Below are 57,671 nucleotides of genomic sequence, written 5' to 3'. Positions count from 1 at the left end.
TATCAGGGCCGGCCAGGTGCTGGCCCGACCTCTGGATAGCCATCCCACCCGTGGCAGGATGGCTATTTGACCCCTACAAGCTGCGCAGCAGTAACAAGAAGTACAAGGGATAGAAATGCATAACGGCGTGATGAAGGCCTGGTTGGAGTCATCTCACCTGGCTGGTGCGAATGCAAGCTATATCGAGGATTTGTACGAATCCTTCCTGGAAAATCCTGACTCCGTGTCCGACGAGTGGCGCAGCCTGTTTAGCGAGCTGCCCCAGGTCAATGGCCATGCGGTTGAACAACCCCACTCCCAGGTCCGCGATTATTTCCGTCGTCTGGCCAAGGATCCCTCTCGCTACAGTGCCCCCGTCTCCGATCCGCAAGTGGATGCCAAGCAGGTGCGGGTATTGCAGCTGATCAACGCCTTCCGTTTCCGTGGTCACCAGAATGCCAATCTGGATCCGCTGGGCCTGTGGCAGCGTGAAACCGTTGCCGAACTGGATCCCGCGTTCCACAACCTGCAGGGCGCAGACATGGAGGCCACCTTTAATGTGGGCTCCTACGCCATCGGTCGCGAGACCATGGTGCTCTCCGACCTCTACGCCTCGCTGAAGAAGACCTACTGCGGCAGTATTGGCGCCGACTACATGCACCTCACTTCCACGGAAGAGAAGCGCTGGCTGCAACAGCGCCTCGAATCCATTGAAGGGAAGGGGAGCTACACCCTCGAAGAGAAGACCCGTTTCCTCGAGAGCCTGACTGCCGCCGAAGGGCTGGAGAAATATCTGGGTGCCAAGTTCCCGGGGGCCAAGCGCTTCTCGCTGGAAGGTGGCGACGCCATGATCCCCATGCTCAAGGAGCTGATCCGTCGCGCCGGTGAGCAGGGCTGCAAAGAGGCCGTTATCGGTATGGCCCACCGCGGTCGCCTCAACGTGCTGATCAACGTGCTGGGCAAGCGCGCTCAGGATCTGTTCGACGAGTTTGCCGGCAAGCATGGCGAATCCTGGGGTACCGGTGATGTGAAGTACCACATGGGCTTCTCCTCCGACTTCGCCACCCCGGGTGGCAACGTCCACCTGGCGCTGGCGTTCAACCCCTCTCACCTCGAGATTGTCAACCCTGTGGTCATCGGCTCGGTCCGTGCCCGTATGGATCGTCGCGGTGACAAGGATGGCTCCAGCGTGCTGCCCATCACCATTCACGGTGACTCGGCCATGGCCGGTCAGGGCGTGGTGGCCGAGACCTTCAACATGTCCCAGACCCGTGCCTATGGTGTCGGCGGGACGGTGCGCATCGTCATCAACAACCAGGTTGGTTTCACCACCTCCTATATCCGTGACCTGCGTTCCACCGAATATTGCACCGACATCGCCAAGGCGGTGCAGGCGCCGGTGCTGCACGTCAACGGGGATGATCCGGAAGCCGTGGTGCTGGTGACCCAGATTGCACTGGATTACCGCAACACCTTCAAACGCGACGTGGTGATCGAACTGGTCTGCTACCGTCGTCACGGCCACAACGAAGCGGACGAGCCGAGCGCGACTCAGCCGCTGATGTACCAGAAGATCAAGCAGCACCCGACCCCGCGCAAGATCTACGCCGATCAGCTGGTGGCCGAGGGGAGCCTCGCCCAGGAGCGGGCGACCGAACTGGTTAACGAGTATCGTGAAGCGCTGGATCGCGGCGAGCGGGTGAGCAAGGAGTGGCGTCCGATGGAGCTACACTCCGTCGACTGGACCCCTTATCTGGGCCACGACTGGAACATGGCCTATGAGAGTGCCGTGCCGATGGATCACCTCAAGAGCCTCGGCGAGCGGGTAAGCCAGTATCCGGCGACCCACGTGCTGCAGCGTCAGGTCGAGAAGATTTACGAAGACCGCCGTCTGATGGCCGCTGGCGAGAAGCTGGTGGATTGGGGCTTTGCCGAGACCCTGGCCTATGCCACTCTGGTGGACAAGGGCTCCCGCATCCGCTTTACCGGTGAAGACTCCGGCCGTGGCACCTTCTTCCACCGCCATGCCGTGCTGCACAGCCAGACCGATGCCAGCACTTATACCCCGCTGTGCAACCTGCACGACGAGCAAGGCCCGTTCGAGGTGTACGACTCTGTGCTGACCGAGAACGCGGTTCTGGCCTTTGAATATGGCTACGCCAGCGCCGAGCCGGCTGGCCTCACCATCTGGGAAGCCCAGTTCGGTGACTTCGCCAACTGTGCCCAAGTGGTAGTGGATCAGTTCCTCTCCTCCGGCGAGCAGAAGTGGGGCCGGATGTGCGGCCTGACCATGTTGCTGCCGCACGGTTACGAGGGGCAGGGCCCGGAGCACTCCTCCGCCCGTCTGGAGCGTTATCTGCAGATGTGCGCCCAGCACAACATGCAGGTGTGCGTGCCCTCTACCCCGGCGCAGGTGTTCCATATGCTGCGTCGTCAGGTGGTACGTCCGATGCGCCGTCCGCTCATCGTAATGACGCCCAAATCCCTGCTGCGCCACCCGCTGGCGGTGAGCAAGCTCGAAGAGCTGGCTGAAGGCACCTTCCAGAACGCCATCGGCGAGATCGATGCGCTGGATCCGAAAGCGGTCAAGCGCGTGGTCTTCTGTTCTGGCAAGGTCTACTACGACCTGCTCGATGCCCGTCGCAAGGCCGAGCAGCAAGATGTGGCACTGGTGCGAATTGAGCAGCTCTACCCCTTCCCGGAAGAGGAAGTGCGCGCCATTCTGGCCGATTACAGCCACGTCACCGACTTTGTCTGGTGTCAGGAAGAGCCGCAGAACCAGGGCGCCTGGTACTGCACCCGTCACCACTACGATGGCGTGCTGCCAGCCGGAGCCACCCTGCGTTATGCCGGTCGCCCTGCGTCAGCCTCACCGGCCGTCGGTTACATGTCTGTCCACGCCAAGCAGCAAAAAGCCTTGGTGGAAGATGCCCTTACCCTGTAAAGCCTCTGGCATAGAAGTAAAAAGGAACTGATTGGATGACTATCGAGATCAAGGTACCGGATCTGCCGGAATCAGTGGCCGATGCCACTATCGCTACCTGGCACAAAAAACCGGGCGACCTGGTCGCCCGTGACGAAGTGCTGGTCGACATCGAGACCGACAAGGTGGTGCTGGAAGTGCCGGCACCGCAAGCCGGTGTGCTGGGGGATATTCTGCAAGGGGAAGGGGCGACTGTGTTGTCCCGTCAACTGATTGCCATCCTCACCGCCGCTCCGGTGGCCGGTGAAGAGACCAAAGAGAAACCCGCTGAAGCGGTGGCCGATGATGGTGCCGATGGCTTGAGCCCCTCGGTGCGCCGCCTGATTGGTGAGCACGATATCGACGTGACCAAGCTGACCGGTACCGGCAAGGGTGGTCGCATCACCAAGGATGATGTGGAAGCCTTCATCAAGGCCAAGAGCCAGCCTGCGGCAGCCGCACCGGTCGCAACTGCAGCCCCGGCAGCCAAGGTTGCCCCGCTGGGTGGTCGCACCGACAAGCGGGTACCGATGACCCGTCTGCGCAAGCGCATTGCCGAGCGTCTGCTGGAAGCGAAAAACACCACCGCCATGCTGACCACCTTCAACGAGGTCAACATGAAGCCCATCATGGATCTGCGCAAGCAGTACGGCGAGATCTTCGAGAAGAAGCACGGCATCAAGCTCGGCTTTATGTCCTTCTACGTGAAGGCGGTGGTGGAGTCCCTCAAGCGCTATCCGGAAGTGAACGCGGCGCTCGATGGTGATGACGTCGTTTACCACAATTACTTCGACGTCAGCATCGCCGTCTCCACCCCCCGTGGTCTGGTGACGCCGGTGCTGCGCGACTGCGACAACATGAGCCTGGCGGACATCGAGAAGGCCATCAAGGATCTGGCGGGCAAGGGCCGTGACGGCAAGCTGACCGTGGATGAACTGACTGGCGGCAACTTCACCATCACCAACGGTGGCGTGTTCGGCTCCCTGATGTCCACCCCGATCATCAACCCGCCCCAGAGCGCCATTCTGGGCATGCACAAGATCCAGGATCGCCCGATGGCCGTTGACGGCAAAGTCGAGATCCTGCCGATGATGTACCTGGCGCTCTCCTACGATCACCGTCTCATCGACGGACGCGAATCGGTAGGCTTCCTGGTCTCCGTCAAGGAGCTCTTGGAAGACCCGACCCGTCTGTTGCTGGACGTCTAAGCCTGTGGCACCCGGGCAAGGGGTTTGCGCCCCGAGCCGGATGTGCTGCTGGACGTTTGAGTAATACCCGAGCGATTGAAAGATAACGAGGGGCCGCCCAGGCCCCCATTCACAGGGGATTGAGAAACACCAGCCCCGGACGGAAATACCTACAACACGGATAGAGCATCTATGAATCTGCATGAATATCAGGCAAAACAGCTGTTTGCCGAGTATGGCCTGCCGGTCTCCGAAGGTTATGCCTGTGCTACCCCACAAGAAGCGGCCGAAGCGGCCGACAAGATTGGCGGCAATACCTGGGTCGTCAAATGCCAGGTACACGCCGGTGGCCGCGGTAAAGCGGGCGGCGTGAAAGTGGCCAAGAGCAAGGATGAGATCCGTGCTTTTGCCCAAAACTGGCTTGGCAAAAATCTGGTGACCTACCAGACTGACGCGAACGGCCAGCCGGTCACCAAGATCCTGGTGGAATCTTGCACCGACATCGCCAAAGAGCTCTACCTGGGCGCCGTAGTTGACCGTGGCTCTCGCCGCGTGGTCTTCATGGCCTCGACTGAAGGTGGCGTGGATATCGAGAAGATCGCCCACGAAACCCCCCATCTGATCCACAAGGCGGCTATCGATCCGCTGGTGGGTCCGCAGGCTTATCAGGCCCGCGAACTGGCCTTCAAACTGGGTCTGGTCGGCGATCAGATCAAACAGTTCACCAAGATCTTCATGGGTCTGGGCCAGATGTTCCTGGATTGCGATTTCGCGCTGCTGGAGATCAACCCGCTGGTGATCACCGCGCAGGGCAACCTGCACTGCCTGGATGGCAAGATCAATATCGACGCCAACGCACTGTATCGTCAGCCCAAGCTGCGCGAGATGCACGACCCGTCACAAGATGACCCCCGCGAAGCGCACGCCGCCCAGTGGGAGCTCAACTATGTGGCCCTCGATGGCAACATCGGCTGCATGGTCAACGGCGCGGGTCTGGCCATGGGCACCATGGACATCGTCAACCTGCACGGCGGCAAGCCGGCCAACTTCCTTGACGTCGGCGGCGGCGCCACCAAGGAGCGGGTGACCGAGGCGTTCAAGATCATCCTCTCCGACAGCAACGTCAAAGCGGTGTTGGTCAACATCTTTGGCGGCATCGTGCGCTGCGACATGATCGCGGAAGGCATCATAGGTGCGGTCAAGGAAGTGGGGGTCAAGGTGCCCGTCGTGGTCCGTCTGGAAGGCAACAACGCCGAGCTGGGTGGTATCAAGCTGGCCGAGAGCGGCCTCAACATCATTGCGGCCAAGAGTCTGACCGATGCCGCGCAGCAAGTCGTCAAAGCAGCGGAGGCCAACTGATGAGCGTACTGATCAACAAGGACACCCGAGTCATCTGCCAGGGCTTTACCGGCGGTCAGGGTACTTTCCACTCCGAGCAGGCGCTCTCTTACGGCACCCAGCTGGTGGGCGGCGTCTCCCCGGGCAAGGGGGGCACCACCCATCTGGGCCTGCCGGTGTTCAACACCGTCCGTGACGCGGTCGAAGCGACCGGCGCCACCGCCTCCGTCATCTATGTGCCGGCGCCGTTCTGCAAGGATGCCATCCTGGAAGCGATCGATGCTGGCATCAAGCTGATTGTCACCATCACCGAAGGCATCCCGACGCTGGATATGCTGGACGTCAAAGTGAAGCTGCAAGAGACCGGCGTGCGGATGATCGGCCCCAACTGCCCGGGTGTGATCACTCCGGGTGAGTGCAAGATCGGCATCATGCCGGGCCACATTCACAAGCCGGGCAAGGTAGGTATCGTCTCCCGCTCCGGCACCCTGACCTACGAAGCGGTCAAGCAGACCACTGATGAGGGCTTTGGCCAGTCCACCTGCGTCGGTATCGGTGGCGACCCCATCCCGGGTTCCAACTTTATCGACATTCTGGAGATGTTCCAGAACGACCCGCAGACCGAAGCGATCGTGATGATCGGCGAGATCGGCGGCAACGCCGAGGAAGACGCGGCCGCCTATATCAAGGCCCACGTCACCAAGCCGGTGGTCTCCTATATCGCCGGTGTTACTGCCCCTCCCGGCAAGCGGATGGGCCACGCTGGCGCCATCATCTCCGGTGGCAAGGGTACTGCCGCCGAGAAGTTTGCCGCGCTGGAAGATGCTGGCGTGAAAACCGTCCGCTCCCTGGCCGATATCGGCAAGGCCCTGCGCGAAGTGACCGGCTGGTAATTCCTGTTAGCCCGTTATCTCTAATAAAAGTGCCGCCCGATGGGCGGCTTTTTTATGGTAAAATAGTTTGGTTAGTTATATTTATGTGTGAAAAACTGAAATCAGTTTAACTATTAATACTTATGGGTCTGTTAAACCAACTTGAGATGAAAATATGATTCAAGGGACAGTAATATTAAATACGATGCCAAGTAAACATCGTAAAAATATTGAAGATATTTGTAATGGCTGGATTGAAGCTTTACAGAGATATGAGAATAGTTATCCTGGACGAGATTCAATACATTGGTATAACGAACGAGCCTGTATTGGTGCGCTCTCAGCAGGGATTTGGATTAAAGGTGGTATTACTCTGGAGGAATATCAGTCGACAAAGCTCATAGGCAGTAAAAAGGATAGCCTTCCAAAATATGGACGAGTAGATTTATATTTTCAAATTGATAGTAAGAGAAACAAATGTTCTTCAACACTAGTAGCTATATGTGAGGCTAAACTACGTTGGCTATGTACATCCCAAAGAGCGAAAAAGCAAGTTATTGTAGACCGGATTAAAAGCACTCTTAATAATGCAGCAAAAGATAGTGAAAACTCATTTAATGGTGGTAATGAACACATAACACTTGCTGTAAGTTTCTTTCCTACGTATAGGAAAGGTGATGCCGATGAGGATGTTTTGGTCTTTATTGAGGAAACCCTTGAAAGTCTGGAGTCAAAATGGAGTGAAGGTCGAGCTATCGCCAAGTTCACAACTAGTGTGGATCTAAAGTCTTCGAATGATAATATATGCAATGAAATATATATGGTCGTTGAATATAAAAATATGAAGAAGTAAAAATTATCTCCATACAGGCAGGAGTCATTTTTGTGAGCATTTCGTATGTTGGGCTAATAAGGTAGGTTGGTGCTAAACGAAGTGAAGCCCAACGTCTACCGTTAAATATGCTTGTTAATCTGTTTTACGGCTTAGTTAAATTCTTAGTCATTTTATTCATTATGGCTAGGAATGGTATTTATCATTGCAGTGATAAAGCATATTAAAAATAAAATGCCATTAAGCAATAGTGGAGTTAGCAAGTCGAATATATTTTTATTTGAAGTTAAATTCTTAAAATACCTAGACAGGATATGTACACGGAGGCTATTTCGTAGTTTTCGATCAGTAATAAATGAGCTTTCCATGCTTTCAGAACCATCGTCATCATCAATAAATGTAGTAAGCCCCCATTTTTCTTTCTGTAATTTATTACTTATCTTAAATGAATCGATATTATAATCTGGATGTTCAAAGTAAATGATCTTGTCTAAAGAGTAAGATGTTGTAAATTGGAATGAAAAATTCCCCATTAGTTCCCAATCATGGTCACCATGTTTATAGTTTTTTATAGTGATTTTTGGGGGTGAGTTTTCATCATGAATCAGCTCAACCTGATGACCAATCCCTTCGGAAAAAATATTTTCATTGATAGAAGTCTTGCCAGACTTATCTGTTCTCAAAAAATTGTATAAAGATAAAAAAATAATATTTCTTAATTTCTGTTGCGTTATGTAACGTATAGCGATACATGGTAAATCCAACAAGACTCCAGTAAATATATATTAGTCGATCAGTGTTTGTGAAACTAATCGATGGCAGCCACGGTATAGTTATTTCCTTTCCAATTAAGTTAATGCCGATAATGAAATGAAAAGCTCCTATGCAAAATAGGGTCAATAGACCTTTTGCTGAGTTTGTAAATGATGGGTCTGTGATTTTATCCAAAGGGTTCATATTTATTTCACTTTCATTAAAATTATTTTGCTTTCCCGGAGGTAGATGGAGGTGATTTATTAATTTAACATCAGCTCATACGTTCCAACCACGAAGAGTATTCGGATAAGCAGAGAGATTAGTATGCCACATCGATTACTTGCAGCGGTATCGAATTGGGCAAGATTGTTGCCCTACCACAACCGAGTTGACTGATGCTGTTTCGCAAGTGAATCAATCCTGCCACGGCTGGGGTCAATCAGCTGATCACGTTTGGCGATAATGCCCTTTCAGATTTCACCTGTAAAAATGCCGACCCTCGGGTCGGCATTTTCAAGAAATAGGGTGTGGGGCGAAACAGTATGAGAAATTGTTGCCCTCTATCGCCGGGCTATTTATCCGCCTTGCCCGCCGCATCGGCAAGTTTGGCCAGCTGTTTGTCATACCAGGCCACCGGCCGGTTCTCATCTTCCGCCCGCTCCTTGCGCCTGATGGCGTTGCGCACCGCCATGGCGCCCAGCCAGCGAAAAGGTTCGGGCGGGAAGTAGCCACGAGGGCCGCTGACCAGCGAGCAGTCGCGCCACGGCTTGTCCTCCTCCCGCACTTCATCGCGCACCAAAGCCGCCAGGATCTGGCCGCCGATCCAGCTCTGGGCCACTCCGTTGCCGGAGTAGCCGAGGCCATAGACGATATTGGGCTGCCCTCGCCAGTGGCCGAAGAAGGGGAGGCCATCTACCGAGCGGTCGGAGGCGCCGCACCAGCTGGCGGCGATGGGCACCTCTTTGAGCGCCGGAAAGAAGCGGCGCAGGGTGCGGGTGAGGGAGGCAAGATAACGGCTCGGCGCATCGAACTCGGCTAGATGGCGGTTGGCAAAGGCGAAGGTGTTGCCCCCCTTGCCTAGCATCAGCCGTCCTTGCGGGGTGGAGCGGTAGTAATGCACAAAGGTGCGGCCATCCACCACGCTGCGACCGTGCTCAAGCTGCTGGGCAGCCAGTGCATCCGGCGCGGGGTCGGTTATCACCATATCGGAGGAGACCAGCACGATACTGCGGCGAAACTCGCGAAAGTGCTGCACCATGGCACTGTTGAGGGCCAGTACCACCTTGCGGGCACACACCTCACCTTGCGGTGTTTGCACCCGCGCAGGCTGGCCCGCCTCAAGGCGCTGCATGGGGGTGTGTTCATAGACCTCGACTCCCAATTCCCGAGCCACCCGCAGCAGGCCGCGCACCAGCAGTGCCGGTTGCACCGAGCCCGCGTGGGGGCTGTAGAGCCCCTCCAGATGAACGTGGGAACCGCACTGGCTCGCCAGTTCACCCTCTTCAATAGCCTGCCACTGGTTAAGACCGGCTCGCTTGAGTTCCTGCAATACCGGCTCCATCAGGCCGCGCTGGGCCTCGCTGGTGGCGGTGTAGCAGGTGCCCTCGACCCTCAGCTGTGCCTCAATATTGTGCTGTTCGCAGAAACGGGCGATCTCGTGCACCGCCTGCTCGGATCTTTGCACCAGCCAGGCGGCCTGCTGCTCGCCAAAGAGGCGCCTTAACGTCAAATACTTCGCCGACCAGGTGAGCAGGCAGCCGCCGTTGCGCCCCGAGGCGCCACTGCCGCAGCGATCTTTCTCCAGCACCATGATGCGTAAGGCAGGCTCGGCCTGTTTAAGGGCGATGGCGCTCCACAGCCCGGTAAAGCCGCCGCCGACGATGCAGACATCGGCCTCGTGGTGGCCGACCAGGGGCGTGGGCGGCGCGGGCTGTTCGGCGGCGAGCGCTTCGGCCAGCCAGAAGGGGAGAGTGGACATGATGACTCCTCGATAAGGTTATTGGTGGCGCCAGCGCTGGGTGCGATCCAGCAGGGCGCGACTTAAAAAGAGCTGGAGCAGCTTGACGGTGGCGGCGGCCAGCAGGATCAGGGTGGCCATGGCGGCGGCCGCGGCGGTATCGCCGGAATCCTCCATGTTCAGCACGGCGATGGAGGCGAGCACGCTGTCGCTCGAGTAGAGGAAGATCACCGCCGAGGTGGTGGTCATGGCGTTGACGAACAGATAGATAAAGATCTCCAGCAGTGCGGGCAGGGAGGCGGGCAGGGTGACTCGCCAGAACGCCTTCCAGAGCGGAATGCGTAATGAGATGGCCACCAGCTCCAGCTCCTTGGGCAACTGCTTGAGGCTGGTCAGCGCCGTCATATGACCCACCGTGTAGTAGTGGATGACGCAGGAGAGCACCATCAGCGGCAGAGTGCCATAGAGGCTGCCAAAGAGCGGATTGCCGTTGAAAAAGAAGATATAGCCCAGTCCCAGCACCATGCCGGGCACCGCCAGCGACAGCATGGCGAGCAGATGCAGCAATTGGCGCAGCGGCGCGAAGTGGCGCCCCTTCTCCTGCGCCCAGGCCAGCACCATCACCAGCACTGTGCCGATAAGCGCGGTATAGAGGCCCAGCTGCAAGGTGTTGGTAAAGGGCTGCCAGCCATAGACGCTGTTGCTGTCAAAGGCGTAGTGATCCAGCGTCAGCTTGAGGTTGTAGGGCCAGAACTGCACCAGGGAGCCGTAAACGGCCATCCCCACCAGCGCCAGAAACAGCAGGGCCCAGAGCGTGCACCAGCCGAGCGCCAGCAGATCCCGCAGCCGATGTGGTTTGGGCTGATAGGGCACCGCCTTGGTGCTGCTCTGCTCCTGCATCTTGCTGCGCACTCTGTGCTCCAGCGCAAAGCTCAACAGTGCTGGCAGCAGCAGGGTGACGCTGGAAACGGCGCCCAGCGAGAAGTTCTGCATCCCGATCACCTGCCGGTAGATATCGGTAGCCAGCACGCTGTACTGGCCGCCAATCACCTTGGCAACCCCGAAGTCGCAGATGGTGAGGGTGAAGACCGCGATGGCGGCGCTGAGCAGGCCATAACGGGCGGTAGGCAGGGTGACGGTGACAAAGGTGCGCCAGCCGCTGCTGCCGAGCACCCCGGAGGCTTCATAGAGGCGGGCATCGCTCTGACCGAGCGCCGTGATAAGGATCATCAGGGCGTGGGGGAAGCACCAGAAGCCAAGGCCAATGACGATACCGATGGGGCCATAGATGCTCTCGCCGCCGAGCAGCCCCTTGGCGATCCCCTGATTGCCAAACCAGTAGACCAGACTGATGGCGGGCAGCAGGGAGGGCATCAACAGCGGAATAAGACCGATGAGGCGAAGCAGGGGCTTGCCCGGCATGCAGGTGCGGGTGAGGGCATAGGCGTAACCAAAGGCGATGGTCACCACCAGCGCGGTGATCAGCATCCCGAGCCAGAGGGTGTTGCCGATGGTGCGCCCCAGATGAGGGGAGTCGAAGTAGGCGCTGAAGTTGGCAAGGCCCACCCAAAGGCCGTTCTCATCCTGCAGGCTCTTTTGCAACATGGTGAGCAGCGGCAGCAAGAGGCCCCCCACCAGCAGGGCGATGCCGAGCACCAGCAGGATCAGTTGCAGCAGCTGATCCCGGCTCCAGCCGCGACAAATGCGCTGCCAGCGGGCGTCTTGGCGGGCTGTCGCTGGCGGCAACAGGGAGGAGGTCGCAAGGGGGGCTGTCATGGGCGCTCTCCTTCAAACAGCTGCATCGCCCCGGCGGGCCAGTGCAGCGAGCAGCGCATGCCGCTGCGCCAGCCACCCTGTTCGTGGCGGGGCAGCTCGTGGGTCGGGCGCTCCACCAGAATTTGCTGCGGGCCCAGATAGGTGTCGGCGGTACAGATAAGGCGCTGGGCGGCGCCGAGAAACTCCACCTGATCGATGGTTGCTTCAACGCCATGTTGGCCAAGATAGGGCTCGCTCGGCGCACTCAGGGTGATTGCCTCGGGGCGGATCGCCACCTGCAATTTGCTGCCGGCCGCGGCCTGATTGGCGAGTTGCAGCGGTTGTTCGTTGAGGCGCACCTGATTGGGGCTCAGCACCAGGGTCTCGAGGAAGTTCATGGTACCGACAAAGCTTGCCACGAAACTGCTGGCAGGCTGGTGGTAGATCTCCTGCGGAGTGCCCACCTGTACGATGCGGCCGCCCTCCATCACCACGATGCGATCGGCCATGGTTAGCGCCTCTTCCTGATCGTGGGTCACCATGATGGTGGTGATGCCAAGGCGCTGCTGCAGGGCGCGGATCTCGCTGCGAAGGTGGGTGCGTACCAGCGCATCCAGCGCGCTGAGAGGTTCGTCCAGCAGCAGCAGGCCGGGGGAGAGGGCGAGCGCCCGGGCCAGCGCCACCCGCTGCTGCTGGCCGCCAGAGATCTGGCTCGGGTATTTGTGGGACTGGGCCGTGAGATCCACCAGCCCCAGCCAGTGATCGACTCGCTCCTTGATGAGATCCCGCGCCAGCCCCTGATTCTCAAGGCCGAAGGCGATGTTCTGGGCCACCGTCAGGTTGGGGAAGAGAGCATAGGACTGAAACACGATGCCAAAATCGCGATCCTGGGGCGGCAGGCGGGAGATATTGCGCCCCCCTTGCCAGATCTCGCCGCTGTCCGGCAGATCCAGCCCGGCGATGGCTCTGAGCAGGGTAGTCTTGCCGCAGCCGGAGGGGCCGAGAAAGCAGATAAACTCCCCCGGCTCAATAGTCAGAGAGATCCCCTTGAGGGCCTGAAAAGCACCGAACTGCTTGTTGAGATGTTGAATGTCCAGATAGGGCTGGGTCATGGTTCGACTCGCTACTGATTTGGTATATACCAGTTTGCGGGTGAAGTGTGACGGTCAGGTGATCGGGGGATGACAGCTTGATGACAGTCAAATGAGATCGGGTCGCCAGCAAGTGGTTGGGCCCTGTGTGGATGGACTAAGCATCGCTAATTGAAGGCAATACAAACTCGGGAAGTTAAAACCAAAAAGCGAAGGCCAACAGCGGTTGGCCTTCGACTGGCAGTTTATTGGCAGCGGTGTGTCTGGCGTGAACAAATCGCCGCCCTTCACGCTTACTGTTTGGCTTCGGTCTTGCCGTCGAAGCTGGCGCTCCACTGGGCCAGGATGGCGTTACGCTCGCGGGCTGCCCAGCTAAAGTCGTTGTCGATCATCTGGCCTTTGATATCCGCCGGATAGCCCGCTCTCGGTTGTGCTACATCGGGGATGGCGACCACGGCGAACGACTTGTTGTAGAGGGCGTTGGCCTGTTCGGTGGCGGCAAAATCGAGCAGCTGTTTGGCGGCTTCCAGCTTGGGGGTGCCCTTGATGATGGCGGCGGCTTCCATATCCCAGCCCGACCCCTCTGTCGGGAACACCACCTCGATGGGGGCACCCTTGGCTTTGAGGCTGGTGGCCGGGAAGTCGAAGGAGATACCGATCACCGTTTCACCGCTGGCGGCCAGCTTGCAGGGGGCGGGGCCCGAGTGGGTGTAACGGTCGATATTCTGGTGCAGGCCGTTCATGAATTGCCAGCCCTGCTGCTCGCCCATGGTCTGCAGCCAGCCCGCAACGCTCAGGTAACCGGTGCCGGAGGAGCTGGGGTTGGGCATGATCACCTTGCCCTTGTAGATGGGCTTGGTGAGATCGGCCCAGCTGGTGGGGGCCGGGATCCCCTGTTTTTCCGCCTCTACCTTGTTGAAGCAGATGGCGCTGAAGAAGGCGTCCAGACCGATCCAGTGCGGCTCGGCCTTGCTGTCGCGAAAGCGGCTGTCGAGCTTCTCCAGCCCTTTCGGTGCATAGGCATTGAGCATCTGCTGCTGATCGAGCTGCATCAGGCTGGTGGCGGCCAGTCCCCACACCACATCCGCCTTGGGCTGCGCTTTTTCTGCCAGCAAGCGGGCGGTGACCACGCCAGTGGAGTCACGCACCCACTTGATGTTGATATCCGGATGCTGGCGTTCGAACGCGGTTTTCAGCTCGTTGAGCTGCTCCGGTTCGAAGGCGGTGTAGACGGTGAGATCGGTCGCGGCCAGTGCCGGGGCGGTCATGGCAGCCAGCACGGCGGCGGCCAGCAGATGGGTTCCCTGTTTCATCCTCTTCTCCAGTTAAATTGGTTTGGTATAAACCAGATTGGTCGAGAGAGAGGCTAGGGGATCTTTATGACGTGACCGTGACAGCCCCGTGACGTTTTGCCGTTCCTGATTTGTTCGTGACTAATCCTGGGTATCCACCTCGATCTCCAGACTGTCGTGGCGCCAGTACTCCAGATCGAAGTCGAGCACCCGGCCGTGCTGATCGAAGTTGAGCCGCTCGAGGCGCAGGGCGGGTAGGCCGGCGGTGGCCCCCAGCGCCTTGGCCACCTCGTCCGGCAGGGCGGTGGGGAAAAAGCGCACCTGCATGCGGGCATAATGAAGATCGTAATGGGCCTGGTAGATCTCGGTCAGACTGCCGTTGAGATCCAGTGCCAGCAGGCCGGGCACCCGTTCTGGCAGGCAGTGGTTCTCGCAGTAGCAGATGGCGCGCCCGTTGGCGTAGCGCAGTCGCTTGAGCAAAAAGAGGCTGTCAAACGGCTTGAGCTGCAGCTGCGCCATCAACGCGGGCGGCACCGCCTGGCGGCTTTTCTCCAGCAGCTCGGTACGCGGCTCACCCCCTTGCTCCCGCACTATCTGGTGAAAGTTGGAGGTGCGTCTGGGGTTCAAGCGAAAGCGTGGCGGGGTGACGAACCAGCCGCGGCGATCCTCCCGATAGATAAGGCCGTTCGCCTCCAGCTGCACCAGCGCCTCGCGGATGGTGACCCTTGTGGTGCCATAGAGTTCCCCCAGCAGCCGCTCGGAGGGGAGCTTGTCGTTGGGGGGCAGCCCCCCCGCCAGGATCTGGTTGGCGAGGGCATCCTTGATCTGCAGATATTGGGGTTTGCTCATGAAAATCCCTGGTTTTGCAATAAGTTGTGCAATGAGTTGGGCAATAGGCTGGGCACAGGGCAGGTCATCTGCCCGGTCGTTACACGGCAACATCAACATGCGTTGGTAGATACCAGAATTGCCCCTGCTGTTCAGGCTTCCTAGATTATCGCGATCCCGGCGCTGAAAATGAATTTTTTGTTGCACGTAGCCCCACCCCTTTGACCTTGGCGGGGCAGTTACCCACAATGCGCTCATTCTGGTATATACCAAAAGGAGCGAAGTCATGACCCATATTCCTGCGGCCCCTGTTGCCGTCGATTACCTGCTGCTGACCCCGGGCCCCCTCTCGACCACCGCCACGGTGCGCGCCGCCATGCTGCAAGACAGCTGTACCTGGGATGCGGACTACAACCAGGGGGTGGTGGAGCCCATCCGCCGCGAGCTGGTGCGCCTCGCCACTGGCCCGGAATATCAAAGTGACTACAGTGCCGTCTTGCTGCAAGGGAGTGGCAGCTATGTGGTGGAGAGTGTGCTGGGCTCGGCGATCGGCGTCGATGAGTGTCTGCTGATCATCAACAACGGCGCCTACGGTGCCCGCATGGGGGAGATGGCCCGCTGCCTTGGCCTGCGCCACCACGAGCTGGATTGCGGCGAGACGACCCGCCCGGAGCCCGCCGCCATCGAGGCGATGCTGGCGCGCCACCCCGAGATCACCCATCTGGCCATGGTGCACTGCGAGACCACCACTGGCATGCTCAACCCCCTTGAGGAGGTGGCTGAGCTCTGCCAGCGCCGCGGCATCCGCCTGATCGTCGATGCCATGAGCAGCTTTGGCGGTATCCCCATCGACATGGGGCGACTTGGCATCGAGTTTCTTATCAGCTCGGCCAACAAGTGCATTCAGGGGGTACCGGGCTTTGGCTTCGTCATCGCCCGCCGCGCTGCGCTGGCGGCCTGCGCCGGTCGCGCCCGCTCGGTCTCCCTCGACCTGCATGCCCAGTGGCAGACCATGGAGCAGCAAGGGGGCAAGTGGCGCTTTACCTCGCCCACCCATACCGTGCTTGCCTTTGCCCAGGCCCTGCGCGAGCTGGATGAAGAGGGGGGCATTGAAGCCCGCCATCAGCGCTACAGCGAGAATCAGCGCACCTTGGTGGATGGCATGGCTGCCCTCGGCTTTGCGCCACTGCTGCCAGAACAGTGGCAATCTCCCATCATCACCGCCTTCTACTCTCCGGCCCACCCTGACTACCGCTTCGCCGACTTCTACCAGCGGCTCAAGGCGCAGGGTTTTGTTATCTATCCAGGCAAGGTCTCCCAAGCCGACTGCTTCCGTATCGGCAATATCGGCGACGTGACCCCTGAGCGGGTGCGCGATCTGCTCGCCGCCATGGCCAGCGCCTGCTACTGGCAAGGGGACGCGCGATGACCAGCATGCTGGCTCAGGGTCGTGATCTGCGTGGCCGCGATTTGCATGACCATAAGCTACACGGCAGCGGCCGTGCCGACAGCGAAGGGGATATCAACCTCGGCGAGGGGCGGGCGCGCTGGTGGGCGGGCCAGAGCGAAGATGTACGGGCCGGATTGGCGGAGGATAGCCGCTACTTTCTCCATCAGGCGCTCTCCACCCCCTGTCTCGATCTGCTTGAGGGGGCGCAGGGGAGCAGGTTGACCAGCGTATCGGGCAAACGCTATCTCGATTTTCACGGCAACAGCGTCCATCAGCTGGGCCACGGTCACCCCAAGGTGGTGGCCGCGGTGCAGCAGCAACTCGCCGATCTGCCGTTCGCGCCCCGCCGCTACACCCATCAGGTTGCCATCGACTGCGCCCGCACCCTGGCCGAGCTGGCCCCCGGCGATCTCAACCGGGTGCTGTTCGCCCCCGGCGGCAGCGAGGTGGTGGGGATTGCCCTGAAGCTCGCCCGTTTCATCACCGGCAACAGCAAGGTGGTGTCCCTCTGGGATGCCTTTCACGGCGCCTCTCTCGATGCCATCTCGGTCGGTGGCGAGGCCTGTTTTCGCGCCGGTATGGGCCCATTGATGGCCGGAGTGGAGCGCATCCCCCCCCCCACCCGTTATCGCGGCGTCTGGTATCGCGGGGAGGGGGATGACCTGCACTACGCCGATTATCTGGAGTACGTCATCGAGAAGGAGGGAGGAATAGGCGCCTTTATCGCCGAGCCCATCCGCAACACCGATGTACAGGTGCCCTCGAAAGCCTACTGGCAGCGGGTGCGGGAGATCTGCGATCGCCACAAGGTGCTGCTGATCGTCGACGAGATCCCCAATGCCCTGGGGCGCACCGGCCACTGGTTCAGCTTTGAAGAGTTCGGCATCGAGCCCGACATCATCTGCTTGGGCAAGGGGTTGGGGGGCGGTGTGGTGCCGTTTGCCGCGCTCATCACCCGCGACCGTTTCAATCAGGCTGCGGCCATCTCGCTCGGTCACTACACCCACGAGAAGAGCCCTATCGGCTGCGCGGCGGCCCTCGCGACCATCGCGACCATCCGCGAAGCTGGGTTGCTGGCAAAAGCGCAGGAGGATGGCCGTTTTATGGCGGCCGAGCTCGGCAAGTTGGCCGAACGTCACCCGCTGATCGGGCAGGTGCGCGGTATCGGTATGCTTTGGGCGCTCGATCTGGTGGTCGATCACCAGAGTCGCACCCGCAATAGCCAGGCCGCCGAGCGGCTGCTCTATCGCTGTCTGGAGCTGGGGCTCAGCTTCAAGGTCTCCCAAGGCAACGTCATCCAGCTCTCGCCACCGCTCAATATCACCCGCGCCGATCTGGTGCGCGCCATCACCATTCTCGATCGCGCCCTCGGCGAGATCGCACTTTCACCGAAACAGGAACACCACCATGACTGACCTGCAGATTGCTGTAGACCCGATCACCGACGTAGAGGCGCTGATCCTCGACTGGGCTGGCACCGTCGTCGACTTCGGCTCCTTCGCCCCCACCTCCATCTTCGTCGAGGCCTTCGCCCGCGCCTATGACTTTCCCGTGACCCTGGACGAAGCACGCCAGCCCATGGGCCTTGGCAAGTGGGATCATATCGCCGCGCTGGGCCGTCTGCCCTCGGTGGATGCGCGTTGGCAGGCCCGCTTTGGCCACCCCATGAGCCACGCCGAGGTGGACCACATTTATCACACCTTTATGCCGCTGCAGATTGCCGCCGTGACCCGCTTTGCCGCCCCCATCCCCGGTGTGCTGCCTGTGTTGGACGCTCTGCGGGTGCAGGGGATGAAAATCGGCTCCTGCTCCGGTTATCCCCGTCCGGTGATGGAGGCGCTGGTGCCAGCGGCGGCCGATCACGGCTATCGCCCGGATCACTGGGTCGCCACCGACGATCTCAAGGCTGGCGGTCGCCCCGGCCCCTGGATGGCGCTGGCCAACGTGATTGAGCTGGGAATAAGCGCCGTGCATCGCTGCATCAAGGTGGATGACGCCGTGCCGGGTATCTGCGAAGGGCTTAACGCGGGCATGTGGACGGTGGGGCTGTCGGTTTCCGGCAACGAATTTGGTGCCACTTGGGAAGAGTTTGCCGCCATGAGTGAGGCGGAGATCGCCGCCCGGCGCGCACCGGCCGAGGCCAAACTGCGGGCGGCGGGGGCACACTATGTGATTGATACCCTGGCCGACATCGCCCCGGTTATCGCCGATATCAACCGCCGTCTGGCCGCTGGCGAGCGGCCGTAGGCCATCTGCTTGGTCTAACAAAAGCGCTTGGCTGGCTTTAGATACAACACGCCCCCATCCGGGGGCGTGTTGCATTTACAGGGGGAAGTTGTGCGCGGTCAGCGGATATCGACCCGCATCAGGGGAGAGGGGGCGTTGTCGACAAAGTGGTGCCAGATATGGTCGTAGAGTGCCTTCTGGCCGGGGAAACTCACCAGCGCCTTGGCCTCGGCCAGGGAACACCAGCGATAGTCTGTGTGCTCGTCGTTGAGGATCACCGCCTGATTAGCCGGGCAATAGACCACAAAGACCGGCACTACCTCTATCGTATTCAGGCTTGCCTCGTAAAACTGCTCCAGATACTGGCCGTTGTAGAGTTCGGTGACCCTGATCCCCGTCTCTTCGCCAAACTCCCGAATAATGGTCTGCCAGCCGGTTTCACCCGCCTCCACCGTGCCCGCCACATGGCACCAGAAGCCCCCCTTGACCCGTTTCATCACCAGCAATTTTGTTTCGCCATCGACAGTGGTGAGGGCAACGCCAGAGACGGCCTTGCAGCGAATGGGGATCATGATCTTCTCTCCGGATTTGGGCTCTGTGATAGCCACGAACAGTGTGAAGGCGTGTTAATTGAAATATGCCTCGGCGGGTAGGCCCATGACCTCTATTTCATTCAGGCCGCTTTTGGCCAGATAGTTGGCCACCAGATTGAACCCCACCCAGTAACCGGCATATTTGGGAAATGGCCGGTTATCACGGCAGTAGAAAAAGTCTAAAAAGTTGAACTGCTTGCTGGATAGATGGGGTGTCATCTCTGCCAGGAGCGATTGCCAGTCATGGTGATGAGACTCCTTGAACAGCGAGGGGAGAGTGCCACCATTGAACCTCTGCTCAAAGTAGCAGGCCAGCCCTTCAAAAATCAGGTTTTCGGCCAGTGTTTCTGCTTCCACCTTGTTCTTCTTTTGCACGATATGGTGGACTTCGTGGGCCAGCACGGCAGGCAATTCGGTGATGATCACCTCTTTGATATCAGGCCGTTCCAGATCAAGCTGGAGTTCTATTCGATACATGTTGATGGCCCAGCCACCGATACCCGAGTCGGGAGCATCCCCCTCGGCAAAAGGGCTGAAGGTGACATCCAGTTGGGAGAGATCGAACAAGGCATTCAATTTGTTGGCCGTCTTGGCAAAGACGTGCCTAATGGTGTCATCGAGCCCATTGAATTTACCCGAGTCGTTTAACAGGGTGAGTTGCATCCAGACATCCTTGTCTATTGAAAGAGAGTGCTGAGCCACTTGCGTGGTCGCGGCGCCATATCACCACGATTACCCTACTTCAATCAAGGGGTTACCCGCCCATTATGCTTGCCGTCTGGATCGCCTCGATCAGCGCGGCCCGATTGATGCGAGGGCGCTCGCCATCGAGCAGTTGCTGCCACAGCGCAATGGCCTGACTGTAGCGACCATGCAGGAAGTGATCGGAGGCGACCAGCATCAGGGCGCTCACTTCCCCCGCGTCCTGCTTGAGAGCGCTCTCCAGCAGGCGGGTTGCCTCGGGAGTCAGCTGCTGGCCCGCCTGATAGTAGAGCACAGTGGCTTGGGCGGCCTGGGTCGCTGCACTGGCGCCCCCCTCCAGCAGCGCGAGGCGCTGGTAGGCGAGCAGGGAGTTGTCATATTCGCCCCGATAGAGATAGAGCTGGCCGAGCGCCGCCCAGCTGTCGAGATCGGTAGGGTTGCGCTGAAGCTTCTGATGCAGACTCCCCAGCTCCTTGTCTTGCAGATCCCGCGGGCTCAACCCCGCCAGCGGATCGGGGCGCGACTGATAAGCCTGCCATGCCTGATAGCGGCCGGTGCTCAGATAGACAGCTGCAACGGCTACGCATGCCATGATGCCAAGCAGCAACAGGGCCCGCCCGTGCCGGTTATTGCGGCCGCGATTGTCATGCTGGTTGGCCAGTTGCGCGCGCAGGGCCAGCTCAGCCACCGGGATGGCGTTGGCCTGGCGGGCGGCGCTCAGCTCCCTGTAGAGTGGCTGGTCTGGGGAGAGGCCTGCCTGCTCCCCGTGCATGATCAGCAAATTCAATTCGCTGCGCGGATCGGCGGCGGGTTGAGGGGGGGCCTCAACGATGGCCTTAACGGCAGGGATGGGGTGCGCCTTTGTGCGTGTCAGGCGGCGAAACAGGATCAACAGCGCCAGCCCCAACAGCAGCAGGGGACCGCCCCACAGCAGCGCCGTGCTGGCCTTGAAGGGGGGATCGTAGCGGACGAAATCGCCGAAGCGCTCCGTCATGCGGGCGATCACCTGCTCATCAGACTGCCCCTCGTCCACCCAGCGGTAGACCTCGAGCCGCAGATCTCGGGCGATGGGGGAGTTGGACTCCACCAGATTCTGGTTCTGGCACTGAGGGCAGCGCAGGGCGCGGGCCAGCTCTTGCGCCCGATTTTGCAGCTCGGGGTGGCGAAATTGGTAGGTATCGACCCCGCTGGAATATGCAGTGGCACTCAGCAGTATGCCGAGGGCCAGCAGGGTGCAGGCAAGAGAACGGCACATCATGGCTGTGTCTCCCGAGCTGATATTGCAATAGCTGGTGCAGTAGTGGCGGCCTTTATCTGTGCGTCCGTTCGCGCCTGGTCGAGCAGGGGAGCAAACTGCCGTTGCCAGATCCCTTTGGTAAGCTCGCCGGTATAACGGGTCAGCAGGGTGCCGTCGCTGTCAAAGAGATAGGTCTCCGGCGTGCCGTAGACGCCGAGCTCCAGCGCCAGTCGGCCGTCGGGGTCGGCCAGCACGGCGCGATAGGGGTTGCCCGCCTGGATAAGCCAGGCGCGGGCCGCATCCCCCTTGTCCCGGTAGTTGAGACCGTAGAGGGGCACTGTGCCCGCGAGCTCGCTGAGCAACGGATGCTCGGCGCGGCAGTTGACGCACCAGCTGGCCCAGACGTTAAGCACAAAGGGCTCACCTTTGAGGCTGGCGGTCTGGATCGGACGTCCGTCCAGCAGATTGTCGCTCTGCCACGCAGGCAGGGTGCGCCCGAGCGTTGCCTCATCCTGGCTGTAGGGATTGTTGCCAAGGCCGAGCCAGAGCAGGGCGCCGAGGCCCAGGGTCAGCAGCAGGGGAACAAAGAGGCGCAGGCGGGATCTCATAACGCCTCCTGTTCGAGCCGGGGATGGGAGGTGCCAACCTCAACGGGACGGGAGGCAAGCAAGGGGCGACGGGCGAGCAGGCGCAGGGTGCCGCCCGCCATCATCAACAGGCCGCCGAGCCAGATCCAGCGCACCAGCGGCTTGTAGTGCAGCCGCATGGCATAGGCATCTGGTCCCATCTTCTCACCCAGCACCACGTAGAGATCGCCGAGCATTCCCCACGCGATGCCGGGTTCGTTCATGTTCATGGTGCGCACGCTGTAGTGGCGCCGCTCCGGCGTCAGCCGCGCCACCTCTTTACCATTCTTGCGCACGCTAAGCGTGATCCGCTCGGCGGTATAGTTGGGGCCGATCACCGGCTCGCGCCCCTCATAACGAAACTCGAACGCGCCGAGCTGGTAGGGCTGGTTGGCACTTAGCACTGTGCCTCCCTCCTGACTGTGGTGGCTCACTTGGGCAATGCCGAGGGCGCACACCGCCACCCCGAGGTGGGCCAGTAGGCTGCCGAACCGATTGAGGGTGAGCTCGCGCAGCGACGTCGGTTGCAAGAGCGGGAGCAGCAGGCTGGCTATCAGCCAGAGGCTCACCATATTGGCGAGGGTGCCAATCCAGCTACCGGAAAACGATCCCTGTTCCAGATAGGCAAGGCTAATGAGCCCGCCGCCAAGCAGGCCGAACAGGCATGGGAGCAGCACCTTGATGCGGCGCTGGGCTGCCAGATGCTGCCAGCGCAGGCGCGGCAGCTGGGTCATCAGCCCCATCAGGCAGAGGGCCAGCGGCACGAAGATGGTATTGAAATAGGGGGCCCCCACCGAGAGCGAGCCCAGATGGAGTGACTGGAACACCATGGGGTAGAAGGTGCCGAGCAACACGCTGGCGCAGGCCACGCAAAGCAGCAGGACGGCGGTGCCGAGCAGCCCCTCTTTCGACCAGAAACCGAAGCGGGCATAGGGGGCGCGAATGTCCGCCCGCAGGGCAAACAAGGTGAGGGCGCAGGTCAATAACAAGCCGAGCAGCAACAAGAGGGTGAGGCCACGGCTGGGGTCCACCGCAAAGGCGTGCACCGAAGTGAGCACCCCGGAGCGCACCACGAAGGTACCGAGCAGGCTCAGCGAAAAGGTAAAGATGGAGAGCAGCAGCACGGCGTGACCGTAAGCGCCGCGCTTCTCGCACACCACCAGGGCGTGTAGCAGGGCAGTGCCCAGCAACCAGGGCAAAAGGGAGGCGTTTTCTACCGGATCCCAGAACCACCAGCCGCCCCAGCCGAGCTCGTAATAGGCCCACCAGGAACCCAGCACGATGCCGGCGGTGAGAAACACCCAGGAGCCGAGCGCCCAGAGGCGGCTCCAGTGGGCCACAGCGCCATCGAGCCGACCCGAGTGCAGCGCCGCCATGGAGAAGGCGAAGTTGACGGCAAAGCCGACGTAACCGAGATAGAGCAGGGGCGGGTGGATGATAAGGCCGATATCCTGCAGCATGGGGTTGAGATCGCGCCCCTCCCGTGGCCCCGGGAATTGGCGGTCAAATGGGCTGGAGAAGATCAGGGTATAGAGGCCGAACAGCCCGACGATCAGCCCCATGATGGCCAATACTCGAGCTGTGATCAGCGGATCGACCCGCTTGGAGCAAAGGGCCACCAGGGCGCCCCACAGCCCCAACGCAAAGACGAAAAAGAGCATGGAGCCCTCGTGGCCGCCCCACACGGCCGCCAGCTTGAAGCCCAGCGGCAGGGCGCTGTTGGCGTGTTGGGCCACATAGCTGACGGTGAAATCATCTTGGCCAAAGCAGCTGGCGAGCAGCAGCAGGGAGGCCAACAGCAGGAGCGCGACCAGGAGGGCCAGCGGTGTTGCGCAGCCGAGCAGCGGGCGTGAGGCGAGCCGCAATCCCAGCCAGGGCAGTAGCCCTTGCAGCAGGGCGAGCCCGGTCGCCAGCAACAGTGAGAGATAGCCGAGCTCCGCCAGCACATAACCTCCGGTTCAATCTTTGATCTCATTCATGTCATGACACACACACCGCGTCGTCTCCCTTTGGCGGGGAACATTGCCAAGCAACGGGTGTGGCATCACCAGAAATTCATTGGGCCAGCAACAAACCAGCGCCAGTCACCCGAGGGCGGCTGGCGCTGGTGATCATATCTTTAAACTACTGTCATCTGGCCTGCGTACAGCACGAAGTAGCGCAGCAGCAGGATCCCCACCAGGGTCAGGCTGCAGACCAGCACCAGATGACCGTTTCGCTCCCGCAGGGGCGTGGGGGTCAGCAGAGCCAGTAACTGGGGCAGCAGCATGCCGATGCCCACCACCCCGACCCAGAACACCTGAGCCCAGAAGCCACTGCAGATGGCGGCCCACATCGCCACCTCTTTCTGGCCGCCACCGAAGTAGAGGCCGGTAAAGAAGCAGACCAGCAGCAGCACCTCCACCGCCAGTACGGGTCGCTCGAAGCGATGCACGAAGCTCACCCCCTGGCTGTGATGGTTCTCCTTGAAGAGCGTCACCGCCAGCAAGATGGTGGAGGCGATGCCGGAGCTGATACCGGATACCAGAAACAGCACCGGCAACACCGGGTTGTTCAAGAGCGGATAGGTCTTGAGCGCCGAGAGCAGAAAGCCGGTGTAGGCCCCCAGCAGCACGGCTAGTAGCAGCAACAGCGGTGCCAGCAGCCGCTCGATGCGGGCGAGCCAGCCAATCAGCCCATCCACAAAAGCGAACTTCTCTTTCAGCAACCGGCAGCGCATTGTCTCGATCTCGGTGCGAAACACCACCGCCAGCCAGGCGAACAGCACCGCCATATAGAGCTGGAACAGCATGACCCCCATCGACATCACGGAGTCGAACTGGTAGTGGAACATCAGCTTCCAGAAGGTCCAGGGGCGGGCCAGATGGAAGATAAGGATCAGCAGCCCCAATATCACGCTCGCTGGCGCCAGAATGGCGGTCGCTTTGATGATGCCGCTCTCGCTGCCTGCCCCCTTGCGGCGCAACAGCACCGAGAGGGTGGTGGCTCCGGCGGAGATGCCGAGCAGGAACAGGTAGATGGCGATCGGCCAGTCCCAGACAAGTGAAGGGAAGTGAAATGCGTCATGCAACATGATCCATTCCTCCTTCTGTTACTGCGGTAGATGGCGATCGGACAAATCCCCACACGAGGGAAGGGAAGTGAAATGCCGCTTGTATGGTCATGACGTTATCTCCCCTTTGGGCACGCGGTACATCTTGGGGGAGGTGCCGAGCGCCTGCTTGTAGCGATAGGTGGTCTCCTTCACCAGCCGTTGGGCGATGGGGCTGTCCGGATCATCCAGATTACCGAACATCAGCGCCTTGGTGGGGCAGGATTCCACGCAGGCTGGCTCCTTACCCGCCGCCAGGTTGGTCTTGCGGCAAAAGTCGCACTTGTCGGCAACCCGGGTCCCCGGGTTGATAAAGCGCACCTGATAGGGGCAGGCGGCGAGGCAATACATGCAACCGACGCAGAGATCCGCGTCGACATCGACGATGCCATCCTCCTTGCGGATATGGGAGGCGCCGGTGGGGCAGACATGCACGCAGGGGGCGTTGTCGCAGTGCTGGCAGGACTTGCGAAAGAAGCGGTACTCGGCGTCTGGAAATTCACCGACCGGGCCTGAGCGGATGATCTCGAGGCGCGAGACCCCTTTCGGCACTTTGTTGACCTCCCGGCAGGAGTCCATGCAGGCGGTGCAGCCGATGCAGGCCGTCTCATCGTGGATCATGCCATAGCGGATCCCGTCGATGGTCTGGCTGTGGGCAAGAGGGGTGGCAAGGGAGCGAGTCGGCCCCGTCATCATGATAAGGGCCCCTGCGCCCATGCCCGCCATAAAGTCACGGCGAGAGCAGCTCATGATGCCTCCTTGCCGGTAGCCGATTTGGACTGCTCCTGCCGGGCCTTGCTGGCCTCATGCTGCTTGCTGTGGCAGTCGACGCAGAGCTTGATGCGGGACTTCTCCGGTAGCCCCACCATGGGCTCCTTGACCGGATGCAGCTGGTGGCAGCCGGTGCAGGTGAGCTTGGTGGCGTGCACGTCGTGGGCCCAGAGCGCCTCGCGCAGTGGTTTGGGCTCGTGGCAGCTCATGCAGACCCCGTTCTGCTCGCTGATGGGATAAAGCTTGATGCTCTCTTTATCCTTCAGGCTGTGGCTGAAGCGCATCACATCCTTGACCCCTTCCCTGTGCTGGGGGGAGAGCTGGCCGTGGCAGTTGGTGCAGGTCACCGGTTTAAGGTTGTTGGGATTGGTCGCCTGACCATGCTTGCCGTGCATCCCTTCGCTCTGCGCCTTGTGACAGTCGGTGCAGGCCTTGTCGGGATTGCGTAAAAATTCCACCTCATGTGTAGCTGGAACAGGGGCAGCTGCCGGCTCGGCCGCCTGACCCTGCAGGCTGGTGAGCAGCATGGCTGCCATCAGCATCAGTCGTAAAAAATCCATCGTTAAATCACCCATAGGAAGCCTCCATCCGCTGCGGGCCTGGTCTGGCCGGGCCCGCAGGCGCCGTTACTGTGCCAGCCGTCCGGCCGCTTTGGCCTCGGCATCCCAGGCGGGGACCGTGGTCTTGAGGAACTGGGCCTTGTCGCTGTTGAACTGCTTCATGTCCATGCCAAGGGCCGCTTGTGCTTTCTCCTTGGTGGAGATGTCGGGGATGGCGATTTCGTGGCTGATCCCCTTGCTGGCCAACAGGCGCGCCAGCTTGGTGCGGGCGTCAGCGGCTTTATCCAGCGCGCTGCCAAGTACCTTGAGGGCCACTTCGGGGGAGTGCATCTGCACCCCGTGGGAGGCGATGGCGTAGTCCCAGCGCCACTGGGCGTGACGGATGTTCTGCAGAATATCCTTCATCTCTGCCTCGGTGGCGCCGGCATCCCAGGCCGCCTTGGCTTCAAAGTGGGCGTGTACCAGCTGCTTCTCGACCTTCAGCTTGGTCTCGATCACCGCCTCTTTGCGCTGTTTGACGATCCCTTGCAGCATCTCCTTGCTCTGGGTGTGGCAGTTGCGGCAGGTCTGCTCGAAACGATCGAAGGGGTTCCCCACTTTGTGATCGGTGTAGACCTTGCCCTGCTCGTTCTGCACCTTGGGCATGTGACAATCGACACAGGCGACGTTGTTCTGGCCGTGAATGCCGGCGCGCCAGGTTTCGTACTCGGGGTGCTGGGCTTTGAGCATGGGGGTTTTGGAGAGGGCATGAGTCCAGTCGGCAAAGCCGATTTCATCGTAATAGGCCTCCATCTGCTCCACTGTGGTGCCCTTGTCCCAGGGGAATTTGACCGCCTTGGTGGGGCCGCTGAAGTAGTACTCCACGTGGCACTGGCCGCACACCTGGGACTGCTGATCAAAGCGCCCCTGCTCCTTGAACGGCTTGCCGATGGCGGTCATGGCCCGATCGGCATAGGGACGGGAGAGGTGCAGGGCAGGTTTGCCCTCCTTGAACTCCTTCGAGGCGGTATCGTGGCAGTCGGCGCAGCCGATGGTGTTGACTACTTCCGGCCCACCTTTTGCCCACATCCCCTTGAAGTAGCCATCCTCACCCTTCTCGTCGATGACGCGGGCCACATCCGGGCCTTTGCAGCTCCAGCAGGCCATCGGCAGCGGGCCATCTTCGGCTGTCTTGGGGGCGCCGGTACGCAGGGTTTCGCGCACATCGGTCAGGGCATAGAAGTGACCGCGCGGCTTGTTGTAATCCTTGGCGAAGGGGTAACCGCCCCACAGCACCACCATATTGGGATCTTCCGCCAACGCATCGGTGCGCTCCTTGCTTTCGCTGGTGGCTTGCCAGCTGGTGAACTGATCAGCGTGATCCTTGGCGAACAGCTTGCTGCGCGCTTCTATCTTGCCCTTGGTGGTTGCGTCATCAGCCAGTGCCCAGCCGCTGGTGCCAAGCCAGCTGGTCAGCAGCAGGGCGGCGAGGCCCAGTTTGATATGCCTGTGTTGTGAACCCACGTTTATCACTCCCAGATAAATGTTTTGGTCTCGTCTGACCCGTTCCATCTTGGTGTGGATCTTCCCCCCGTCGGGCGGGGTGGGCAGACATTCGCTTGCGGGTGAATAAAACCGCGCAATATATGATTGCTCGAGGGTTACCCTAACAAATAGGTAAATTTAATGATGATTTATCGGAGGGAGAGTTGTGCCAGATCAATTGGTGAACAGGATTGATCGCTGAAATGAGATCTGGATTAAATTTTATGGAAACTCAACTTGTTGTTAACTGCAGAGCATTCGATGGCAGGCGTTTGATCGATACAGTTACGTACTGGCAATTTTTGCTGCTGACCTGGATTGCTGCCGTATTGTTCATACATTCTGGCAATGTATTATGCCAATAATTGACTAAATATGCAAATTTGCGGTGTTGTGGTGTGATCTTTTGACCTTCGGATTATGATCCATTTATTGAGGCTGCAGTGGATTTATCGTCAAACGACAGAAATGGTCACATGGAGTCTGATAGACCTGTTAATAAAGGTGATGGAATTGGTTTCATCCAAATCTCATTTCATTTAAAAAGGCCTGTTAGATGCTCAATCTTGTAAGTTATGGCCATTTTATGGCAATCATTGTCGAAAATAGCGAAAAGACCCACTTAGTCTGGTGCGGTATGATTATTGAACAGACAAGTACCCTGTAGGTACTGATGTTGGTGGTTAAGGTTTTGCTGGAGGTTGTATGGCAGAGTTGCAAATTGAAAAGTCCACGGTGATCACCCAACTCGAGGGCTCCGTGTTTGTCATCAGTGCAGATGGATCTGTCATACGAGCAAAGGTGGGGATGGCATTGCAGCCGGGGGATCGCCTGCAAGCTGCCCAAGATGGCCACTTTCAACTAGCCGAACCGGGCAGTGATCCTGCTGGTGAGCAAGATATGGCCGCCAAACCTGAGCCCGCGACGCCTGCTGCTGATGGACAACCGACCGATCCGGAACTGGCCTCATTGCAAGAGGCGATCCGTCAGGGTATTGACCCGACCGAATTGTTCCAGGAGACCGCCGCCGGCAATGCAGCCGCTGCCGGTAATATCGGTGGTGTAGCCGGTTCCAGCTCGGGTGGATTCGTTGTGGTCGATCGTACCAATGACGCCACCCTGGCCGAGGCCGGTTTTGATACCGACCATGCGGTGCAACCTGTTGGCGATGAGCTGCTGTTTTCCGAAGAGCGCGATTTCTTTGCCGCCATCACCATCACCGAACCCCAAACCAGCGACAACATTATCAACGCCGATGAAGCGGCTGGCGTCATCATTCGTGGTGTGGTGGATGATGTGGAGGTAGGCCAGCCAGTCACCGTCACCCTTATCGATCAGGCGGGCAATTCACTGACGGTGACGACTGTAGTACTGCCCGGCTTGGTGTGGGAAGCCAATTTTGGCGATGTGACCGACAAGCTGGTGGATGGCCCGTTGCAGATTGTGGCCAATACCCATGATCAGGCGGGCAACAACGCCAGCGATACCGGACAGACTCTGCTCGATACCATCACCACCATTACCCTCGATCTCGCCGATGAGAGCGACACCGGTGCCAGCCAGACCGATGATCTGACCCGCGACAATACCCCGCTGCTGCAAGGGAAGGGGGAGCCCGGTGCCACCGTGACCCTGAGCCTTGGCGGTAGCGTGCTCACCGTCCTGACGGTGGATGCCGCCGGTAACTGGCAATATCAGCTGCCGCAGACCCTGGCCGATGGCCAGTACCAGTTTCAGGTCAATTCCGTGGATATTGCCGGCAACCGCGCCAGCGATACCCTCGTTATCAATGTCGATACCCAGGCCTTTATCGATATCGATGATCTCGATTCCGCAGCCCTGTTTGGCAACAGCAGCGCCACCCTGAGCGGTTCCACCAGCAATGTGGAGGCGGGTCAGAGTGTCATCATCACTCTGGTCGACAGCAATGGCCAACTGCTGTTGACCACCTCGGCACAGGTCGGGGCCGATGGCCGCTGGCAGGTATCAGGTCTTGATCTCTCCGGTATCAATCAATCCTTTGAAGTGCGTGCCAGTGTCACCGATCTGGCGGGCAACAGCGCCAGCGATGGGGCGCCGCTGATCGGTCAGAGCGAAACCCTGACGCTCTCCGAAGCCGGATTGGCCGGTGGCCCGATCACCGCGACCGGTAGCCTCAATACCGGTGCCGGCCAAGATGGCAATCTGCAAGTCCAGTTTGCCGCTGATCAGAGTGCCTTGGAAGGGCTGGGGCTCGTCAGCCATGGTGCGCCTCTTGGCTACACCATCAACGGTCAGACCCTGACCGCCAGTGCTGGTGGGGCGACTGTCTTCACCCTGACCCTCAACAATGACGGCAGTTACCGCATCGTCTGGAGTCAAAGCCTGGATCACGGTCAGGACGCGTTGCGCCTGCCATTCAACCTCGAATATCGAGACAGCGACGGCGATCTGGTGAAGGCGCCGCTGGTGATCAATCTGGTGGACAGCAATCCGCCCAGTTTCGAGATCCCGGCCATTCCCCTGACCGAAGATGCCTTTACCAACGGCGCCGCCGTGGTGGGCGAGAGCAGCTTTGTGGTCAAACACACCGCCGATCCTCTGCTGGTGGATTCGTTGGTGTTCAGCAATCAGAGCAACACCCTGATTACCCTCAACGGATCGGGTCTTGCCAGCGATGGTCATCCGCTGACCTTTGAATTTGCCGATGATCGCACCTTGGTGGGTTACTACCTGGATGGCAGTGACCAACGGGTGGAGGTGCTGCGTGCCGAATTGAATGCGCAGCAGCAGGGCAGCGATCTGGTTGGTCGGGTGGAGGTCACCCTCACCGGCCCGCTGGATCACAAGGGCAGTGACAGCCTCTCCCTCGGCTTGCTGGTGAGCGCCAACGAGATCGATGGCGACAGCACCAGCGCCAACCTGACCCTGACCGTCAATGATGGCAGTGATCCCGTATTGGGCGTCGACAAGGGGGTCGCCCTGCAAGAGGGGGGCAACCAGAGCATCGATGGTCAGCTGCCGGTGACGGTGGGGAGCGATCGTCTGGTCTCCCTCAACTTTGAGGCGAGCCAACCGGCGCTGGCGGGGCTCACCAGCCAGGGCAAGGCGACGACTTACGAGGTTCAGGAGAACCAGCTGATCGTCAAGGATTGGCAGGGCAAGACGATCCTCACCGTTACCATCGGACTGGATGGCAAATACAGTGTCTCTCTGACCGGCGTGTTTGACGAGCCGGAAGCGACCAACAGCCTCAACCTTGGCCTGAAGGTACAGGGCTCAGATTTTGACGGCGACAAGAGCAATCTCGGCACCCTCAATATCACCATTACCGATGGTGCCTTGCCGCAGGTTAATCCTGTCTCCCTCACGCTCACCGAAGATAGCAACTGGCAGCAGGGCCAGACCCTTGACGGCGATCTGACTATCACGGCGGGCAGCGATCCGCTGGCCAGCATCACTTTCGATGCCAATCAGCCGGGGCTGCAAGGGTTCACCTCGGGCAAGCAGGCCGTGACCATCGCGGTGGCCGATCATCGTATCGAGGGACGTACCCCAGATGGCAAGCTGGTGTTTGAGCTGACCCTCGGTAACGATGGCAAATACAGCTTTACCCTCCATCAACCGCTGGATCAGGGCAGTGCCGACAGCCTGCTCAAGGCAGGCTTTACCCTGCTCGACAGCGATGGTGACAGGGTCTCCTCCACCATTACGGTTGCGGTGGGGGATGGTGCCAATCCGACCATCTCCGCCGTGACCGGCACCACCATCACCGAGATGGCGCAAGGTGAGGCAGCCGCGGTCAGCACCATGAGTTTCTCGGTCGCGCACGGCAGCGATGCCCTTGACCCCAACTCTCTTGGTTTTGATATCGCCGCTATCCAGAGCACCCTGACCGGACTCACCAGCCACGGCAACCCGGTCACTTTCACCGTCGATCCCGCAACCGGCCAGCTGGTCGGGACCGCCGGTGGGCAGGTGGTGCTGCGCGCCGAGCTGAGCCTGGTCGATAACAACGGTAACTGGAGCGTCACCGCCAAGGTCACCCTGAGCGGCGAGCTGGATCACAAGGGGAGTGAATCCCTCAACCTGCCGCTGGCCGTCACCCTGGCCGACAAGGATGGCGATCGCATCGGTACCACGCTGCCGCTCACCATTGCGGACGGCAAGGCGCCGAGCTTTATCCCGGGCAAAGGCGTGTCTCTGGATGAGGGGGACCTCACCGGCAGCAACACTCTGAGTCAAACCGGTCACTTCGATGTGCAAGCCGGGTCGGATCGGGTGGTCGAGGTGGCCTTTGCCGATGGCAGCGAACAGCCTGCGCTGACCGCATTGGGTAAACCGGTGCAGTACGAGCTGGTGGATGGTGACCCGCTGATCCCGGGCAGCCAGCAGCTCAAGGGCTATGTGATGGTGGATGGCCAGCGGGTCGAGGTGTTCGAGGTCAAGCTGATTGGCAGCCTCGATCAGGCGGGCAAGAACGGGTTTGACTATCAGGTCACCCTCTATCAGGGGCTTCATCAGGGCGGCGACGCCGTGACCGAGCTGCCCATCAAGGTGATCGTCAACGACTACGACAAGGCGGGCGGTAACAACGACAGCACCAGCGGCACCCTCAATATCCAGATTGGGGAAGGGGAGAAACCAACCCTGACCCTGACCGATGTAACCCTCAATGAAGGGCGCTTCGATGGCGCCAATTCTGCCACTGATGACCAGCAGACGAGCGGCAAGATCACCATCAAGGCTGACTCGGATCCGGTGACTGATGTGCGACTGACCCTCTCCGGTCAGGTCATGGATGCCAGCGGCAAGCCCATCACCCATAACGGCGAACCCCTGACCTGGAAAGCGGTTGGCACCGATGGTCACACCTTCCAGGCGGTGACCAGTGGTGGTCTGGTAGTGATGACGGTCTCCATCCCCACCGTTCCTGCCACCATCGCCGCTCACACCAGCGCAGAGATCGGTTATCAGGTAACGGTGCATACCAACCTGGATCACGGGGTAGACAACAAGCTGGAACTGAATCTGCCGGTCGAAGTCACCGACAGCGACGGCAGCAAAAATCAGGGCACCGCCACTGTCACGGTGACTGATGGCATCAACCCGATCATATCCGCCATTGAACCGGTTCGGGTCGAGGAGTCGGATCTCGATGCAGTGAACGGTCAGCATCCGGGGACCACACCTGCAGAGAATGGAGAAACCGATAGTGGCAAGGTGACCATCACAGCCGGTTCGGATCGGGTTGCCTCCCTTGAGCTGGATGTGGCTGCATTCAATCAGGCCAATCACCTCACGTCGGGTGGCAAAGCGGTTACGCTGGCTGCACACAGCACCGGCTGGTATCTGGCTACGGCCGAGGGGGGCAAGCCCATTTTCTGGGTCCACCTCGATGTTAACGGCAGTTACAGCATCCATCTGGTAGGCCAGCTTGATCACGGTGCACAGGGCAAGGATGAGTTGACCATCGAAGTGCCGCTGTTTGTCACCGATCACGATGGCGACCGCAGCCCGAACGTCAGTGTGACCGTGACGGTACAAGATGACATGCCTATCGGCACTGTGCTGGCACATACCCTGAGTGAGGGGAGCAGTACCGTGACCGGCGATCTGCTGCCTACCGCCAATGAAGGTGCAGATGGTGCCCGTGTCGAGTCGATTACCATCAATGGCCAGACGTACGCCATCAATGGTTCTTTGATACAAGATGTGATGAGCCCCGATGGCAAGCTGGTGATGGGAACCCTGACCATCTCTGCCGATGGCTCCTACTCCTTCAAGCCTGCGGCCGGTTTCAATCACGATGCAAGTCAGCTCAGTCAGGTGGTGACAGCCCATCTGGTCGATGGCGATGGCGATCGTGCAGACAGCACACTGACCCTCAATCTGCAGGATGAAGCGGTGCGCTTTACCGTTAGCGCAGCCATTGGTAACGAAGATCAGGGGGCGCAAGACCCGAGGCTGGGTATCCCTATCAACATGCAGCTCGATATTGGCGATTTCGATCGCGGTGAGCATGTGGACCAGCTCCTGATTCAGGCGCCCACCAATGCCCATGGCACCTTCTATTACAACGGGGTTGCCCTCACCACCACGGCTGATGGCAAGTGGTTTATCGTGCCGCCAGCGGCCATGGTGACCAGTGATAATGTTCACTACACCACTCAGGGGGTGACCTTTGTGCCTTCAAGCAACTGGTCGAGCTGGAACAATGGCGGTCAACCGCTGCACTTCCAGGTGCAACTGCAGGTCGGTGTCACCGAAGGGGCGGCACCTGCGGCTGTAACGGGGGATCTGGCTGTGACGGTGCGCGGCGTGGCCGACAAGCCGATGTGGGACACAGCCAACACCACTCGCCACTATGACACCGATGAAGACAGCACAGGTATCAAGCTGGACGTCAAGGCGAGCCTGACTGATACCGACAGATCCGAGACGTTGACCTATCAGATCAAGCTGGAAGCGGGCAAGGGAACCTTGATGCTCAACGGTGTCGAGCTCAAGCCAAATAGCAATGGCATCTACACCGTTTTGGCCGGCGACATCAACAAGGTGACTGTGGTTCCGGGCAAGGATTTCAGTGGTGACATCAAGCTGTCGGTGACGCCGATCAGCACCGAGAAGAACCCGATCGCTCAGGGTCAGGGTACGGCGCAGGGAGACAAGATTGATCTGGTGATCAACGTCAATCCGGTGGCCGATGACGCCAAGCTCACCGTGCGTGACATTCAGGGCAAGGAAGACACCCTGCTCGATCTGGGCAGCAAGATTGCCCTTGCTCATCTGGGTGACAAACTCGATGGCTCCGAACAGATGTTTGTCCGCATCAGTGGCCTGCCTGACGGTGCAACCTTGTTGCTGGGTGGTTCCGCCGTTGCACAGAACATAGCCGGTTACTATGAGGTTCCTTTTGATCGGATTGGCGAACTCAAGCTGCAACCGCCGAAAAACAGCAACGTCGATTTCGACCTGACCATCAAGGGGGTGGTGAAAGACACGGCGACCTTGACCGATGCCAACGGCCAGACCCATACCGTGGTGAACGAGAAGGAGACCGGCTCCCAGACCCTTCATGTGGATTTGGTGGGGGTGGTGGATCAGCCTCACTTCGAGCTTGGCAATACCGGCTGGGAGGCCGAAGGGACAGGCTATGCCATCACAGTGGGCGAGGATGGACGGGCACCGCTCAACTTTACCCTCACCTCGGGCGAGTTGGTCGATACCCCGCACGACACTTCCGAGAGCCTCAACGTGGTGCTGCAAGGGTTGCCGGAAGGTGCTCGGGTCTTTGATGCCAATGGCAAGGAGCTGACCCTCACCTTTGCCGGACTCGACGCCCATGGCAAGCCGACCTATCAGGTCGATGTCTCCGATTTTGGCAACCTGCTTATTCAGCCGCCCCATAACAGCACGGCGGATTTGAACCTGATCGCCAAGGTGGTGGTGACCGAGAACGATGGTGATCACAAGAGCTTCGATGTGCCGCTGCATATCAAGGTGGAACCGGAGATTGACGCCACCGACTACAGCAAGACCAGTCATGGCCTGGAAGATCAGTTCACCGTGCTGGACTGGCATCCGACCCTTACTGACGGCGCCGAGAAAGTCACGGCGCTGAGTCTCTCCGGGGTGGAGGATGGCTACCAGATCTGGCTGCGAGTCGGCAGTGTCGAGAGCCAGCTGACCGTGGTCAGTGGCCAGGTCACCCTGACCGCCGCCCAGCTCGACAGCCTGCTCAACGGGGGGCAACTGCTGGTGAAGGCGCCGGAGGATAGCGATCGGGATACCACTATCCAGAGCCATGTTACCGTGACCCAGCATGATGTGGATTCGGGCGCGGTGGCCGAGAAGGTGATCGATGGCAATCTGCATGTCGATATCCAGGCCGTGGTGGAGCCCGATGGCGTGCTGACCCAGAGCGGTGGAGCTCTCGTGGGGCAGAGTGGGGCTGATATAGACCTGACTGGACGCTTCGTCTTTACCGACCTCGATCCCTCGAGCGTGGAGGAGATCGACTATCTGGTGATCAACCTGCCGGTGTTGAACGGTGGTGCAGGCGATCAGTTCGTGGTGGTTGGCGGTATCAACAACGGTAACGGCAGCTGGATCGTGCCGGCGGGCAACCTCGGCAGCTTCAAGCTGCATGCGCCGGACGGGTTTGTCGGCAAGGTCGAACCGATCCGCATCGATGCCATGGTGATCGACCGGGGCGATGATGGCGATGCCAGTGCCCATGTCAAAGTGAGCCTGCAAACCAGTGCCGAATTTGAAAACAAGCCAGTGACGCCCAAGACGCCGGCGGCGACTGTCGATATCGACGACAACGCCGTGCTGGTGGGCAAGGAGGATATCCGGGTTGATTTTGGTCAGCAGCTCAAAGGCGTGATCCATATCGGCGCCGCCGATCAGGCCAGCGACGAGGTGACCATTGTCCTCAAGGGGTTGCCAGCAGGCGTCACCATCAGCGGCGCCGAGTACAACATCTCGACCGGTGAGTACGTCATCAAGGTGCCGCCGTCACTGGCGGGCCTGGAAGGGTTGACCCTCGGCTTGCCACAGGACTTTGCCGGTTCGCTCAATATCGAGGTGAAGGTGGTGAATACCGATACCGCCAGTGGTGACATCAAGGTTGACAGCAGCACGGTTAGGGTCGATGTGGCCCCCGTAGTCGATGTGAATGGTGGTCGTGGCGAGCATCCGGAACTGACACTGACCGTGCAGGACACCAACCAGGATGGACAGCCGGACAATCTGGAAGATAGCAAGATCCACCTCGATCTCTCGGTGAAACTGGCCGATATTAGCCCCTCCATCGCGGGTGGCGGCCTCGAAACCGTGGAGCGGGTTACCATCACGGTGGATGCCAAATATGGTTACTTCCTCGATGGCAGCGGCCAGCCGGTTAACACTCTGGTGGTCAACGACGTGGCGGCGCTCAAGGATTTGGTGTTTGTGCCCAAAGAGCATTTCAGCGGTCAGGTACCGCTCGACATCAAGGTCGATATCGTCGATACCGCGCTGGTCGGCGGCCAACAGGTGACTGACAGCGGCAGCTGGAGCGGGCAGGTCGGCTTTGAGGTGAGACCGGTTAACGATCCGGCCCAGCTCTCGGTGCACAGCGTCACGGGGAGCGAAGATGGCACGGTCAACCCTGCCGGATTTGGCGCAACCCTTATCGATAACGATGGCTCGGAGCAGATCGTCGCGTTGCAGATCAAGGGGGTACCGGATGGCTTCACCCTGTCGGCCCCGGCGGTCAACAATGGCGGCGGCGTCTGGCAGGTACCCGTGGGGACCGATTTCTCCAAGCTGACCCTGATCCCGCCAGCTGATTTCAGTGGCACCGTGGAGCTGTCGCTGAGCGCCTTTACCCTCGACAAGGGGCTCACCATTCCGCTCGAAACCAGTGGCAGCTTTACCGTCACCGTCAATCCGGTGGGGGATGCCCTTATCGCCGACATTCAGGGTCAGGTGAGCGGTACCGAAGGGGATGTGATTACTCTGGATCTGGGGCTGGAGACCCGGGATACCCAGCCAACCGGCGGCAGTGCGGGTAATGTGCATGAGAACAAGCCCGAGCAGGTACGGGTCACCATCGAAGGGGTGCCTGATGGCGCCGAGATCCGCTTGCCAAATGGCGTGGCGGGGACGGTTGTTGATCTGGGTGGCGGTCGCTGGCAGGTCACTACTGAGGGCGGCAAGCTGAGTACGGTCGAGCTGGTGACCAATGATGCCAACGGTGCACTGGATCTCAAGATCACCGCCCAGAGCCTCGACAACGGCGCCCTTGGCCCCGAGGTCAATGGCACCATCCATGTGGATGTAAGCCCGGTCAACGATGCGCCAATCAACGTATTGCCAACGACCCCTCAGGTCGCGCAGGAAGATCAGCCTTTTGTCATCCATGGTTTGCAGGTGAAAGATGTGGATGCGGGCAACAGCCCCATCAAGATCACCCTGTCGGTGGAGCATGGCACCCTGACGCTGCCTGCTGGCAGCGGCGTGACGGTAGTCGGCAACGGCACCGGTTCGCTGGTGCTGACCGGCACGCTGGCTGATCTCAATGCCTTGCTCTCTGGTGGGGTCACCTATCAGGGCAACAGTGATTTCTACGGCAATGACGCCCTGACCATGGTCACCAACGATCAGGGGAACACGGGTAGTGGCGGGGCACTCAGCGATACCGATGTGCTGCCCATCGAGGTGCAGCCGGTCAACGATGCGCCGGTCAATCAGCTGCCTGGCAGCATGACGGTGAAAGAGGATGGTTCTCTGTCGCTATCCGGTGTCAGCGTGAAGGATGTGGATGCAGGCAGTGCGCCTGTCTCCATGGTGCTGCGGGTCGAACATGGTGTACTGACCTTGCTGGGTGCAACCGGTGCAGTGATGGTGCAGGGGGCGGGTACCAGCGAGATCACCCTGGTGGGGTCGCTGGCCGATCTCAACCAGTTGCTGGCAAGCAACCTGCACTATGAACCGGCCAAAGATTTCTGGGGAGAGGATACCCTTACCGTCACTACCTCCGATCAGGGCAACACTGGTGCGGGTGGCCCGCTGAGCGACACCGATCAGGTGACAATCACTGTCACTCCCGAGCCGGATATGCCGGGTCTGACGGTGGATCAGCATGCGTTCCATGCCTTGCAGGGGGCCGTTATCCCCCTTGGCATCAACGCCAGCGTGGTCAATCCGGCCACCGGCGAGCTATCCATCCGCATCAGCGGCCTGAATGGGGCGCAGGTGCAGGACGAGCATGGTCAGAGCGTCGGTCATGCCGATGGCAATGGCGACTGGCTGATCCCGGCCGAACACTCGGTTCCGCTCTACTTCAGCGGTTTTGGCGACGGTGACCATGTGCTGGGGATCAGTGCCGAGTCGAGTGTCGGCGGCTCAACCGTCAGCACGCCCCTTGAGACCATTACGGTGCACGGCCAGAGTGGTCATGAGCTGGTCGGTTCCGATCAGGGGGATTGGCTGTTTGGCTCCTCTGGCGATGACCGTCTATTGGGGGGCCATGGCAACGACATTCTCACCGGCGGGGCTGGCAGCGATCTCTTCGTTTGGCAACACGGGGATGAGGGGAGTCTGGGGCAGCCCGCCATCGATACCATCACCGACTTCCATCCGGAGCAAGGGGACAAAATCGATCTGGCCGACATGCTGCAAGGGGTCACTGGCAATGGTGTCGATGATCTGCTCAAGCATCTCTCAGCCTCGGTGACCACGGGGAGCAATGGCCTGAGCGATGTGAACCTCTCGGTGGCGCCAGCCGGGGATGGTCATGTGACCCAGCAGATCACCCTGAAGGATGTGGACCTGACCAGCTGGAATCTCACCAGCACCTCGTCCCACGATATCCTGCAGAGCATGCTGGAAGATCAACATAGCCTGATCATCCAGCACCCCTGATAGCGTGCGTGAAGCGTAAAAAAGAAGAGCCGGCAATTGCCGGCTCTTTGTTTATCTCTGCGTGGATTGTTTTTATGCGGCCGCAGGGGCCGGGGGGATTCAGGCCAGCGCCTGGGCCAGCAGGTGGATCGGATGTTCACAGCGGAAGCTGGTGCTCATCTCAATCTGCCATTTGCAGGTCTCGCAATCGGTGATCACCAGATCGGGGGAGAGGCGATTGATTTGATCAAACAGCCCCTCACCGATGGTCTGGCTGGTCTGGTAGTTCTCCGACTTGAAGCCGTAGGTGCCGGCGATGCCGCAGCACTGGGACTCCAGCACCGTCACCTTGACTCCGGGAATGGCGCGCAGCAGTTCGAGGGTGTAGATGACGCCCCCCATCTTCTCCATGTGGCAGGGGGTGTGGTAGGCGATGTGCAGATTGAGCGGCTTCATCGCCGGTTTGTTGCCCTTGTAGAACTCGTTCCACAGGAAGCGGGTCACCAGCGAGATGCGATCCCGCACCTTGTGGTTGTCCTGCTCCAGCAGGTGGGGATATTCATCGCGCAGGGTAAAGCCGCAGGTGGAGGAGGTGGCCAGCAGCGGCATCTCGTTACCCAACAGGGAGTTCTCCATCTGCTTGATGTTGAAGGCCGCCTGCTGCTTGGCCTTGTCCATGAAGCCGTTGGCAATCAGTGGTACGCCGCAGCACTTCTCCCGCTCCAGCAACTGCACACCTATGTTCATGGCGTTAAGCACCTGCACCAGCTCCTTGCCAAGCTGCGGGTGGTTGTAGTTGACATAGCAGCCGTGGAAGTAGGCTATCTGGCGCGCAAAGCGGGCCTGAGATTCTTTTTGCTTCTTGTACCAGCCGCGGAAGGTGCCCTGGGAGTATTTGGGCAGATCGCGGTGAGATGAGACCCCCAGCGCCTTGTCCAGCACCAGCTTCATCGGCTTGAGGCCGGTGGTGAAGTTGACTACCGGGGCCATCAGGGTAGACATGCTGCCCATCAGATCTGTGTGGGAGAGCACGAACTCGCGGATCCCCGGTTTGAAGCCGCTGTATTGGTGCTTGGCCTTGGCGATGATGTCGCCGATGCGCACCCCGCTCGGGCAGGCCACTTCACAGCGCTTGCAGTTGGTGCAGTGCTTGAGGGCGCTGTCAAAGAGCTCCGGGCTCTTGATCCGCAGCCGCTCCCCATCCGGGCCCGCCTGTTTCGGGCCGGGGTAGGCGGGGTTGGCCTTGGCCACCGGGCAGTAGGCGGTACAGACGGTGCATTTGATGCACTGATCGAAAGTTTGGTTGGCGTGATCCAGTAGCATGATTTACTCCTCCCGGGCCGGATTGAAAGCAACAGGGATGCGGCAATGGGATTGTCGAGCGGGCAGCGCTCTGCCCGTAGTCAGAAAACAGAGGGTTGGCATCTCAGACGCCAGCCAGAATATGGCCAGCGGCCTGCCAGCCAGTGGCAACCGCAACACCGGAGCCGGAGCCCTCTTTGATGGGGTCGTAATGGGCCAATACACTGCCCGCACCATAGAGGTTGGTCAGCGGCTTGCCACCGCGCAGTACCCGCAGTTTGTCGTCAGTTTTGACCCCAAAACCCATGAAAGGGTGGTGGTCGAACAGGCGGCGACCGGCCCAGGCGTCACGCTCCTCCAGACTCAGAACATCGGCATCGAAGATGGGCTCGCGAATGCCACGCAGACGGGATTCCAGCCCGCGGCTGAAGAAGCTGCCGGAGGCAAGCACGAAGTTGTCCGCCTCGAACAGCTGATCATCGCCATTCTGGGTATGTACGCCGACCACCCGGTCACCTTCGTAACGGGCGCCCAGCACCCGCTCGCTGGTGAGGAAGGTGCCACCAAGGGCCATAAAGCGGCGCTTGAGCGCCTCCTGCATCCGCATCCCGATCAGTGATGGCGGCATGGTGGCCACCTCCTTGATGGTGCAGCCGGTACGCTGCTCCAGCTCCGCCAGACGCGGGCCTACCAGCCCCAGCGACAGGCAGGCGGGCAGCACGATATGGCGGCAGCCGGGTACACCGCTCTCCTGCACCATGCGGCTGATCTCGCGGGCCAGATCGGCCACCAGATGATGCTTGTCACACAGGCGCGCGATGTCGGCTGAGCGAAACTCGTGGGGATTGCGGCTGAATTCCGCCAGCTGGGGCAGGCGGATTTCGCCAGTCAGAATGCGGCAGTGGGCAAAACGCGGATGGGTCGCCAGATTGGCGGCCGCCAGTGCCGGATGAAAGTCGCGAAAGCCCTCGAGGGTGGCCAGCAGCAGTACATCCGGGATCGGCGCATCGGTCACGCAGGCACAGGTATCGGGGGAGAGCCAGGTACGCTTGAGGGTGCCGATGGGAGTCAGGCGCTGGTGATTGGTGTCTTGGCGAACCAGCGGCAATCCCTGCTCGGCGCAGTGGCGCTGCAGATCGGCCAGACTCGCTTCGATATTTTGCATTCCTACTTTGCTGTAGGGGTGATCCGGATGGGCAGCCATAAAGGCGGGCAGGGCGGCGCGGGGATCTCCCTCGCTTTCGAGCAGATCGACCGAGCCGGAGGAGAAGTGCAGGGCACTCTGGCCGGAGGCCATCAGCAGGGTCTTCTGGCCTGCCTCCACCAGCCGCAGGGCAGCCGAGAGTCCCGCCATGCCACCGCCGATAACGATATTGTCAAACTTCATGACGGCTCTCCTTGTGAGTGGTCTCGCTGGTTGGGCCGCGTGGGGTATCGGCAACCAGCTGCGGCGCCGTCCATTCTCCCAGGCCAAACAGCCCTTCGTAAATCCAGTAGGTGAACTCGGCCTCGCGCAGGGCATCGCCCCACAGGACGGGGCGGGTGCCCTTGTAACGTTCCTCCAGGAACTGGCGCAGCATGACGCAGGCCTGACGACCGTCAGCCTTGCCATACTCCTGCATCAGACCTGCGGCGCGGTAGGCGCAGAGCTCGCCTTGGCAGGGGCCCATGCCGAGGCGGGTGCGGCGGCGCAGGTCGATGAGGTTGTCCACATCCAGTTCGCGCAGGGCGTATTCGATTTCGCCCGCGGTGACCATTTCGCACTCGCAGATAAGGGCGTTGGCCTTGGGATTGTCACGGAAGAAGGCGATGACCCGCTCGCCGTGGCGGTATTGGGCGGAGCCTTCGGCAGGCACCGAGAGACCGGGGGCGGAGACCTTTTCCGGATCCCGCGAGCCGGGCAGGCTCAGTTCGGCGGTCTGGCAGGGTGTGCTGTTGCCGAGTTTCTTGGCCAGCAGATCGGTGGCCCACTCCGCCATCAGACGGTAGGTCATCAGCTTGCCGCCGGTAATGGTGTTGAAGCCCTTGAGACCGTCGCGCTCGGCGTGATCCAGCAGCACGATACCGCGGCTGATGTTGCGGCCGGTGTCATCACCGTCCACCGCCACCAGCGGGCGTACCCCGGCGTAGGCGCGCAGCAGGCGGGTGCGCGCCATGATGGGAGCGAGCTTGATCCCCTCGCGTAGCAACACTTCGACCTCTTCGGGTTCGACGGTGAGCTGGTCAATCTTGTTGTAATCGATACGGCTGGAGGTGGTGCCGATGAGGGAGATGGTATCGCCCGGCACCAGAATGTCCGCATCCGCCGGTTTGCGGGCGCGGTTGAGCACCAGCTGGTTGATACGGTAATCCATGATGAGCAGGGAGCCCTTGGCCGGGAACATGCGGATGCCGAGATCGGCGTATTCGCAAATTTGCTGGCCCCAGATGCCGGCGGCGTTGATCACCTCCTGACACTCCACCTCGAACGCTTCGCCGGTGCGGGTATTGATCGCCTTGACCCCGTGCACCCGATCCTGCGTGCGGAGCAGCCCCAGCACCTTGCAGTGGGTAAAGATGCGCGCGCCGTGCTCTTTGGCGTCCAGCACGTTGGCGGCGGCGAGGCGGAACGGGTCGACCGTACCGTCCGGTACATGGATGGCGCCGATCATCGCCGGGTTGGCGTTGGGCTCCATGCGCAGGGCTTCACCGGGATCGAGCTGGCGGGTTTCGATACCGGCCAGGGCGCAGGCATCCATAAAGGTGGTTTGGAAATTGATGTCATCTTCCGGCAGGGTGAGGAAGAGGCCGCCCGTGTCTTCGACACAGTGGCTGGCGATCCGCTTGAGGATGCGGTTTTCCTGGATGCATTCGCGGGCGGACTCCTGATCCGTCACCGCGTAGCGGGCACCGGAGTGGAGCAGGCCGTGGTTGCGGCCGGTGGTGCCGGCGGCGATATCATCGCGCTCGAGCAGGATGCAGTCGATGCCGCGCAGTGCGCAATCGCGCATGATGCCGGCCCCTGTGGCACCGCCGCCTATGATGACGACTTGTGTAGTTATTCTTTTCATTGTTGCCTGTCTCATCTCTTCCAGATGAGGCCAGTGTGGCCTACTTCTGAGTGGAAATGTTTGATATGGGCCAAATTTGCGCTCGCAAACGCTCATTTTCTCGCGCGTTAATGAGCATTATGTGACATTTGTCACGCTTGTTATCACATCGGTCTGTGGGCTGGTGGCGAATAACAGGCACAAAAAAGGGCATCGGATGCCCCTTGTCACTGTTTGACGAGTCTGGTGGGTGTGTGATGGGTCAGCCGCAGCACTTCTTGTGCTTTTTGCCGCTGCCACAGGGGCAGGGATCGTTGCGCCCCGCCTTGAGGGGCGCCGGATCCTGCTCTCCCTCGGTGTAGACCCAGCGGCCCTGATAACGCACGAAGCGGGAGCGCTCATGGAGGCAGTGGCGCTCATCTCCTTCCAGAAACCAGGCTTTGAACTCCACCATCCCGGTTTCATCCTTCGGGCCGCCCTGGCTGGCGATGATCTCGAGACCATCCCAGCGGGTGTCGATGCGTGAAAGCTCTTCGGCGGTGAGACCGCCAAGGTGGGCCGGGTGCCAGCTATGGACCAGATACTTCCCCAGACCGAGCACAAAAGCGCTGTAGCGCGAGCGCATCAGCTGCTCCGGGGTGTCAGCTACAGCACCACTGTGACGTGAGCCACAGCACAATTCGAGAGAAAGGGTTGAGCCGCAAGGACAAAGATTCATGATTTTCACGTTCAGGCCGATTTGTTTATTTAAGGGAATTGTAACGAAAGCTGGGCTCGCCCTGCCAGCACCTATACTGACGAGTAAGCAAGGAATTCCAATAAAAACAGCTGCAAGGATGTGAAAGATGACGCTAAAGCAGAAAATCCTGTTACTGGGTGCAGTCCCCGTACTGTTGATGGCCCTGGTGGTCAATCTCAGTAACTACATGGTCTCCAAGAGCGATCTGGAGTCTGATCTGGTGGTGGCGAGGGAAAATGCCATCAAGGAGCGTAAAGCGCTGCTCAGCAGTTACATCATGATGGCCAAAACCGCTGTCGATGCCGTGTATTCTCTGCCGGATTCTCCGGAAAATCGTCAAAAGGTCAAAGAGTTGCTCAGGCCGCTGCGTTACAGCAGTGATGGCTACTTCTTTGTCTATGACTTCGAGGGCAACACCATACTGCTGCCGGTGCGTACCGAGCTGGAGGGGAAAAACCGCTGGAACGACAAGGATGCCAAGGGCAAGTTGCTGATCCAGGAGATCCTCAAGTCGGCCCGTCAGGGGGATGGTTTTACCGAATACTGGACGGCCAAGCCCTCCATCGGGCGCGATGCTCCCAAGCTGGCCTTTACTCTGGTGCTGGACAAATACCAGTGGGCCATTGGCACCGGTTTTTATATCGATGATATCGATAACGAGCTGGCAGCCCTTCGGGCAGAGCGCGAGAGCAATATGCATGCCTCGTTGCAGAGCAGTGTGCTGGTGATCCTGTTGATCCTCGGTATCACTCTGGCGGCGACCGTCATTGTGGGCAACCGGGTTACCAAGCCGCTGGCGGATGCGGTGCTGGCATTGAACGATATCGCCAACGGTGACGGGGATCTGACCCAGCGCCTCAAGGTGCAAAGCCAGGACGAGATTGGCCAACTGGCCAGCGCTTTCAACCGCTTTGTCGAGCGGATCCAGTCGGTGGTAAGTCAGGTGGGCGAGACCAGCAACCACCTCTTTAGCGCGGTCGACAAGTTGCACCATTTGAGCGAGCACTATGACCATCAGATGCAGGGTCACAGTCGCGAGACCGATCAGGTGGTCACAGCGGTGACCGAAATGAGCTCCACAGCGCAGGAGGTGGCGGCCAGTGCCTCCAATGCCGCGACAGCAACCAGCGATGCGGCCCGTGAATCGGACGCCGCCCGCGGGGTGGTGAGCGGGGCTATCAACAGTATCAACCGGCTAGTGGGGGAGGTGCATACCGCCTCCGGCGTTATCGAGCAATTGGCGCAAGAGACTGCCAAGATTGGCTCCGTGGTGGAGGTCATTCGCGGCATTGCCGAGCAGACCAACCTGCTGGCGCTGAACGCCGCCATTGAGGCGGCCCGCGCCGGTGAGCAGGGGCGGGGCTTTGCGGTGGTAGCGGACGAAGTGCGTTCGCTGGCCGGCCGTACCCAACAGAGCACCAAGGAGATCAACGAGATGCTGCAACGTCTGCAGGGCGGGGTGAAGCAGGCGGTGGAGGTGATGCAGGCGAGCGAGGATCGCAGCCATGAGACGGTGCAGGAGGCGAGCCATATCGCCAGCTCCCTCGACAGCATGGTGATGGCGGTCAGTACCATCAACGACATGAACATCCAGATCGCCACCGCCGCCGAGGAGCAGCACGCGGTCTCCGAGGAGATCAACAAGAACCTGGTGGCCATTCAGCAGATTGTCAGCGAGCTGACCAGCGCGGCGGTGGAATCCAACAGCACCACCCGCGATCTGGCCAGTACCGGCGACAAATTGCGCAGACTGGTATCGCAATTCCGTTATTGATCTTGTAATTGTCCGTGACGGCAACCACAAGATGCGGCCTGACCCCCGGTTCAGGCCGCACTTTATTTGGGGATTGACCAATAATGTGTGAAAATTGCCAGCCTCTTTTTTTCAGCCTTTGCCCCATACCCTATGAATGAGATCGTGAAAGGTAGTATCGATTTGATCCGGCAGCTCAACTACGGCCTGGTCTATGCCAGCCTGGAAGAGCACAAGGAGCTGTCGCGCACCGATCTCTCCCGCCTGACCGGCCTCTCGCCAGCCAGTATCACCAAGATCACCAGGGAACTGCTCGATGGGGGGCTGGTGGTCACCTGTGGTGAAAGTTCGGTGGGGCGCGGCCGTCGTCAGACCTTGCTGCGTATTAACGAACGCCGCTTCCAGTTTCTCTCCATGCGCCTTGGCCGTGGCTACGTGGATATGGCGCTGTTTGACTTCTCCGGCCGTTCGTTGGCCCGCCAGCGCCACCTCTTTACCGAGGAGGAGCGCGCCGATCTGCTGGGCAGTCTGGTGCACGCCATCAAGGTGTTTTTGCCGAGAAAGTCCCTCAGTCTGGCCTGCATCGCCCTCTGTCTGCCGGGTCAGGTAGAGCGCCACTCCGGCATGGTCAAGCACTTCCCCTTCTACGATCTGCGCAACTGGCCCCTTGGCCCGACTCTGCAACAGGCGTTCTCGGTACCTGTGCTGGTAAGCGGTGACGTGCGCACCTGGATCCAGGCCGAGCGGGAGTGGGGGGCTGCCAAGAATTGCGCCGATGCGGTGCTGGTGTTTGTCCACAACGACATCGGGGTCGGCATGGTGGTCAATGGTCAGCTCATCGAGAGCGAGAATGCGCTGCTCGGGGATCTCAGCCACCTGCAGCTCGAACCCTATGGCCAGCGCTGCTACTGCGGCGGTTTTGGCTGTGCCTGCACCCTGGTGACCAATCAGGCGCTGGAGGCGCAATACCGGGATCTGCGCGAGCGGATGCAGGAGCACGACTTGCCCGAGAGCGTCACCATCCGCGAGCTGTGCGAGCTGGCGCTGGCAGGCAACGGCCTCTGTCAGGATATTCTCCATCAAGCGGCGGGTCGTCTCTCCAAGGTACTCTCCAATCTCATCTGCCTGCTCAATCCGGGCAAGCTGCTGCTGGGGGGGGAAATCACCCGTGCCGATCGGTTGCTGTTCCCCATGCTGCACCAGTCGCTGGCCAGCCAGTTGCCCGCCGAATATCTGGTGCGGCTGCAGATTGAATCCACCCACTTCTACGAAGATCCCACCAAGCCCACTTCGGTGCAGGTGCACAAGGCACTGCGCGATGGCAGCCTGTTGCTGGAGCTGCTGCGCAGCTGTCAGGAGTCGTAAGGCAAGAGGAGTGGGCACTGCGTCTGGCGAAAGGGGCGGGGATTGCTGTTCCGCCAGCGCGTAACTCGGTACAATCTTGCGCTTTTCCGGCAGCCCCCTGTTATCGCGCCCTGTGGCGCCATGACATGTTGGCACCGCTGCCGTTCCTGTTTTGACTCCAGTTGTGAACCTAGATGAAGCCTGTTCCTGATCACGCCGTCAACCGCCTGCGGGCCTGGCGCAAGAGTATCTCTACCCGACCGTTTCTTGCCCGTGGCGGCACCCTGGCCCGCTGTCCGGCCTGTCAGCTGCGCGAGGATTGGTGTGCCTGCGAGTGGCGCCCCGAGCTCAAAGCGGAGGCGGGCTTTTGCCTGCTGATGTATGACAGCGAGCCGATGAAGCCCTCCAACACCGGTCGCCTGATCGCCGATGTGTTACCGGATACCACCTGGGCGTTTCTCTGGTCACGTACCCAGCCCCATCCAGAGTTGCTGGCCCTGCTGGCCGATCCCGCCTGGCAGCCCTATGTAGTCTTTCCCGCTTGCGAGAAGGAGCCTGCCCGCCTGACCGGCGAGGTGACGCTGGCACCGGGTAAAAAACCGCTCTTTATCCTGCTCGACGGTACCTGGCCGGAGGCGCGCAAGATGTTCAACAAGAGCCCCTATCTGGACGGTTTTCCGGTGCTCGCCATCAAACCCGATGCACTCTCCACTTACGGTATGCGGGTGGCCAACTGCGATGAGCACCTCTGCACCGCCGAAGTGGCGGCCTGCGTGCTGGAAGTGGCTGGGGAGCTCCAGGCGGGGCAGGCACTGCAGCACTGGTTCAATCTGTTCAGCAGCCGCTACATGGCCGGTCGGGTCAGCCGTTTCCCCGGTGCCGATGAGGAGCATCTCTGTGAGGCACTGGCGGCCATCAAGGAAGCGAACGTCGCTTCACCGGCTTGCTAACTGGCCCTCTGAGGGGGCAGGGGCCTGACAGCTCAAATCAATGAAAATCAGGAATCAATTGGCTGCCACTGTTTCGTTAGATTCATGGTCTGTGGCCCGTTAGGATAGCGGACAGCCTGTGCCCACCGCACAACGTCGTTTTGGTTATCTCCTGTTGCTCCTTCGGGCAACCCACTCTCGTGAGGTCTATGGATGGAATTGGAACTGGTTACCCTGTTTGCCCTGTTTGGTGTGGCGCTTGTCGCCGGCTTTATCGATGCCATCGCCGGTGGCGGCGGCCTGTTGACGGTGCCGGCTCTGCTGGCGACCGGCATGCCGCCGGCGCTGGTGCTCGGCACCAACAAGCTGCAGAGCAGTTTTGGCTCCTTCTCCGCCACCTGGTTCTATGCCCGCAAGGGGCTGCTGGAGTGGGCCATGATTTGGCCTGCGGTGATCTGCACCTTTATCGGTGCGGCTATCGGCACGCTGGCGGTGCAGACCATAGACGCCGCCATTCTCGAGCGCCTGCTTCCTTTCCTGCTGATGGCCTTTGCCTCCTACTTCTACTTCTCGCCGCGGGTAAGCGATGCCGAGAGCTCTCGCCGTCTGACTCCCATGCTGTTTGCGCTGCTGGTGGGGGGCGGTGTCGGCTTTTATGACGGGTTTTTCGGGCCGGGCACAGGTTCGTTTTTTGCCATCGGTTTCGTGGCGCTGGCGGGCTTTGGCATGGCGCGCGCCACCGCCCATACCAAGCTGCTCAACTTCACCTCCAACATCGCCTCCCTGCTGTTCTTTGCGCTCGGTGGCAAGGTGGTGTGGAGTGTCGGTTTTTGCATGGCGCTGGGGCAGTTTATCGGCGCTCGCTTCGGCTCCAAGATGGTGCTGAAAAAAGGGGTGAAGCTGATCAAGCCGCTGCTGGTGACCGTCTCCCTGCTGATGTCCGCCAAGCTGGTCTGGAGCCAGTATCCCGAGCTGTTTGCCTGGATCTGAGCCGCGGCGAGTGTGTGACAATTTGATGTTTACGGGGCCCTTGGGCCCCGTTGTCACATCTGGCGGGTTTACACGGCTAGCGCGGCGTGTCGCTGCAGTGGCGAAAGTGTTGGTGCAGGGCGCTCACCAGCCGGGCGATCCGCTCTCGCTTTAGGCTGTTTGGTCGGTAGACCAGATGCAGGGGACGGCCTAGCCCTGGCAGTGGGCGCGCCATCTCCCCCTGTTCTCTCACCAGCCCCAGCAGGCCAGCGGGGAGCAGCACAGGGCCAATGCCCGCCTTGGCGAGTTCGATGAGCGCCAGATAGGAGTCGAGCTCCATGGCGGGCTCCAATCCCATATCTGCCAGCGGTTCGCGCAGGTAGCGGTTGGAGGGGTTCTCCAGATCCATGGTGAGGATCTTGCGCCTACTTTGTGTGTTGGCTGGTGGCAGGCTCGGCTGCGCCTCGCCCACCAGATAGAAGGGCTCCTCAAGCAGCAGATTGGTGCCGAGGCCATGGCCGGGTGGGAGCCGACCGGCGCAGATGCCGAGCAGGGCATCACCGCTGCGCACCCGCGCCAGAATGACCGGAGTGTGGTGGGTAGAGAGGGCAAGGTGGGGATCGCGCTCCATATAGTCGCGCATGAAGTGGGAGAGATAACCGGCCAGCAGGGTTTCGGAGCAGGCGATGGGGAGGGGGCTCTGATCCGCCAGATCCTGACTATCGGCCAGCACCCCTTTCATTTCGGCCAAGCTCGGGGCCACTCGTTCCAGCAGCTCCTTGGCCTGCGGGGTGAGGCGGATCTGGCGCCCCTCCGGCTCGATCAGCTTCTTGCCAAGGCGCTGCTCCAGCTGGGCAATCCGCTTGCTCACCGCCGACTGGCTGATATAGAGGCGACTGGCCACCTTGGCCATGGTTCCTTCACTTGCCAGCAGGCTCAGCGTCTCCAGCCCTTCCAGTAACATCTCGCCCCCTTGTTTATCGCCATCAGGATCGTCACAGATTGAGCGCTACCTTAGGGGCTGACTGGTTCAGGAGCAAGGGGCGTTTGCTGCCTTGGCCGGTCGAATGCGCCACTCGCTCAAGGGCGGTGCGAAGATCACCAGATTGCCGATGAGGCTGATCACCACTCCGGCCACCGAGACAGGCTGCCAGACAAAACCTTCGTAGAAGGTGGAGAGGGTAAGCGCCACCAGCGGAAAGAGCACGGTGGCGTAGGAGGCCTTGCTGGCACCGATGCGCCCAACCAGGGTCAGGTAGGCGGTAAAAGCGATTACCGAGCCAAACAGGGCGAGATAGACCATGGCCGCCAGATAGTGGCCATCGGTCGGCACCACCAGTTGCTGCCCGAGCAATGTGACCCAGCCCAGCAACAGCACCACGCCGTAAACCATGCCCCAGGGCACCAGTTGCAGTACGTGGTAGCCGTGGCGTTGGCCCCGGGCCGAGACCAGATTGCCCAGCGAAAAGCAGAGGGTGCCGCAACAGGCGAGCAGCAGCCCCTTCCAGCCGTTTGCACCCAATTGCGCATCTGCCAGCACCGGCCAGAACAGTAACAGGGTGCCAAAGAGGCCCAGCAAGGAGCCTTGCAACCAGCGCAGGGTGGGGCGCTTGTTCTCGAACAGCCAGAGGTTGAGGCCGTTGAAGATGCTGGCACTGGCAAAGATCACCGCCGACATGCCGCTCGGGATATAGCGTGTGGCGTGGTAAAAGCAGAGAAAGTTGGTGGAAAAGAGCAGGGCACCGAGCAGCGCCGCATAGCGCTGGCCATGCCACGGCAGGCGCGGAAAGCGGCCGCTGGCGGTGAGCAGTGCAAACAGCGCAACCGCTGCCAGCAGGAAGCGATAGAGCACCGACACCTCGATGGGGATGGGGCCAAGTTGCCAGGCGATGGCAATCCAGGTGCTGCCCCAGATAAGCACGGTGGCAAGATAGAGCATCAGATTCATCACAGTTCCGGTGAGTCAGGGAGAGATGACCCACTATGGGGCTAGCCCTGATGGCTGGATTGCACCATCTTGCGGTTTTTCATCTCCCTGCGCTGTCATCTGCGGGCGCGGTCGGTAAGATGGATGGCAGCGGGATAACCCGTACACATAACCGGAACAGGCGGCAGGGGCGAATGAAAACAGCAGGGGTATTTGATGCACTGGTCAGCACCGGCGCCCGGCTGGAGGACGCCTGCTGGCTTGAACCCGGGCTTGGCGTCGCCAGTTGGCGCAACTGCTATGACCAGACCCGCTATCACATGCCGGGCCACCACACCCTGAGCGTCTATCTGCAAGGAGGCGAGCAGACCGAGCGACTCGATGGGCCGGGTGGCCACGGCGGCACCGGCAAGGTGTGCATCATGCCGGATCACCACAGATCCGAGTGGCTGGTGCGCGAAGAGTTTCGCTTCTTTCATCTCTACTTCACCCCGGCTCACCTCACCCGTATCGCCGAGGAGGCGTGTGACAAGGAGGGGCGCCACCTGCAACTGGTGGACAAGACCTTTATCGACGATCCGCAGGCGGCCGGGCTTGTGCAGCGCCAGTTGATGCAGCTTCAGTGGCAGCACGGGGTCGATCGGTTGGCACTCTCCCACGGCGCCTGGATGTTGATCCTCCACGCCTATCGCCACCACACCGAGGAGGCTCCCGGCCTGCCGCCTCTGCGCGGCGGGCTGGCGCCCGTGGTGATCAAGCGGGTGCAGGAGTATCTACAGGCCCATCTGGCCGATTCGGTCACGCTGGCAGAGCTGGCCCAGCAGGCGGGGCTGAGCGAGTATCACTTTGCCCGCATGTTCGGCCAGAGTCTCGGCTGCCCGCCCCATCGTTATCTGCTTGGGCTGCGGCTCAAACGGGCCAAGCAGCTGTTGGCTGGCCCCGAGCCGCTGGCCAGCATCGCCAGTCAGTGTGGCTTCTCTTCCCAGGCCCATTTCGGCAATCGTTTTCGCGAGGCGTTTGGTTTGACGCCGGGGCAGTGGCGGGCGCAATTGTCATCTTCCCGTCACAGATAACCCTGAGACTTTGGGCAAAAGAGGTGTACTCTCTACCACTTATCCATTGAAAGGAATGCCCATTGAATTATCGCAAACGTCAAATCCGTACCCGTCATCTCTGGTTCAGCCACTGGAATGCCCCGCAAGATCGCACCGCTGTTGTGACCCCTCCCGAACCTGCAGTGCCTCACAGTTCACGTTGAAAAAGCCCCGCCTGCGATAGGATTTTTCCGGTAACTTTGCCACTATTGCCCCATCACAATGATGTGGACATGGCTGGATGTTTCTGGAACGTATTGAAGTCAAAGGTTTTCGCGGTATAAATCGCCTGTCGCTCGGGCTCGATCAGACAACGGTGCTGATTGGTGAAAATACCTGGGGCAAATCAAGCCTGCTGCGCGCCCTCTGGTGTCTGCTGGGGCAGGATGCCGAGCCCTATCAGTTCACCGCCGAGGATTTTCACCAACCGGAAGATCCCGAATTGGCCCCAGTGCGCCACCTGCAACTGGTGCTCACCTTCAGTGAGCACAGACCCCAGATGTGTCAGCACTCCCGTCGGCTGGCCCGTCTTTGCCCCTCCTGGGTGCTGCACAAGGACAAATTCCACCGCATTCACTATCGCGCCAGCGCCGAGCTGCAGGCGGATGGCTCTGTGCTCACCATTCACGACTTTCTCGACGGGGTAGGCAAGAGCTTGCCCATCGCCAATACCCACGAGCTGGTCTGCCTGCTCATCACCATGAACCCTGTGTTCCGGCTGCGGGACGCCCGTACCGCTCGCAACGGGGTGGAGACATTGCAGTGGGGAGATCTCTCCGAACATCGCTTGAGCGAGCTGGCGGACAAGCTCATCGACGAACCCCAGCGGATCGGCGAGCCGGAGCTCAAAGAGGCGTTGCAGGCGGTGCGCCAGCTGATGGATCACTACTTCAACGCCCTGGCCCCCATCAAGAACAAGCCGCGCAGTCAGCGTGACATCATCAATCGCCCCATGACATTGCGCAATCCGGGCAACCTGCATACCCTGCTGCGCCGCGCCGATAACCGCGCGCTGCAGCTGGCGATGGCGGGGATGGCGGCTACCCTGCTGCAAGCGCGGGGCAACCGGGAGCTGGAGGAGGGGGCCCGTCCCATCATGATCCTGGAGGATCCTGAGAGCCGGCTGCACCCGACCATGCTGGCGCTGGCGTGGGGGCTGCTGGAACAACTGCCGGGTCAGAAGCTGCTCACCACCAACTCGGGGGACTTGCTCTCTTCCCTGCCGCTCAATCAGGTGCGGCGGCTGGTGCGCCGTCAGCAGGATATCCTCTGTCACCAGCTGGGGGGCGAGCGTTACAGCAGCGACGATCTGCGCAAGATCGCCTTCCACGTGCGGATCAACCGCCCCATGTCGCTGTTTGCCCGTTGCTGGCTGCTGGTGGAGGGGGAGACCGAGATCTGGCTGCTCTCCGAGTTGGCGCAGATCTGCGGTTACAGTCTGCGGGCCGAAGGGGTGCGGATCATCGAGTTTGCCCAGTGCGGCCAGTCGCCGCTCATCAAGGTGGCGCGGGATTTTGGCATCGAGTGGCACCTGCTGACCGATGGCGACGAGGCGGGGCTCAAGTATGCCACCTCGGCCCGGGGCCAGCTCAAGGGCGAGCGGGAGCGGGACCGACTGACCCAGCTCCCTGCCGCCGACATCGAGCACTACCTCTATCACAACGGTTTTGAAGCTGTGTTTCGTCGCGAGGCCGGGGTGGGCGGGCGCGCCATGTGGAGCGCCAGTCACATCATCAACAAGGCGATCCATCACCGCAGCAAGCCGGGAATGGCGCTGGCGGTGGTGGAAGAGGCGGAGCGGCTCGGCGCCGAGCATATTCCGCCGGTGATCCGCCAGATGTTTGCTCGGGTGGTGGCGCTGGCCCGCGGTCAGGGCTAAAGCCAGCGCTGCATCCCGTCCCTATGGACATGGCTGCCAGCAGGGCGCCCTTCAAGGTGGGCCATGCTGGCGGCAAATTGCCCCGGATTGTTTGCCCACGATTGTTTGTCGCGATTGGGGATATCCGCCGGTTTGGGTATACTCGCCCCTCTCTGGCGCCCCGGTGGCGCACCTCGAATCTTTACTGCTGGAGGCGTCGTGTTCGTCCAACTCCCTTTTTGGCTCTTTCCCCTCACCGGATTGATGGCGCTTGGCGCCCTGATCGCCCTCGGTATCGTGCTGTGGCGCGGTGATATCTGCCCTGGCCAGCGCTCGCGCATCACTCAGCAGCTCTTCTCCATCTGGGTCATTACCGCGCTCTCTCTGATGCTGGCGGTGGAAGCCAAGGCGGCCAGCTGGCTCATCTGGAGTGGTGGGGCCGCGCTGGTGCTCGGGGTTGGCTTGTCACTGGCCCAGTCACGGCTGGAGGGCAAGCGTTCAGTCCCCTCGACACTGCTCTGGCTACCGGCGTTGCCGCTCGCTCTCTATGGCATCGGGCTGCTGCAACTGCAGGGCTGGGTGAGCGGTCTGCTGCAGATGGCGATGCTGGGGGCGGCCTTTGCCCACCTGATGCTGCTGCGGGCTCGTCACCGCCTCAAGGCATTCAACACCCTGTTGCCGCTGGCCGGTCTGGTGGGGGCGATGGCCAGCCTTGTCTGGCTGGCAGTGCTGGTGGGCTGGCAAGGGGGTGAGGCCAATCTCGATGCCCTGATCCCGGCGGTGGTGACCCAAGCAGCGCTGCTGGTGGCCTCCCTGCTGCTCTGGTTCAGCCCGCTCTACTTGCAGCGTGATACCGCGCCAGTGGTGGTCTCCACCTCCCTGTGTGGCCTGCTGATCGCCCAGATCGCCGCTACCAGTGTGTTGCACCAGCTGATCTGACACTGGCGCTGAAAGGAGCAAGCCCCGAGCCAACACTCGGGGCTTTTGCATATCTGGCTTGCAGGTATCGCTACTATCAATTAACAGCAATCAATTAGCAGCTATCGATCAATAGAAATCGTCGGCCCCGCAGATAAAGAGGCAGCTGCTGCGCGGTTGGGCGAGATACTCCCGGGTCAATCCCTCCAGCGGCATGCCGAAGGTGCAGATATCTTGCGGCGAGGGGAGGGCGGTATCGAGGATCCGCCGCCAGTAGCCGCCGACCCCCTTTGGCGGGCTCGGCAGGTTGAAGGTGAGGGGCTCCCAGTAGGCGTTGAACAGCACATAGAGCGCCAGCTTGGTTTCGCTCGACAGCGCCGACATGGCGATGGCGTGGGAGTGGGGGCTGAAATCCGGTTGTCCGGCGTTGACCCCGTGCCAGCAGATCTCGCTGTGGCGCAGGATCTCGGTGAGCGATAGCGGCATGCTCTCCTGCTCCGGGCGCTGGAACAGGTGTTTGCGGTATTGGATCAGCTCCTTCATAAAGCGGAACATCTCCTGACTGCGGGCATTGGGCAGCCAGTTCATCCAGCAGGTGACATTGTCTTGACAGTAGCCGTTGTTGTTACCCCGCTGGGTGCGCAGTAGCTCGTCTCCCATCAGCAGCATGGGGGAGCCCACCGAGAGCAGGGTCGCCACCATCATGTTTTTGGCCTGGCGCATCCGCAGGGCGTTGATCTGGGGATCTTCCGTTACCCCTTCATGGCCGTGGTTCCAGCTGAAGTTATGATCGCAGCCGTCACGGTTCTCCTCCCCGTTGGCCTCGTTGTGCTTGCTGTTGTAACTGGCCCAGTCCCACAGGGTAAAACCGTCGTGGCAGGTAACGAAGTTGATGCTCTTCTCGGGATCGGCGTGGTGATAGTGGTAGATGTCGGGACTGCCGCAGAGCCGCTCGACAAAGGCGGTGACGCTGTTGTCATCCCCGCGCAGGAAGCGGCGCACATCATCCCGGAACTGGCCGTTCCACTCACGCCAGCGGGCGCCGGCCAGTGACCCCACCTGATAGAGTCCCCCCGCGTCCCAAGCTTCGGCAATCAGCTTGATGTCGGCGATGTTGGGGTCGGTATCTATGGTGCGCAGAGTGGGGGCATTGGCCTGCGGCTGACCCGATTCATCCCGCGACAGAATGGCGGCCAAATCGAAGCGGAAGCCATCGACGTGCATCTCCTGACGCCAGAAGTGGAGGCTGTCCATGATCATCCGCAACACCACCGGATGAGCGCCGTTGAAGGTGTTGCCGCAGCCCGAATAGTTGGTGTCCTTCTGGTTGTTGTCGAGGATGTAGTAGGCCTCGTTGTCGATGCCGCGAAACGAGAAGGTGGGGCCATCATCACCCCCTTCGGCGGTGTGGTTGTAAACCACGTCCAGGATCACCTCGATATTGGCCTTGTGCAGCGCCTTGACCATGTCGCGAAATTCGGTCAGCGGATCATCGCCGCAGGCGTATTGGGCGTGGGGGGCGAAAAAGGACATGGGGCTGTAACCCCAGTAGTTGGAGAGTCCTTTGGGCGCATCCTGAGGATCGAACTGGAATACCGGCAGCAGCTCGACGGCGGTGACACCGAGAGATTGCAGGTAGGGGATCTTCTCAATCAATCCGAGATAGGTGCCACGCAGCGCCGGATCGACCCCGGAGCTCGGGGACTTGGTAAAGCCCCCCAGATGCAGCTCGTAGATCACCGAGCGGGAGAGGGAGTGAGCGGGCAGTTTGTCTCCTTCCCAGTCGTAGTGGCGAGTATCGACCACCTTGTTCTTGGCGCAACAAGCCAGATTGCTGCCTGGACGGGCCGCCGCCCATCGATCGTAATTGGCGCCAAGCTCGATGCTGCGGCCGTAAGGGTCGAGCAACACCTTCTCGGCATCGAAGCGGGTGCCGCCATATGGGCGCCACGGGCCCTGAATGCGATAGGCGTAACGCTGCCCGACCGAGATCCCCTCCACATGGATATGCCAGTAGTAGGCGGTGCGGTTGAGGCGCGGGGAGAGGGGGATCACCTCGGGGGTCGCATCGTCTGCGCTTGCGAAGAGCAGCAGTTCGACCCGGCTGGCGAGGCGTGCCCAGATCGCAAAGTTGACGCCGTGACTGTCGGGTGTGGCCCCCAACTGACGGCAGTGACCGGCGGAGATGCGCATATTCTACCTACCCAAAATGAGGAGTGTTCACCTTATTGAGTGTAGTGCCGGATGCCTGGCAAGGACTCGATTGCCTGAAAAAACAGCATGATGCTGCTAATGACCGCACTATTTGTCCGATTAATCTACGAATAAACTTTTTTTGAGATATTTACTTGCAATCTGTGCGCTGGCGCCTATTATTGGCGACCTCAGACGCGGGGTGGAGCAGCCCGGTAGCTCGTCGGGCTCATAACCCGAAGGTCGTCAGTTCAAATCTGGCCCCCGCAACCATCTGAGATCCTGACCAGTCAAGCCGGTGTAACCGGTTGGTGGAAAAGGAGAAATCGAACTGGCTACTGCTCGGCCACTTCGAGAAAAATTCGGACGCGGGGTGGAGCAGCTCGGTAGCTCGTCGGGCTCATAACCCGAAGGTCGTCGGTTCAAATCCGGCCCCCGCAACCAACTCTTTCGTCAGCTTGCGATTGTGTAAACAGTCGAAAGCAGGCAAACGCCACCAAGCCACTGCTCGGCTTGAGAGTGACAATTCGGACGCGGGGTGGAGCAGCTCGGTAGCTCGTCGGGCTCATAACCCGAAGGTCGTCGGTTCAAATCCGGCCCCCGCAACCAACTTT

General features: G+C 60.3%; 38 protein-coding genes and 3 tRNA genes. 19 read left to right on the top strand and 22 right to left on the bottom strand.

The annotated features are described in order from the left end of the window. Window positions 1-115 precede the first annotated feature (115 nt). The 5 genes from sucA to AB5Y83_RS03235 all read left to right on the top strand — a co-directional run bounded on the left by sucA (window position 116) and on the right by AB5Y83_RS03235 (window position 7,191). Window positions 116-2,923, top strand: coding sequence for a 2-oxoglutarate dehydrogenase E1 component (gene sucA, locus AB5Y83_RS03255; protein WP_005333548.1), 2,808 nt, complete (start codon window positions 116-118; stop codon window positions 2,921-2,923). Window positions 2,924-2,958: 35 nt separating this feature from the next. Beyond that, entirely contained in the window at window positions 2,959-4,149 is a 1,191-nt protein-coding gene (odhB, locus tag AB5Y83_RS03250; protein ID WP_005333546.1) for a 2-oxoglutarate dehydrogenase complex dihydrolipoyllysine-residue succinyltransferase, read from the top strand. A 171-nt stretch (window positions 4,150-4,320) separates the two neighbouring features. Then, entirely contained in the window at window positions 4,321-5,487 is a 1,167-nt protein-coding gene (sucC, locus tag AB5Y83_RS03245; protein ID WP_005361097.1) for an ADP-forming succinate--CoA ligase subunit beta, read from the top strand. Continuing rightward, entirely contained in the window at window positions 5,487-6,359 is an 873-nt protein-coding gene (gene sucD / locus AB5Y83_RS03240) for a succinate--CoA ligase subunit alpha (RefSeq protein ID WP_005333542.1), read from the top strand. Before sucC ends, sucD begins: the two co-directional genes overlap by 1 nt. 154 nt (window positions 6,360-6,513) lie before the next feature. Continuing rightward, entirely contained in the window at window positions 6,514-7,191 is a 678-nt protein-coding gene (locus AB5Y83_RS03235) for a hypothetical protein (RefSeq protein ID WP_368174699.1), read from the top strand. A 152-nt stretch (window positions 7,192-7,343) separates the two neighbouring features. On the opposite strand, the gene AB5Y83_RS03230 is transcribed toward AB5Y83_RS03235, so the two are convergent. The 6 genes from AB5Y83_RS03230 to phnR all read right to left on the bottom strand — a co-directional run bounded on the left by AB5Y83_RS03230 (window position 7,344) and on the right by phnR (window position 14,870). Further along, entirely contained in the window at window positions 7,344-7,934 is a 591-nt protein-coding gene (locus AB5Y83_RS03230) for a hypothetical protein (RefSeq protein WP_368174698.1), read from the bottom strand. A gap of 563 nt (window positions 7,935-8,497) precedes the next feature. Continuing rightward, window positions 8,498-9,904 (bottom strand): FAD-dependent oxidoreductase, encoded by a 1,407-nt coding sequence (locus AB5Y83_RS03225; RefSeq protein ID WP_368174697.1) that lies wholly within the window; start codon window positions 9,902-9,904, stop codon window positions 8,498-8,500. An 18-nt stretch (window positions 9,905-9,922) separates the two neighbouring features. Further along, a complete protein-coding gene (locus tag AB5Y83_RS03220) occupies window positions 9,923-11,659 on the bottom strand; it encodes a putative 2-aminoethylphosphonate ABC transporter permease subunit (RefSeq protein ID WP_368174696.1) in 1,737 nt (578 codons plus the stop codon). Continuing rightward, a complete protein-coding gene (locus tag AB5Y83_RS03215; RefSeq protein ID WP_368174695.1) occupies window positions 11,656-12,750 on the bottom strand; it encodes a putative 2-aminoethylphosphonate ABC transporter ATP-binding protein in 1,095 nt (364 codons plus the stop codon). The genes AB5Y83_RS03220 and AB5Y83_RS03215 overlap by 4 nt, the downstream gene beginning before the upstream one ends. Window positions 12,751-13,022: 272 nt before the next feature. Next, window positions 13,023-14,042 carry a putative 2-aminoethylphosphonate ABC transporter substrate-binding protein gene (locus tag AB5Y83_RS03210; RefSeq protein ID WP_368174694.1) on the bottom strand — a complete coding sequence of 340 codons (1,020 nt, stop codon included), beginning with the start codon at window positions 14,040-14,042 and terminating at the stop codon, window positions 13,023-13,025. Window positions 14,043-14,162: 120 nt separating this feature from the next. Then, the gene (phnR, locus tag AB5Y83_RS03205; protein ID WP_368174693.1) at window positions 14,163-14,870 is read right to left on the bottom strand and encodes a phosphonate utilization transcriptional regulator PhnR; all 708 of its coding nucleotides are present in this window, start codon (window positions 14,868-14,870) and stop codon (window positions 14,163-14,165) included. Window positions 14,871-15,135: 265 nt separating this feature from the next. Between phnR and phnW the strand changes: the two genes are divergently transcribed. From phnW to phnX, 3 genes are read left to right on the top strand one after another with little or no spacing between them, the layout of a single operon-like run. After that, on the top strand, window positions 15,136-16,278 hold the full coding sequence (phnW, locus tag AB5Y83_RS03200; protein ID WP_368174692.1) for a 2-aminoethylphosphonate--pyruvate transaminase: 1,143 nt from the start codon (window positions 15,136-15,138) through the stop codon (window positions 16,276-16,278). Further along, entirely contained in the window at window positions 16,275-17,714 is a 1,440-nt protein-coding gene (locus tag AB5Y83_RS03195; RefSeq protein ID WP_368174691.1) for an aspartate aminotransferase family protein, read from the top strand. Before phnW ends, AB5Y83_RS03195 begins: the two co-directional genes overlap by 4 nt. Further along, window positions 17,707-18,546 (top strand): phosphonoacetaldehyde hydrolase, encoded by an 840-nt coding sequence (gene phnX / locus AB5Y83_RS03190; RefSeq protein ID WP_368174690.1) that lies wholly within the window; start codon window positions 17,707-17,709, stop codon window positions 18,544-18,546. Before AB5Y83_RS03195 ends, phnX begins: the two co-directional genes overlap by 8 nt. 98 nt (window positions 18,547-18,644) lie before the next feature. Here phnX and AB5Y83_RS03185 read toward each other — a convergent pair whose 3' ends face one another. The 9 genes from AB5Y83_RS03185 to nrfA form a co-directional block, all read right to left on the bottom strand. After that, entirely contained in the window at window positions 18,645-19,097 is a 453-nt protein-coding gene (locus AB5Y83_RS03185) for an NUDIX pyrophosphatase (protein WP_159163731.1), read from the bottom strand. 54 nt (window positions 19,098-19,151) lie between these two features. Continuing rightward, window positions 19,152-19,781 (bottom strand): DUF2268 domain-containing putative Zn-dependent protease, encoded by a 630-nt coding sequence (locus AB5Y83_RS03180; protein ID WP_236317818.1) that lies wholly within the window; start codon window positions 19,779-19,781, stop codon window positions 19,152-19,154. 91 nt (window positions 19,782-19,872) lie between these two features. Continuing rightward, complete coding sequence (gene nrfF / locus AB5Y83_RS03175; protein WP_368174689.1) at window positions 19,873-21,078, bottom strand: heme lyase NrfEFG subunit NrfF; 1,206 nt, start codon at window positions 21,076-21,078, stop codon at window positions 19,873-19,875. Further along, window positions 21,075-21,665, bottom strand: coding sequence for a DsbE family thiol:disulfide interchange protein (locus AB5Y83_RS03170; protein ID WP_368174688.1), 591 nt, complete (start codon window positions 21,663-21,665; stop codon window positions 21,075-21,077). The genes nrfF and AB5Y83_RS03170 overlap by 4 nt, the downstream gene beginning before the upstream one ends. Next, window positions 21,662-23,629 carry a heme lyase NrfEFG subunit NrfE gene (gene nrfE / locus AB5Y83_RS03165; RefSeq protein ID WP_368174687.1) on the bottom strand — a complete coding sequence of 656 codons (1,968 nt, stop codon included), beginning with the start codon at window positions 23,627-23,629 and terminating at the stop codon, window positions 21,662-21,664. The genes AB5Y83_RS03170 and nrfE overlap by 4 nt, the downstream gene beginning before the upstream one ends. A gap of 173 nt (window positions 23,630-23,802) precedes the next feature. Then, complete coding sequence (nrfD, locus tag AB5Y83_RS03160) at window positions 23,803-24,756, bottom strand: cytochrome c nitrite reductase subunit NrfD (RefSeq protein ID WP_368174686.1); 954 nt, start codon at window positions 24,754-24,756, stop codon at window positions 23,803-23,805. Between the two features lie 87 nt (window positions 24,757-24,843). Beyond that, window positions 24,844-25,524, bottom strand: a complete 681-nt coding sequence (nrfC, locus tag AB5Y83_RS03155) for a cytochrome c nitrite reductase Fe-S protein (RefSeq protein ID WP_368174685.1) — start codon at window positions 25,522-25,524, stop codon at window positions 24,844-24,846. Next, window positions 25,521-26,120 carry a cytochrome c nitrite reductase pentaheme subunit gene (nrfB, locus tag AB5Y83_RS03150; RefSeq protein ID WP_368174684.1) on the bottom strand — a complete coding sequence of 200 codons (600 nt, stop codon included), beginning with the start codon at window positions 26,118-26,120 and terminating at the stop codon, window positions 25,521-25,523. Before nrfB ends, nrfC begins: the two co-directional genes overlap by 4 nt. A 51-nt stretch (window positions 26,121-26,171) precedes the next feature. Beyond that, entirely contained in the window at window positions 26,172-27,614 is a 1,443-nt protein-coding gene (gene nrfA / locus AB5Y83_RS03145; RefSeq protein WP_368174722.1) for an ammonia-forming nitrite reductase cytochrome c552 subunit, read from the bottom strand. A gap of 720 nt (window positions 27,615-28,334) precedes the next feature. Here nrfA and AB5Y83_RS03140 point away from each other — a divergent pair. Continuing rightward, window positions 28,335-39,023 carry a retention module-containing protein gene (locus AB5Y83_RS03140; RefSeq protein ID WP_368174683.1) on the top strand — a complete coding sequence of 3,563 codons (10,689 nt, stop codon included), beginning with the start codon at window positions 28,335-28,337 and terminating at the stop codon, window positions 39,021-39,023. A gap of 99 nt (window positions 39,024-39,122) precedes the next feature. Here the strand turns inward: AB5Y83_RS03140 and glpC are convergent, their stop codons facing one another. The 4 genes from glpC to AB5Y83_RS03120 form a co-directional block, all read right to left on the bottom strand. Continuing rightward, a complete protein-coding gene (gene glpC / locus AB5Y83_RS03135) occupies window positions 39,123-40,325 on the bottom strand; it encodes an anaerobic glycerol-3-phosphate dehydrogenase subunit GlpC (protein WP_075115084.1) in 1,203 nt (400 codons plus the stop codon). A 103-nt stretch (window positions 40,326-40,428) separates the two neighbouring features. After that, window positions 40,429-41,691: a glycerol-3-phosphate dehydrogenase subunit GlpB gene (gene glpB, locus AB5Y83_RS03130; protein ID WP_136502200.1), complete on the bottom strand. Its 1,263-nt coding sequence runs from the start codon at window positions 41,689-41,691 to the stop codon at window positions 40,429-40,431. Next, a complete protein-coding gene (gene glpA, locus AB5Y83_RS03125) occupies window positions 41,681-43,354 on the bottom strand; it encodes an anaerobic glycerol-3-phosphate dehydrogenase subunit A (protein ID WP_368174682.1) in 1,674 nt (557 codons plus the stop codon). Before glpA ends, glpB begins: the two co-directional genes overlap by 11 nt. A 241-nt stretch (window positions 43,355-43,595) precedes the next feature. Then, entirely contained in the window at window positions 43,596-44,051 is a 456-nt protein-coding gene (locus tag AB5Y83_RS03120; RefSeq protein ID WP_368174681.1) for a YchJ family protein, read from the bottom strand. Between the two features lie 127 nt (window positions 44,052-44,178). On the opposite strand from AB5Y83_RS03120, the gene AB5Y83_RS03115 reads away from it, so the two are divergent. The 4 genes from AB5Y83_RS03115 to AB5Y83_RS03100 all read left to right on the top strand — a co-directional run bounded on the left by AB5Y83_RS03115 (window position 44,179) and on the right by AB5Y83_RS03100 (window position 49,088). After that, entirely contained in the window at window positions 44,179-45,846 is a 1,668-nt protein-coding gene (locus AB5Y83_RS03115; RefSeq protein ID WP_368174680.1) for a methyl-accepting chemotaxis protein, read from the top strand. 132 nt (window positions 45,847-45,978) lie between these two features. After that, window positions 45,979-47,190, top strand: coding sequence for an ROK family protein (locus tag AB5Y83_RS03110; RefSeq protein ID WP_042055876.1), 1,212 nt, complete (start codon window positions 45,979-45,981; stop codon window positions 47,188-47,190). A gap of 173 nt (window positions 47,191-47,363) precedes the next feature. Continuing rightward, a complete protein-coding gene (locus AB5Y83_RS03105; RefSeq protein WP_368174679.1) occupies window positions 47,364-48,119 on the top strand; it encodes a tRNA-uridine aminocarboxypropyltransferase in 756 nt (251 codons plus the stop codon). Window positions 48,120-48,311: 192 nt separating this feature from the next. Continuing rightward, a complete protein-coding gene (locus AB5Y83_RS03100; RefSeq protein ID WP_368174678.1) occupies window positions 48,312-49,088 on the top strand; it encodes a TSUP family transporter in 777 nt (258 codons plus the stop codon). A gap of 76 nt (window positions 49,089-49,164) precedes the next feature. On the opposite strand, the gene AB5Y83_RS03095 is transcribed toward AB5Y83_RS03100, so the two are convergent. Both AB5Y83_RS03095 and AB5Y83_RS03090 read right to left on the bottom strand, forming a co-directional pair. Then, window positions 49,165-50,031, bottom strand: a complete 867-nt coding sequence (locus AB5Y83_RS03095) for a LysR family transcriptional regulator (protein WP_236322422.1) — start codon at window positions 50,029-50,031, stop codon at window positions 49,165-49,167. 66 nt (window positions 50,032-50,097) lie between these two features. Further along, window positions 50,098-51,015, bottom strand: coding sequence for a DMT family transporter (locus AB5Y83_RS03090; RefSeq protein WP_368174677.1), 918 nt, complete (start codon window positions 51,013-51,015; stop codon window positions 50,098-50,100). Between the two features lie 173 nt (window positions 51,016-51,188). Here AB5Y83_RS03090 and AB5Y83_RS03085 point away from each other — a divergent pair, with 173 nt between their 5' ends. From AB5Y83_RS03085 to AB5Y83_RS03075, 3 genes are all read left to right on the top strand, one after another. Beyond that, window positions 51,189-52,067, top strand: coding sequence for a helix-turn-helix domain-containing protein (locus AB5Y83_RS03085; RefSeq protein ID WP_368174676.1), 879 nt, complete (start codon window positions 51,189-51,191; stop codon window positions 52,065-52,067). A 262-nt stretch (window positions 52,068-52,329) separates the two neighbouring features. Continuing rightward, window positions 52,330-53,967 carry an ATP-dependent endonuclease gene (locus AB5Y83_RS03080; RefSeq protein WP_368174675.1) on the top strand — a complete coding sequence of 546 codons (1,638 nt, stop codon included), beginning with the start codon at window positions 52,330-52,332 and terminating at the stop codon, window positions 53,965-53,967. A 198-nt stretch (window positions 53,968-54,165) separates the two neighbouring features. Continuing rightward, the gene (locus AB5Y83_RS03075) at window positions 54,166-54,885 is read left to right on the top strand and encodes a hypothetical protein (RefSeq protein WP_139440621.1); all 720 of its coding nucleotides are present in this window, start codon (window positions 54,166-54,168) and stop codon (window positions 54,883-54,885) included. Window positions 54,886-54,993: 108 nt separating this feature from the next. On the opposite strand, the gene glgX is transcribed toward AB5Y83_RS03075, so the two are convergent. After that, on the bottom strand, window positions 54,994-57,057 hold the full coding sequence (gene glgX, locus AB5Y83_RS03070) for a glycogen debranching protein GlgX (protein ID WP_368174674.1): 2,064 nt from the start codon (window positions 57,055-57,057) through the stop codon (window positions 54,994-54,996). A gap of 196 nt (window positions 57,058-57,253) precedes the next feature. Here glgX and AB5Y83_RS03065 point away from each other — a divergent pair. The 3 genes from AB5Y83_RS03065 (at window position 57,254) to AB5Y83_RS03055 (ending at window position 57,666) form a co-directional block, all read left to right on the top strand. Continuing rightward, window positions 57,254-57,330, top strand: a tRNA-Met gene (locus tag AB5Y83_RS03065). Window positions 57,331-57,424: 94 nt separating this feature from the next. After that, window positions 57,425-57,501: transfer RNA gene (locus AB5Y83_RS03060), tRNA-Met, on the top strand. An 88-nt stretch (window positions 57,502-57,589) separates the two neighbouring features. Then, window positions 57,590-57,666, top strand: a tRNA-Met gene (locus AB5Y83_RS03055). Window positions 57,667-57,671 lie beyond the last annotated feature (5 nt).

Source organism: Aeromonas sp. R5-4, assembly GCF_040908215.1.
GTDB lineage: Bacteria > Pseudomonadota > Gammaproteobacteria > Enterobacterales > Aeromonadaceae > Aeromonas > Aeromonas veronii.
Note: the sequence above shows the minus strand (reverse complement) of the source record. Positions and strands in the feature narration are given on the sequence as shown.

Excerpts from the sequence above, each read along its gene's own strand:
- glpA (WP_368174682.1), bottom strand. The coding sequence starts at position 43,354 with ATGAAAAGAATAACTACACAAGTCGTCATCATAGGCGGCGGTGCCACA.
- glpB (WP_136502200.1), bottom strand. The coding sequence starts at position 41,691 with ATGAAGTTTGACAATATCGTTATCGGCGGTGGCATGGCGGGACTCTCG.
- nrfC (WP_368174685.1), bottom strand. The coding sequence starts at position 25,524 with ATGAGCTGCTCTCGCCGTGACTTTATGGCGGGCATGGGCGCAGGGGCC.
- sucA (WP_005333548.1), top strand. The coding sequence starts at position 116 with ATGCATAACGGCGTGATGAAGGCCTGGTTGGAGTCATCTCACCTGGCT.
- nrfF (WP_368174689.1), bottom strand. The coding sequence starts at position 21,078 with ATGATGTGCCGTTCTCTTGCCTGCACCCTGCTGGCCCTCGGCATACTG.
- sucD (WP_005333542.1), top strand. The coding sequence starts at position 5,487 with ATGAGCGTACTGATCAACAAGGACACCCGAGTCATCTGCCAGGGCTTT.
- glpC (WP_075115084.1), bottom strand. The coding sequence starts at position 40,325 with ATGCTACTGGATCACGCCAACCAAACTTTCGATCAGTGCATCAAATGC.
- AB5Y83_RS03235 (WP_368174699.1), top strand. The coding sequence starts at position 6,514 with ATGATTCAAGGGACAGTAATATTAAATACGATGCCAAGTAAACATCGT.
- nrfD (WP_368174686.1), bottom strand. The coding sequence starts at position 24,756 with ATGTTGCATGACGCATTTCACTTCCCTTCACTTGTCTGGGACTGGCCG.
- AB5Y83_RS03080 (WP_368174675.1), top strand. The coding sequence starts at position 52,330 with ATGTTTCTGGAACGTATTGAAGTCAAAGGTTTTCGCGGTATAAATCGC.
- AB5Y83_RS03180 (WP_236317818.1), bottom strand. The coding sequence starts at position 19,781 with ATGCAACTCACCCTGTTAAACGACTCGGGTAAATTCAATGGGCTCGAT.
- AB5Y83_RS03195 (WP_368174691.1), top strand. The coding sequence starts at position 16,275 with ATGACCAGCATGCTGGCTCAGGGTCGTGATCTGCGTGGCCGCGATTTG.
- sucC (WP_005361097.1), top strand. The coding sequence starts at position 4,321 with ATGAATCTGCATGAATATCAGGCAAAACAGCTGTTTGCCGAGTATGGC.
- odhB (WP_005333546.1), top strand. The coding sequence starts at position 2,959 with ATGACTATCGAGATCAAGGTACCGGATCTGCCGGAATCAGTGGCCGAT.
- AB5Y83_RS03220 (WP_368174696.1), bottom strand. The coding sequence starts at position 11,659 with ATGACAGCCCCCCTTGCGACCTCCTCCCTGTTGCCGCCAGCGACAGCC.
- AB5Y83_RS03185 (WP_159163731.1), bottom strand. The coding sequence starts at position 19,097 with ATGATCCCCATTCGCTGCAAGGCCGTCTCTGGCGTTGCCCTCACCACT.
- glgX (WP_368174674.1), bottom strand. The coding sequence starts at position 57,057 with ATGCGCATCTCCGCCGGTCACTGCCGTCAGTTGGGGGCCACACCCGAC.
- AB5Y83_RS03085 (WP_368174676.1), top strand. The coding sequence starts at position 51,189 with ATGAAAACAGCAGGGGTATTTGATGCACTGGTCAGCACCGGCGCCCGG.
- AB5Y83_RS03210 (WP_368174694.1), bottom strand. The coding sequence starts at position 14,042 with ATGAAACAGGGAACCCATCTGCTGGCCGCCGCCGTGCTGGCTGCCATG.
- AB5Y83_RS03215 (WP_368174695.1), bottom strand. The coding sequence starts at position 12,750 with ATGACCCAGCCCTATCTGGACATTCAACATCTCAACAAGCAGTTCGGT.
- AB5Y83_RS03110 (WP_042055876.1), top strand. The coding sequence starts at position 45,979 with ATGAATGAGATCGTGAAAGGTAGTATCGATTTGATCCGGCAGCTCAAC.
- AB5Y83_RS03140 (WP_368174683.1), top strand. The coding sequence starts at position 28,335 with ATGGCAGAGTTGCAAATTGAAAAGTCCACGGTGATCACCCAACTCGAG.
- AB5Y83_RS03105 (WP_368174679.1), top strand. The coding sequence starts at position 47,364 with ATGAAGCCTGTTCCTGATCACGCCGTCAACCGCCTGCGGGCCTGGCGC.
- phnW (WP_368174692.1), top strand. The coding sequence starts at position 15,136 with ATGACCCATATTCCTGCGGCCCCTGTTGCCGTCGATTACCTGCTGCTG.
- AB5Y83_RS03225 (WP_368174697.1), bottom strand. The coding sequence starts at position 9,904 with ATGTCCACTCTCCCCTTCTGGCTGGCCGAAGCGCTCGCCGCCGAACAG.
- AB5Y83_RS03090 (WP_368174677.1), bottom strand. The coding sequence starts at position 51,015 with ATGAATCTGATGCTCTATCTTGCCACCGTGCTTATCTGGGGCAGCACC.
- AB5Y83_RS03170 (WP_368174688.1), bottom strand. The coding sequence starts at position 21,665 with ATGAGATCCCGCCTGCGCCTCTTTGTTCCCCTGCTGCTGACCCTGGGC.
- phnX (WP_368174690.1), top strand. The coding sequence starts at position 17,707 with ATGACTGACCTGCAGATTGCTGTAGACCCGATCACCGACGTAGAGGCG.
- phnR (WP_368174693.1), bottom strand. The coding sequence starts at position 14,870 with ATGAGCAAACCCCAATATCTGCAGATCAAGGATGCCCTCGCCAACCAG.
- AB5Y83_RS03095 (WP_236322422.1), bottom strand. The coding sequence starts at position 50,031 with ATGTTACTGGAAGGGCTGGAGACGCTGAGCCTGCTGGCAAGTGAAGGA.
- AB5Y83_RS03120 (WP_368174681.1), bottom strand. The coding sequence starts at position 44,051 with ATGAATCTTTGTCCTTGCGGCTCAACCCTTTCTCTCGAATTGTGCTGT.
- AB5Y83_RS03115 (WP_368174680.1), top strand. The coding sequence starts at position 44,179 with ATGACGCTAAAGCAGAAAATCCTGTTACTGGGTGCAGTCCCCGTACTG.
- AB5Y83_RS03100 (WP_368174678.1), top strand. The coding sequence starts at position 48,312 with ATGGAATTGGAACTGGTTACCCTGTTTGCCCTGTTTGGTGTGGCGCTT.
- nrfB (WP_368174684.1), bottom strand. The coding sequence starts at position 26,120 with ATGGGTGATTTAACGATGGATTTTTTACGACTGATGCTGATGGCAGCC.